Genomic DNA, 52,402 nt, shown 5'->3' on the forward strand with positions numbered 1-52,402 from the left:
CGGGGACCGGCGCCTCCTCGTAACGCAGCACCTCGGGGCCGCCGAACTCGTGCAGCCGGATCGCCCTCATCGTGTGTGTCGGCATCATTTTCTCCTGCCCGCGCTGCGGGATACGCTTATTCGGATCAGTGATCCGGGTATCCGGACCACTGATCCGAATATATGGACCAGTGGTCCGAATAGTCAAGGGGGACAGATGCGGGCCGACGCCAGGAAGAACCGGGATCACCTACTCGCCGTCGCGGGCGCCGCCATCACCGAGCACGGCGTCGATGTGGCCCTGCGTGACATCGCACGCAGGGCCGGCGTAGGGCTCGCGACGCTGCTCCGTCACTTCCCGACGCGCGAGGCACTGCTCGAGGCCTTGCTCCACACGAGCTTCGAGGAGCTGACGGCGAAGGCGGACGCGCTCGAAACGTCGAGCTCACCCGAAGATGCTCTCGTTTCGTGGCTGCGCGACTGCGTCGGGTGGACAACCGAGTACCGGGGCGTGACCGTGCTGATGGCGGCCGCCATCGAGGACACCGAGTCCGCACTCCACGCTTCGTGCGTCACCCTGCGCGCGGCCGGCACGCGGCTTCTCACTCGCGCTCAGGCCGCGGGTTCGGCGCGGACGGACATCGACGGCACCGATCTGTTCGCCTTGATCGCGGCGCTCGCGTGGCTCGGCGATCAACCCTCGCTCGCGCCGCGCGCCGATCACCTCTTCGATGTTGTCGCGAGCGCGATCCTGACGAGCGCAGGGAGCCATGTCGAGGGGGAACGCCGCCCTCAGACCCGTAGCTGAAATGGTCACATGCTGACCAGTGGACTCGGCCGCGCGCTCGGCGGGGTGGGGTTCTACGCCGGGTTGCGGCATCGTTCTGGGCGCTGGCTCGGGGCCGCCGGAGGTCACCGTCGACTCCCGGACGGCCAAGGTTTGGAAGCGCTCGGTGATGATGCGCCGCGACCTCGCCCCCTACCGCGCCCGCGGGCTGCGCTGCGCCGCCGTGGTGAGGTGGTCGAGGGCGCCTGCCTTGGCGGCGCGTATGAAGGCGCCGAAGGTGGCGGGGGCGGTGGCGAGGATGGTGTCGGGTGCGTCGCTCTCGCGGAGGCGGAGCGTGCCGTCGCGGTCGGTGCGTACGTAGACGCAGTTGGCCGCGTTCGGGCTGTAGGAGGACTTGCACCAGTCGTGGGTGTTGGACATGCCGACTCCTTGCTCAAAGGTTCTGTGCGATCCGCCGGATCGCGTCGCGGGACTCTGCCGGGGCGAGGGCGCATGCTTCCATCCGGTCCACGATCGCCCGATAGTGGGCCAGTTGAGGCCGAGTGTCCAGGAATTCGGACCCATGGTCCGCATCGAGTTGGACGGTGTCCAGACCTGAGACATCTCCACCGAAATAGATGATGCCCTGCCCCGAGATGGGGAAGATCCCGGTGCCGAAGGGAATCACCTTCAGGGTGATGTTGTCCCGCTCGCTCATCTTGATCAGGTAATCGAGCTGGGCCTGAGCCACTGCCGGGCCGCCGAAACCCATGCGCAGCGCGGCCTCGTGGACGACTGCCGTGAGCGGCGTCGGCTGGTCCCCGTAGAGCACGGCTTGGCGTTTGATCCGGAAGGAGACGCGGTGCTCCACCTCGTGCAGGGCCAGCGCGGGCAGGGCGTCGCTGATCAACGCGCGGGCGTGTTCCGTGGTCTGGAGCACTCCGGGCATGTGGAAGACGGAGACGTTGCGCATGTATGTCGCGTGGTGCTCCAGCTCGGCAAGATCGAGCATTCCTGCGGGCAGGATCTCGCGGTACTCCTCCCACCAGCCACGGGTACGGCCGCCGGTCATACCGGTGAGCGCTTCGATCAGCTCGTCATCGGTGCACCCGTAGAGGTGGGTGAGGGCCCGTACACGGTCGGCGCTCACCGCATAGCCGCCTGCCTCGATGTTGCTGATGCGCGACTGGGTGGCGCCGAACAGCTCACCGGCCTGTGTGGCTGACAGCTCCGCGCTCTCGCGGAGGCGGCGCAACTCCGCGCCGAGGCGGCGTTGCCGCACGGTGGGCGGGAGTTTGGTCCGGGCCATCGTGCCGTCTCTCCTTGTACGTGTGCCTCACCCGATTGGGTGGTGTTGGAATGAGAAGAAGTCGAGTGATGGACTGTAGTCCAACACAATGGCTACCGTGTAAATCACCTGCTGGAACGGGGTGTTGCCCCGATGCCTCATGAGTTCCCGGCCCAACCCCACTTCCTGACGGGAGACTTCCATGGGCACCGTATCGCCGGACCACACTGCCCCTGAGCCGTTCGATTTCGACCAAGAGGTGCGCTCGCTCGTGCTCGACACCGCACCCCGCCTCTTCGCCGTCGTCCAAGAATTCGCACTGGACGACGGCTGGCGGGACGCCGAGGTCGCGGCGTGGGGCGTGGCGTACCAGGACGGGCACGCGGACGTCACCAGCGTCGACGCGCGGCGAAGGTTCAGCCTGCCCTCGCCCGACCGCGCCATCCGGCACTTCGCGCTGCTGGACGGCGTCATCGCGCGGCTGGTGTGGCTCGCGCCGCCGCGTGCGGTCGCCTTCGACCCGGCCGAGGTGACCTGATCGCCGGAGAAAGGTGTGGCCGGGGTGATCGTCATGGCCTGCGATTGATGTAGACGCCTATGAGCTCGTAACACATGTCGAGCCGCCCTGGCCGAGCGTGGTCTGGCGATTCGGCCGTTCGTGATGGTGTGGGTACTCGACCGTGGATCGTGGATGACGGCTTGTGGGCGGTGATTGAAACGCTGCTGCCGTCATGACCCGAACGGTTGCCGGGGCCACGGCCGGTGGAAGACAGGAGCTGCCTCCAGGGCATCCTTTACGTTCTCTGCAACGACACAGCCTGGCAGCTCCTGCCGCTGAGCTCGGGTTCGGCTCCGGACGGACATGCTGGCGCTGCCTGGAGCGGTGGTAGCGCCGACTGGAACTGCGCGGCGTCAGAAACCACAAAAGCGCCACCGTCCACTGGGTGCTTTAGCGCGAGGACCTGGCCGCGCGTCGCTTCGACCGCGTGTTCACCTACGCCTCCTGAACCTCTGACCCCGCTTTCCTCCTACGTCAACACCCTCGCTTCGTCGTGGAGAACGGTTAGAGGTGCCGCTGGTCCTCTGCCTCGTGCGCACGCGAACGACGGCTGCGGAAGCGTTCCAGGACGGCTGCGCCGAGGAGCACGAGCCCGATGGCGACGACTTTGCTGGCCTGGTAGCCGGCCACCGGGTCGTCCGTGGCGCCGGAGCCCAGGAACTCCCACAGCGCCCAGGCGATCCCGGTGACGATGAGGAGGACGGCCCCGATCGGGCCGACGCCCCACCACCACGGCGCCTGGGGGTGCTCGTCGGAGTGGTCGCGTTCGTCGTGCGCCAAGGTTGTCCTCCATGTCAGGGGGCGGGCAGCGGTGTCCGGCGAGGTCACGGGCCGGCAAAGGAAGAGATGCGTGGTCCGGGCCACTTGGTTGCCTGTGGCGCGGTTCTGCCCCCACTCACTGCCGCAGCGTTCCAGGGCCTTCGAGTAGAACTGCGCACACAACGCCCCCTGGCACACCGCACGGCAGGAGCAGCCCGTATGAGAACCCGCGACGACCACCTCGAGGAGCTGTACGGCCTCCCGGCCTTCACGTTTCCCGCGCCCGGCGAGACAACAGTGCTGCCCGAACCCGACGCCGTGGCCTGGCGGATCGGCTATAAGAGGTGGGAATGCGAGGAGCTGTGGGTGGAGACCTTCGGCCGCTTCTGTGCCGAAGTCGACATCAGGCGGGTCCGCGCTCTGATCGTCGGCAACTGGGACGACATGGAAGACACCGATCCCTCCGAGGTCATCGAGGCGCTGTTGGCCGTGCGCGACCGGCTGCCCGCCCTGCGGTCGGTGTTCCTCGGGGACATCACGGACGAGGAGTGCAAGCTCTCCCGGATCAGCCAGACCGACGTCACACCGCTGCTGGCCGGCTTCCCCGCACTGGAGGATTTCGGCGTGCGCGCGGGGTGGGGTACCAGCCTGGGGGAGACCTTGAAGCTGGAGTTCCCCGCCCTGCGCCATGACGCGCTGCGCAGGCTGACCGTGCAGAGCAGTGGTCTGCCGGGTGACGTCGTGCGCGGTGTGGGGGCGAGCGAACTGCCCGCGCTGGTCCACCTCGACCTGTGGCTGGGCCGCTCGGACGACGGTGGGGACTGTGAGGTGGCCGACCTGGAGCCGATCCTGTCCGGTGCCCGGATGCCCCGGCTGCGGCAGCTGGCCCTGCGCAACAGCGAGATCCAGGACGAGGTCGCCGCCGCCGTGGCCGCCGCCCCGGTGGTCGCCCGGCTCGAGGTGCTCGACCTGTCCATGGGCACCCTGAGCGACGATGGTGCCGCCGCGCTCCTCGGCGGCCAGCCGCTGACCCACCTCAAAAAGCTGGACCTGCACTACAACTTCCTCAGCGAGCCCTTCCAACAGCGCATACGCCAAGCACTCGAACCCGCGGGTGTCGAGGTGGACCTCGACCAGAGTGACGTCGATTACGAACCTGATGGCACCGCCTGGCGCTCCATCTGTGTGGGGCCCGTGAGCTACTGAGGGGATCTAGTCACGGGGGAGCAGGGTGCCGAGGGGGCCCAGGTCGAGGTTGAGGTCTTCCAGGGTGAGGCCGTGCTGGTCGCACAGCTCGGTCATCCGGCGGTCCAGGTGCATCAGGGTGGTGCCGATGCTGTCGATCTGGTCGTCGGTGAGGCCGCCCGCGTCGATGCGGCGCAGGGCCTGGCGTTCCATCAGCTGGCGGAGGAGTTCGACCACGGTCAGGACGAGGGCGACCAGGTCGCGGCCCATCGCGTCGGGGTCGAGGTCGACGCGGGTGTCGGTCACAGCGGGCCGCCGTCGGTCCAGGGGGCGGGGACGCGTTCGTTGACGGAGGACAGCAGGGCGTGCAGGGAGAGCCGGATGAGGGGGACCTCGGCGATGGCGATGACGAGGTCGCCGCTGACGACGACCCCGGTGGCGAGCACCCGGTCCAGGAGATCGACGAGCGGCACGCCGATCGGGCCGTGGGCCTCGGCGGGGACGGTGCCCCAGGCGGCGGTGGTCATGGGGCGGCCCCGGTGCCGGCGAAGGCGTCGGTGAAGGAGTACGGGGGCCAGGGGCCCGACAGGTCGATCTGGATCGCGGGCTCGTCCCGGCGCAGCGAGGTCAGGGCGGCGCGGAGTTCGCGGGTGCGGGCGGTGTCGAGGAGGTAGGCCGCGTTGAGGATGTGGGTGCGGTCCTTGCCGGTGACCTCGACGCCGTGCGGGCGCAGCCGCCGGGTGGCCACGGCGAAGCCGCGTACGACGGCGTCCACGCGCTCGGCGGCCCGGAGGGCGGCGTTCTGGCGCTGTTCGCGGCCCTGGTGGCGGTTGCGGACGCGGTCGAGGTAGGCGCGGCCGGTGTCCGCCGCGACGGTTTCCCGGGCGGGCGGGGGAGTGGCCGGGGCGTAGACCTTGACGCCCCATTCTTCGCGCCCCGCGAGTCGGTCCAGGGCGGTCAGGAAGGCCGTCTCCCTCTCGCGCAGGGCCTCGCGGACCCGCTCGTCGCTCCGGTAGAGGGTGGCCAGCGGGAGGGGGACGGTCGCGGTGACCGACGAGACGGCGGTGATCACCTCGTGGTGGGCGCGGGCGCAGCGTTCCAGTTCGGCGCGGTCGGAGAGGCGTCGGCGCAGGGCCTCTTCGGTGTGGTCGGCGGCCGGTACGTCCTGGACGACGGCGGTGAGGGGGCCTGCCGTCAGGGTGCGGACGGGGGAGCCGGTGCCGGGCAGGGCCTCGTGCGGGCGGCATACGGCGTAGGCGTAGGTGAGGGTGGTCATCGGCCGTCGCCTCCGGGGGCCGCTCCGGTCAGCTCGCCGGATTCGTACGCGTCCAACTGCTCGCGCAGCCGCGCGTTCTCCTCGGCGAGGGCGTCCCGCCGGGCGCGGGAGGACAGGGCGGGGTCGGTCTCCCACCAGTCGATCCCGGCCTTGCGGGCGGTGTCGACGGACGCGACGAACAGCCGCAGCCGGATGGTGAGGAGTTCGATGTCCAGCAGGTCGATCTTGATGTCCCCGGCGATGACGATGCCCTTGTCCAGGACGCGTTCCAGGATCTCGGCGAGGTCGGACGTGGGCGGGCCGGTGGTCGGGGGCGGGGTGCACAGCAGATCGGGGTCGGTGCGGTGGTCAGCCACGGGGCGTCGTCCCTCGTTCCAGCAGGTCGAGCAGTCGGTCCTCTTCGCGGTCGAATTCGTCGGGGCCGATGGCGCCGGACTCCAGGGCCTCGTTGAGGGCGGCGAGCCTGGCCCGGACGACGGACGGGTGGCACGTCTCGCGTTCCGCGGCGTCCCGCAGGCACTCCGCGACCCACACCACGCCCCGTACGGGAGCCAGCGGCAGGAGCGCGATCTCGCTCAGCACGCCCATGCGGGCTCCACGAAGCTGTAGCAGGGCAGCGGCCCGGTCAGCCGCAGTTCGACATGGCCGCCGTGCTCGGCCGCCAGCCGCTCCACCACGGTGCGGAAGCGCCGCATCTCGGCCCGGGCGAGGAGGAAGGACGCGTTGAGCACGCACCCCGGCACCTCCGGCCCGGCGACCCGCTCGTCCGCCACCTCCGACAGCGCGGCCAGCACCGCGGCCGCGGTGGCCGTGGCCCGGCGCGTCAGCCCCCGGGCCACGGCCTCGCCGAGCCGGAGGCTGGTCTCGTAGCCCGGGGTGCGGCGGGCGGCCGCGCGCAGCCGGGCGACCTCGGGGTCCTCGCGCACCAGCGACCGCAGATCGCCCTGGGCGGGGACCGCCTTGAGGTTCATCTCGACCCGGCCGTCGACCCGGTGGAGGGCGGCGAGGCAGTCGCCGTGCGAGGACTCCAGCTGGCGCCGCACCACCTCCTCGTGGGGCGCGACCATCCCGAAGCGCATGGGCAGCACGGGCCCGTCCGCCGCGAGGGCGAGCGCGAGTTCCTGGTGGGCGAGGAGGTCGCGCCGCTTGGCGCGCAACCCGTCCGGGGCGTCGCTGACGACGGCGGCCAGCTCACCGGCGCGCAGCGTACGCAGCGGGGCGGGGTGGGCGCCGACGCCGGTGCGGCCGGACGGCAGGACGCGGCGGGCGTGGACGACGCCGTAGACGTACACGCTGCGGGGCGCGGCGGTCTCGGCCATGGGTCAGTCCTCCTCGGAGCGGCGGCGGGTGCGGGGCGCGGCGCCGGGGCGGCGCCGGGGCCGGGACTCCTCGTCCGGTTCGTCCTCGTCCTCGCCGCCGCCGACGGCCTGCTTGACCTTCTCCTCCACGGCGCCGACGGCCTTCTTGGCCTTCCGCTTGCCGAGGCCCTGGGCCACGGATCCGGCTCCGGTGCCGCCGCCCCCGCCGAACAGCTCGGGCACGGTGCGGCTGGTGCGGTCGCGTTCGAGGTCCACACGGTTGCAGGCCTCCGCGAAGCGCAGATACGTGTCCACGCTCGCGACCACGACCCGGGCGTCGATCTTCAGGATCTCGATGCCGACCAGGGAGACCCTGACGAACACGTCGATCACCATGCCGCGGTCGAGGATCAGCTCCATGACGTCGTACAGGGTGCCCGCCCGCGGAACGCAGACGACTTCCTCGGTGTAGGTGGTGGGGGACATGCGGGCGGGTCCTCTCAGCAGTCGTCGGCCGCACCGCGCCGGTAGCGGCGGACCCTCCGGTACTCGCGCAGCTCGCCCCGCTGGTCGAGGTCCACCTCATAGGTGGCCAGCAGGCTCGTGGTGTCGGGGATGCGGGAGACCTCCAGCACGTCCACGCTCACCCGCCAGCCGTCCTCGGTCCGCCGCACCGCGGACACCCCCTCGGTGGGGTGGGTGATCAGCGCGGCGAGCCGTTCGCAGGCATGCCCGGCCGCCTGCTCGGGTCCGGGCCCGGGCTCGCGCTCCCGTTCCCGCGTCCTGCGGCTGGTCTCGGCGCCGGTGGCGCGCCGCTCTCGCTCTGCCATGTGCATCAGTCTGTTCACAGCGCGTGCCGCGCCGCGCGCTGAGTTGGGCCAGATGCGGGGCGTCGTTCCCACGCATCCGGGTCATGTGGCACTCCCGCTTGTCGTACGGTGAGCACGGCACCTTGGAGGCAGAGGACACATGACCACGCAGCCGGTACACGAGGGCGGGGCGCTGATCCCCAGACCCGATAAGACCTTCCCGGCACTGCGGGCCGCGCTGGCGCAGGTCGCGCCCTCCCGCCTGGCGGAGATGACCTCCGAGCGGGACACGGTGTTCACCATGGCTACGCAGTCCAACAGCTTCGGGCCGATCGCGATGTTCCAGCTCAAGTGGGCCACCGTGATCGAGGTTGAGCGGTTTCCCGACGTGGCCCGGCGTCTGCATGCCGCCGAGCACACTGCTCAGACGCTCGACAAGGAGGATCCGAAGTGGCAGGCCGCCATGGATGAGATCCGGGAGATCATGCAGGCTGCGCGTGCGCAGATCGGCCATGAGTGACTGGGGCTGGGAGTACAACCCAGACGCCCATCACGTCATCGGCGACTCGCCGAATCTCGCCTTCGTCGCTCAGGTCGAAGCGCGCGCGGACGAACTGGTCCGCGCCGCGGCGGCTCTCTACCTGGACGGCACCACCTACCGAGGGCAGTCGCCCGGTGTGCAGGAGGAGGTTCTGCCCGGCGGGATGTTCCAGTATCTGACCGTCGTAAGGCAGGAACGCTTGTACATCGTCCAGGTAACCGCCTGGCCTCTGTGACCGGATGGGTCGGCACCCGTCCCCGTATGACCGGACAAACCGCGCCCGGCGGAGGATGTCGGCGCGGGGCCGTACTCTGGAAGACCCCCGGCCCGTGTGACGTGTCGGGTGATTCGCGTTGTCCGTCTCCGGGATGGAATACCCCTTTATGAGCCTCACCGGTCTGCTCGACGCCGTCGTACGGGACCCCGCGCTCGCCGAGGCGGTGCGCGGTGCCGCCGACGGGAACCGCCCCCATGTGGATCTGGTCGGGCCGCCCGCCGCCCGGCCCTTCGCCGTCGCCGCGCTGGCACGCTCCGCCGGGCGGCCCGTGCTCGCGGTGACCGCCACCGGCCGGGAGGCCGAGGATCTGGCGGCCGCGCTGCGCTCGCTGCTGCCGCCGGACGGGGTGGTGGAGTATCCGTCGTGGGAGACGCTGCCGCATGAGCGGCTGTCGCCGCGTTCGGACACCGTGGGCCGCAGGCTCGCGGTGCTGCGCCGGCTCGCGCATCCGAGCCCCGACGATCCGGCCGCGGGGCCGGTGTCGGTGGTGGTGGCGCCGGTGCGGTCCGTGCTGCAGCCGCAGGTCAAGGGGCTGGGCGAGCTGGAGCCGGTGAGTCTGCGGGCCGGGCGGAGCGCCGATCTGGAGGAGGTCGTGGACGGGCTCGCGGCCGCCGCGTACTCCCGGGTGGAGCTGGTGGAGAAGCGCGGCGAGTTCGCCGTGCGCGGCGGCATCCTGGATGTCTTCCCGCCGACGGAGGAGCATCCGCTGCGGATCGAGTTCTGGGGCGACGACATCGAGGAGATCCGCTACTTCAAGGTCGCGGACCAGCGGTCCCTGGAGGTCGCCGAGCACGGGCTGTGGGCGCCGCCCTGCCGTGAGCTGCTGCTGACCGACGACGTGCGGGAGCGGGCGGCGGCCCTCGCCGAGGCCCACCCGGAGCTGGGCGAGCTGCTGGGCAAGATCGCCGAGGGGATCGCGGTCGAGGGCATGGAGTCCCTGGCGCCGGTGCTGGTCGACGACATGGAGCTGCTGCTGGACGTGATGCCCGCGGGCAGCATGACGGTGGTCTGTGACCCGGAGCGGGTGCGGACCCGGTCGGCGGACCTGGTGGCCACGTCGCAGGAGTTCCTGCAGGCGTCGTGGGCGGCCACCGCCGGCGGCGGGGAGGCGCCGATCGACGTGGGCGCGGCCTCGCTGTGGGGGCTGGCGGACGTCCGGGACCGGGCCCGCGAGCTGGGCATGATGTGGTGGTCGGTGAGCCCCTTCGCGGCCGACGCCGAGCTGGACGAAGACACCCTCACCCTCGGCATGCACGCCCCCGAGACCTACCGCGGCGACACCGCCCGCGCGCTGGCCGACACCAAGGGCTGGCTCGCCGAGGGCTGGCGCGCGGTGTACGTGACCGAGGGCCACGGCCCGGCCTCCCGCACCGTCGAGGTGCTGAGCGGTGAGGGGATCGCGGCGCGGCTCGACGCGGACCTCGGCGAGATCAAGCCGTCCGTGGTGCACGTGGCGTGCGGCTCCATCGACTACGGCTTCGTCGACCCGGGCCTGAAGCTGGCCGTGCTCACCGAGACGGATCTGTCCGGGCAGAAGGCGGCGGGCAAGGAGGGCGCGCGGATGCCCGCGCGCCGCCGCAAGACGATCGACCCGCTCACCCTGGAGGCGGGCGACTTCATCGTCCACGAGCAGCACGGCGTGGGCCGCTACATCGAGATGGTGCAGCGCACCGTGCAGGGCGCGACCCGCGAGTACCTGGTCGTCGAGTACGCCCCGGCCAAGCGCGGCCAGCCCGGCGACCGGCTCTACATCCCGACCGACCAGCTGGAGCAGATCACCAAGTACGTGGGCGGCGAGGCCCCCACGCTGCACCGGCTCGGCGGCGCCGACTGGACGAAGACCAAGGCGCGCGCCAAGAAGGCCGTCAAGGAGATCGCGGCCGACCTGATCAAGCTGTACTCGGCCCGTATGGCCGCCCCCGGCCATGCCTTCGGCCCCGATACGCCCTGGCAGCGCGAGCTGGAGGACGCCTTCCCGTACGCGGAGACCCCCGACCAGCTCACCACGATCGGCGAGGTCAAGGAGGACATGGAGAAGTCGGTCCCGATGGACCGGCTGATCTGCGGCGACGTCGGCTACGGCAAGACGGAGATCGCGGTGCGCGCCGCCTTCAAGGCGGTCCAGGACGGCAAGCAGGTCGCGGTCCTCGTGCCGACGACGCTGCTCGTCCAGCAGCACATGGGCACCTTCACCGAGCGGTACGGGCAGTTCCCGGTCGTGGTCAAGGCGCTGTCCCGGTTCCAGACCGACACCGAGGCGAAGGGCGTCCTGGAGGGGCTGCGGGAGGGCTCGGTCGACGTCGTGATCGGCACCCACCGGCTGTTCTCCTCCGAGACCAAGTTCAAGAACCTGGGCCTGGTCATCGTCGACGAGGAGCAGCGCTTCGGCGTGGAGCACAAGGAGCAGCTGAAGAAGCTCCGGGCCAATGTGGACGTGCTGACCATGTCCGCCACCCCCATCCCGCGCACCCTGGAGATGGCGGTCACCGGCATCCGCGAGATGTCCACGATCACCACCCCGCCGGAGGAGCGCCACCCGGTGCTGACCTTCGTCGGGCCGTACGAGCAGAAGCAGATCGGCGCGGCCATCCGCCGTGAACTGCTGCGCGAGGGCCAGGTCTTCTACATCCACAACCGGGTCGAGTCCATCGACCGGGCCGCGGCCCGGCTCCGCGAGATCGTGCCCGAGGCGCGCATCGCCACCGCCCACGGCCAGATGTCGGAAGGCGCCCTGGAACAGGTCGTGGTCGACTTCTGGGAGAAGAAGTTCGACGTCCTGGTCTCCACGACGATCGTCGAATCCGGCATCGACATCTCCAACGCCAACACGCTCATCGTCGAGCGCGGCGACAACTTCGGCCTCTCCCAGCTGCACCAGCTGCGCGGCCGCGTCGGGCGGGGCCGCGAGCGCGGATACGCGTACTTCCTCTACCCGCCGGAGAAGCCGCTCACCGAGACCGCCCACGAGCGGCTCGCCACCATCGCCCAGCACACCGAGATGGGCGCCGGTATGTATGTGGCGATGAAGGACCTGGAGATCCGCGGCGCGGGCAATCTGCTCGGCGGCGAGCAGTCGGGGCACATCGCGGGCGTCGGCTTCGACCTGTACGTACGGATGGTCGGCGAGGCCGTCGCCGACTACCGGGCCACGCTGGAGGCGGACGGCGGCGAGGTGGAGGAGGCGCCGCTGGAGGTCAAGATCGAGCTTCCGGTGGACGCGCACGTCCCGCACGACTACGCCCCGGGCGAGCGGCTGCGCCTCCAGGCGTACCGCGCCATCGCCTCGGCCAACGGTGAGGACGACATCCGCGCCGTCCGCGAGGAGCTGACCGACCGCTACGGGCCGCTGCCCGAGCCGGTGGAGAACCTGCTGCTGGTCGCGGGTCTGCGGCTGCTGGCCCGTTCCTGCGGCGTCTCCGACATCACCCTCCAGGGCTCCAACGTCCGCTTCGGGCCGGTGGAGCTGCGCGAGTCCCAGGAGCTGCGCCTCAAGCGGCTCTACCAGCGCGCGATCGTCAAGCCCGCCACCCAGCAGGTCCTGGTGCCCCGCCCGGCGACGGCCCGTATCGGCGGAAAGCCGCTGGTCGGGCGGGAACTGCTGGCGTGGACGGGCGAGTTCCTGACCACGATCCTGGGATCGTGACGGGCCGGGGAAGGTGACAGGGCCGGACGCCACGCGACACCCCCGTGGTCGCGCGGCGTCCGTCCCCGGATCGGTGGAGGCCCTGGAGACCGCGGCGCGGGCGGCCCGGCGGGCCGGGCCGGATCGCGGACCTGCGGTCACCCAGGACAGTAGGCGCAGGCGGCGGGGGCGGCGAGGAACGAACTGCACAGTGACGGCGCCGCGCGGTTGCCGTTCGAACGGTGAGGCGATGGGCGGTGATTCAGAGATCGCCCAACGCCCGCATCGCCAGCCACAGTTCGTACTTCGCGCTCGGCGCGCTCAGCAGCGAACGCCCCAGCGCGTCCTCGGCCCGCGTCAGCCGCTTACGGGCCCCGGGCAGCGAGATCCCGAGGGCGGAGGCGGTCGCGGGCAGCCGGGCGTCGGCGCGCAGCCACGCCCGTACGCTCTCGGGGCCCGCCGTCAGGTTCGCCTGATCCAGCGGCCGCAGCTGGGCCCGCGCCCAGATCGCGGCGGTGGGCGTGGAGAGCACACCGTCGAGGGTGGCGGGGTGCCCGGCCGGGGCCGTGCCGCGGGGCGCCTGGTGCAGCCGCAGCGCCAGCCAGGCGGCCGACTGGGCGGCCAGGTCGCGGCTGACGTCCATGCCGAGCAGACCGTCGATGTGGCGCAGCCGCGCGGCCAGCGTATTGCGGTGGATCTTGAGGTGGCGGGTGGCCGCGCTGCCGAAGCTGAGCCAGGAGCCGAGGGTGCCGATCAGTTCCGCCGGGCCGGGGTCGGCGCGGCGGGTCGGCGCGTACTCCAGGCACGGCGCCAGCAGTGCGCTCGCCCAGGCGTGCCCCTCCGGGCTCGCCAGCACCGTCACATCGCTGTGCCCGCCGAAACCGGCGTACCGCTCGGGTGCGTTACGAGCCACCGCCAGGGCGTGGAACGCCTGCTCGTAGCCGACCGGGGCGTCCCGCAGCGCGACCTCCGCGCTCACCCCGACCCGGACTTCCGTCTCCTGCCGCGTGATCAGCCGGTCCAGCGGCTCGCCGTCCGGCGCGACCGGCTCGCCCTGGGTCGGTACCAGCGAGATGAGGTGCTTGGGGCGCACCGGACACGGCACCAGCCACGCCCGGCCGCGCACCGAATCGTGGATCCGCCCCGCGATCTCGCGCCGCCGCTGGACCGGGCACTCGATCACGTACACCTGGAGCACGGTGGGCAACGCCGGGCGCAGCGCGGCGGCGATCCGCTGCGCCGCGGGCACGCTGCCGGACATCAGCAGGTGCAGCACCGCCTCCCGGCTGTACGCCTCGGCCGTCTCGACGCGGCGGCGCGCCCGTTCGGCCTCCTCGACCCGCCAGCTCAGGCCGAGGGTGCGGGACGCGTCGGCGAGCAGCAGCCCGCAGCGCGGCGCGGAGGGCGCGACGACCGCCAGATACGGCGCCGGGGCCCGGGTCTCGGTGGGCCCGAGCGAGACCAGGTGCACCGGGCGCGCCTCGCCCCCGCCGAGCACCCCGGACGGCACGCCGCGGCGGTGCAGCTCGACGGCCGCCGCGGCGGCGAGCCGCCGCAGCGACGCGGGCGGCGGCGGGTCGTCCGCCGTGGCCAGCACGGAACCGTCGGCTCCGATGAGCATGGCAGGGCCGCCGGTGCGCCGGGTGAGCCAGTCGAGCATGACGCGTACCGCCCCGCGCCGGGCGGCGAGCCGGGTGAGGGCGAGTACGTCGTCCGCGCGTTCGGCTCGCGCGTCGGAGGGCGAGGCTGCCATGAACCGCACCTTAGTGCCCGTAGTCCGGCGCTGGTGAGGCCCCTTTCGGCGGCCCATTAGGGTCTACGCCGTGTCCGCTGTCATCGCCGCCATGATCACCGCCGTCGTGGGTGTCCTCGGCACGCTCTTCTCGCCGCTGCTGCACCAGCGGTTGACCGCGCGTCAGCGCGCGGAGGAGGCCGTCGCCGAGGAGCGGCGCCGCGGTTTCGAGGAGCGCCGGGCCGCCTACACCGCCATGAACCGCGCCTCCCGGCAGTTCCACACCCTCCTCAAGGACGCGCTGCACCGCATCCGGGACGGCGTCTACACGGACGACGACCGCGACCGGCTGGAGGAGGCCCGGCGCGACTACCGGGACCAGTACGCCGAGGCGCAGATGATCGTCCCCGAGCGGGTGCTCGCCGCGTCCCGCGACCTGAACACGGTCCTCGCCGGGATCGACGCGATGGCCAAGCGCATCGACCGGGGCGTGGCGCGGGAGGGGGAGACCGCGGCGGTCGCCCTGCTCGAACTGAAGGACGCCGAGCCCCGGCTGGCGGCGATGCGGCGGCTCATGCGGGAGGACCTGGGGCTCACGGACTGACACGCCCTCGCCCCCGGGTGATGGACTGGCCTCGCGGCCCGCGCGAGGGTGATTCCCGTACATCCGTCGCGAACCGGTCGGTCGCGGACCGGCCGTCGTGGAACCACGGGAGGAACCCTTGCCCGCTGCCTACGCCATCGCCCATCTGCGGGAGAGCAGACCGCACCCCGACGTCATCGAGTACCTGGAGCGCATCCAGGCCACGCTCGACCCCTTCCAAGGCCGCTTCATCGTCCACTGCGGCCGGTTGGAGGTGATCGAGGGGACGTGGCCGGGTGACGCGGTCCTGATCGGGTTCCCGGACGCGGAGCGCGCCCGTGGCTGGTACACGTCGCCCGCGTACCAGGAGATCCTGCCGCTGCGGACGAACCACATCGAGGCGGACGTGATCCTCGTGGAGGGCGTGGGCCCGGATTACGACCCGGTCCAACGCGCCGACGCACTCCGCGCGGCCGACCCCGGGTACACCCCCTGAGGTCCGCACCCCGCGCCGGGGCCCCGCGACACGTGGGGCGCCAACGGCCCACGGCTCAGCGGCCCACCGCGTATCCCTGGGCGCCCCGGGGGTTGGCCCCGGCCAGCAGCACTCCCGTCTCCGGGTCGCGCGCCACCGCGCACAGCCGCCCCTCCGACCAGGCCCCGCCCACCACCACGTCGTGGCCGCGCCGCCGCAGCGCGCGGACCGTGTCCTCACCGGCCCGCGACTCGATCACGACCCGCCCCGCCGTCATCGCGCGGGGGTGGAAGGAGCCGGGGAAGCTCTCCTGGTGCCAGTTGGGCGCGTCGATGGCGCCCTGGAGGTCGAGCCCGGAGCGCACGGCGGCGCCGCGCAGCGCGACATGGAGGAAGAAGTGCAGGCTCCACTGGTCCTGCTGGTCGCCGCCCGGGGTGCCGAAGGCGAGGACGGGGGTGTCGCCGCGCAGCGCGAGAGAAGGGGAGAGGGTGGTGCGCGGGCGGCGCCCGGGGGTCAGGGAGTTGGGCAGGCCGGGGTCCAGCCAGGCCATCTGGAGCCGGGTGCCGAGCGGGAAGCCGAGCGCGGGGATGACGGGGTTGGACTGCAGCCAGCCGCCGCTGGGGGTGGCGGCGACCATGTTGCCCCAGCGGTCGACGATGTCGAGGTGGCAGGTGTCGCCCCGGGTGACGCCGTCCGGGCTGATGGCGGGTTCCCCGCCGACGGCCGGTTCCCCGCCGGTGGTCGGCGCGCCGCCGACGGTCGGCTCCCCGCCGCCGGGCCCGGCGGCCGGGCCGGTTCCGCCGGACGCCGACCGGGCGACGGCGGCCAGCGCCTGCCGGCTCAGCCGGGGTTCGCGGCCGCCGGGGTGTCCCGGGCGCAGCTCGTACGAGGCGTGCTCGCCCACCAGCGCCCGCCGTTCCTCGGTGTACGGGCGGGAGAGGAGGTCCGCGAGCGGTACGTCGGCGGCGTCCCCGTACCAGGCCTCCCGGTCGGCCATGGCCAGCTTGCCGCCCTCGATCAGGGTGTGCAGCAGACCGGGCGTGCCCAGGTCGGCGGCGTCCAACCCGTCCGGCAGCAGGGCGAGTTGCTGGAGGAGGACCGGCCCCTGGCTCCAGGGCCCGGCCTTGCACACGGTCCAGCCGTTCCAGTCGTACCGGGCGGGTTCCTCGTACGTGGCCTCGAATCCGGCGAGGTCGTCGCCGGTGAGGGTGCCCGCGTGGCGTTCCCCGGAGGAGTCCATGGCGGGCCGGGCCGCGGCGGCGGCCAGCTCCTCGGCGACGAAGCCCTCGCGCCACACCCGGCGGGCCGCGTCGATCCGCGCCTCCCGGCCCGGACCGGCCGCCTCCGCCTCGGTGAGGATCCGTCGCCAGGTGGCGGCCAGCGCGGGGTTGGTGAGCAGCCGCCCGGGGGCGGGCGGCCGTCCGGCCGGCAGATACAGCTCGGCGGAGGTCGTCCACTCCGTCTCGAACAGCTCCCGTACGGTCTCGACCGTCTCGCCGATCCGCTCGACCGCGGGGTGGCCGTGCTCGGCGTACCCGATCGCGTAGCGCAGCACCTCGGCGAGGTGCCGCGTGCCGTGGTCGCGCAGCAGCAGCATCCAGGCGTCGAACGCGCCGGGGACGGCAGCGGCCAGCGGGCCGGTGCCGGGCACCAGGTCGAGGCCGAGCCCGGTGTAGTGGTCGATGGTGGCCCCGGCGGGCGCCGGGCCCTGCCCGCACAGCACGGTCGGCGGGGAGCCCGCGGGGGCGAGGATCATCGGCACCTCACCGGCGGGCCCGTTCAGGTGCGGCTCGACGACTTGCAGGACGAATCCGGCGGCGACGGCCGCGTCGAAGGCGTTGCCGCCGTCCTCCAGGACGGCCATGGCGGACTGCGAGGCCAGCCAGTGCGTGGACGACACCATGCCGTAGGTGCCCTGGAGGGTGGGCCGGGTGGTGAACATGCAGCTCCCTGGGGTGCGGGGAAGAGGGCGGCCGAAGTGCGGCCCAGCATCGCGCACCACCCGCGGAGCGGTCCACGGTGCGTCGATCACACGCCGAGGGTGTGCCCCAGGATCGCGTCGGTGAGCGGGCCCAGCACCTGGCGGGGCAGGGCGTGGCCCATGCCGGGGATCTCCACGAGCCGGGCGCCGGCGATGACCTGGGCCACATGCCGCGCGTGCGGCGGCGGGACAACCGGTTCGGCGGTGGCCGCGACGACGAGCGTGGGCACCTCGGTCGCGGCGAGGGCTTCGGTGCGCACCAGCCCGGACTGGTCGGCGCGGGCGTGGGCGCCGGAGGTGTCGTAGCGCCCGGTGTGCTCGATGATCCGGCGCTCCAGCTCCCGGAACCACTCGGCGTCGAAGGGGATCTGCTCCCCGTTCAGCAGCTTCCAGTGCCTCACCCGCCGGTCGAGTTCGGCGTCCAGCCCGTGGTCCTCCACCGGACGCGCCCACTCCTCCAGGATCCGTGGATCCACCCCCGGCAGCTCCTCGACGGGGACGCGGGTCCCGTCGGGCGCGACGTACGGGGTGGTGCCGCACGCGCTGGTGCCCAGGAGCGTGGCGCTCAGCACCCGGTCCGGGTGGTCGGCGAGGACGAGTTGGGTGAGCAGGCCGCCCATCGACATCCCGACGAGATGCGCCCGCTCGACGCCCAGCCCGTCCAGCACCGCGACCACGTCCTCGGCCAGGTCGGCGAGGCGGTAGGGGTCCTGCTCGTAGGACCAGGTGGAGCGGCCGGTGTCGCGGTGGTCGTAGCGGATGACGCGGTGGTGCTCGGCCAGGGCGTCCACCAGCGGCTCGGGCCACCCCAGACCGGATGCCTGCGCCCCCATGACCAGTAGCAGCGCCGGGGCGCCCGCGTCCCCGCGCGCTTGGGTCCACAACCGCACCCCGGGGGCGGCTTCGACGTACGCGGTGTGCATGGGCGTGGTCCTCTCGACGGACGGGCCGGCGCTGGACGAGACGTATCGTCTCGCCATTTCCCTCGCGTCGTCAAGGGCTGTTTCGCCGCAGGCAGAGCGGAGTCGGCTGACGGGCGGGCGGGGCGCTTCTACGCTGAGGGGATGAGCAGCCACGAGCCGACACGAGCCCGCGTCATCCCTCTGCGCCCCGTCCCCACGGCCAAGGAGCCACTGTGGCGGGACGTCGTCGGGGACGTGCTGCGGCGGGAGCGGCTGGCGCAGCGGCGCACGCTCAAGGACGTCTCCGACGCGGCGCGGATCTCGATGCCGTACCTCTCCGAGCTGGAGCGGGGCCGCAAGGAGGCTTCGTCGGAAGTCCTCGCGGCCGCCGCTCGCGCCCTCGGCCTGGGGCTGGCCGATCTGCTCGCGCTGGCCCACGGCGAGATCGTCCGGCTGACGGCGGCGGGAGCGCGGACGGCCACGGCCGGGGCCGCCGCCCCGCGGGCGCGGCTGACGTCGCATCAGGGCGAGGCCCGGCTGCGGCTCGCCGCCTGAGACGCCCGAGCGGCCTGAACCGCCCGAGCAGCCCCAGCCGCCTCGGTCACGCGGTCACGCGGCGCGGACCAGCCGCCGGGACAGCACCTCGTCGGCCAGCCCGTACGCCACCGCCTCCCGCGCCGTGAACACCTTGTCGCGGTCCATGTCCGCGCGCAGCGTCGCCACGTCGTGCGGGGTGTGACGGGACAGCACCTCCTCGACCTGGGCCCGGATGCGCAGCATCTCCTTGGCCTGGAGGCTGAGGTCGGACACCGTGCCGCGCGCCCCGCCGGTCGCGGGCTGGCCCAGCAGGACCCGGGAGTGTTCGAGGACGAAGCGCCGCCCGGGGTCGCCCCCGGCCAGCAGCACCGCCGCGGTCGAGGCCGCCTGGCCGACGCAGAACGTCGAGATCGGGGCGGTCACGAAGGTCATCGTGTCGTAGATCGCCATGAGCGAGGTGTACGAGCCGCCCGGCGAGTTGATGTAGATCGCGATCTCCTGCTCCGGACCGGCCGACTCCAGGTGGAGGAGTTGCGCGATGACGACGTTGGCGACGCCGTCGTCGATCTCCGTGCCCAGGAAGATGATCCGCTCCGACAGCAGCCGGCTGTAGATGTCGTACGCGCGCTCGCCCTGCGTGGTGCGCTCGACGACGGTCGGAATCGTGTACTGGCTCATGTCCTCAGATCCCCATCCGTCGACGCGGGGCGCCCGGGCGCACATCGCTCAGCGATTCCACGATGTGGTCGACCATCCCGTACTCCTTCGCCTGCTCGGGTGTGAAGAACCGGTCCCGGTCGCCGTCGCGGGAGATCGTCTCCCGGGTCTGGCCGGTGTGCTCGGCGATGATGCGCTCGATGGCCGTCTTGGTGAACTCCAGGTTCTCGGCCTGGATCGCGATGTCGGCGGTCGTCCCGCCGATCCCGGCCGACGGCTGGTGCATCATGATCCGCGCGTTGGGCAGGGCGTACCGCTTGCCCGCCGTCCCGACCGTGAGCAGGAACTGCCCCATGCTCGCCGCGAAGCCCATGGCGAGGGTCGCGACGTCGTTGGGGATCAGCCGCATCGTGTCGTAGATCGCCAGCCCGGCCGTCACCGAGCCGCCGGGGCTGTTGATGTAGAGGCTGATGTCGGTGCGCGGATCCTCCGCCGACAGCAGGAGCAGCTGTGCGCAGACCCGGTTCGCGGAGACCTCGTCGACCTGGGTGCCGAGGAAGACGATCCGCTGGGTGAGGAGTTGCGCGGCCAGGTGGTCGTCGAAGCGTGAGGGCGGCGTATCGCCCTCCTCGGCGCGGGGGCTCAGGGCTGGGTCCCAGCCGGTGAGGGATGTGGGCATCGGGCCTCCCAGGGGTGACCGTGGTGACCCGCGGCGGCCTTCGCCGCGGTCACTTCACTGTCGGCCCGAACGGGCGGCCGGGGGAGGTTTCTCTGCCCGCGGCAAATCCGCCGTCAGCAGAGGTGCGGCGGCGGATCAGCACACGTCGCGGACGTAACCCTCGTCGTCCGGGGTGGAGACGTCCCGGTCGCGGCGTACGACGGACAGCCGGTCGCCGAAGCCGTCGCACGCCTTCGCCATCCCCTTGTCCTCGTACTCGACGACGACCACCCGGTTCCGGTACGGCTTCGCGAACGCCCCGCACTCGTCGTATCTGCCGCACTCCTCGACGACCGCGAAGTCCAGCCCGGTCTGCGCGCGGCGCGCGGCGAGCGGCCCGGTGTTCTTCTGCGCGATCGCGAGCCCCAGGTCGTGGGCGCGCCGCGCCAGCAGGGACACGTACGCCGTGGCCTGGTCGGCGGTCAGCAGGCCGGGCCAGCGGGTGAACGTGTCGAGGTTGTCGGGCTCGACGGCGTCGAATCCCTTGTCGGCGCAGCTCTTGAACCACGCCCCGACCTTCCCGGCCGCCTCCTCGCGCTTCGCGGCGGTGGTGATGTCGAGCACCGACTCCCCGTCCCACTCGGGGTCGTCCACGACCTCGCCGCTCTTGTCGTGCAGCAGCAGCCGGGACGGCCACTTCTCGCCCGGCTGGGTCTGGAAGGCGTTGACGTAACAGACGTTGTACAGCCCGGGCGCCGGATCGTCGGCGCGGTCCCGGCTCACGATCCGGACGCCCTCGGGCGGCGGGTAGGCGCCGCCGATCTGGTAGTCCCAGGCGGCGCCCTTCGGGGGCAGCTTCACCTCGGCCGCTCCGGTGTCCTTCGCGGCAGAGCCGCACCCGGGCAGCACGGACATGACCAGGGCGGCGAGGGCCGACGCGACCGCGGTCCGGGTGCGCGCGGCGGGGGAGTGGTTCATGCTCCTGCCCCCTGCGCCACTCGGGCCTTGCCGCGGAAGACCTGTTCCGTATGCCAGGCGACGTTCTCCGGCGCGACCGTCGCGCTGCCGCGCTGCGGCCCGATGAGCGTACGGTCCACCAGGTCGAGCACCTGCGTCCGGGCCGCCTCGCCGCGGCCGGTGAACTCCCGGGAGACGATGATGCGCCGCCCGCCGTCCAGGCCCAGCACCCCCCGGTCGAACAGCTTGTGGTGCAGGGAGCACAGGCACAGCGCGTTGGAGAGGTCGTCCGCGCCCCGGAAGGCCCACCACCGCACATGCGCGGCCTCCAGCCCCACCGGCACCCGGCCGATCGCCCCGTCGAACCCGCAGAACGCGCACCGGTATTCGTAGGCGACGAGCACCTGCCGCCGCAGCTCGGCCGCGCGCCGCCGGTCGCGTGCCGTCACGGTCGCGACGACCGCGCCGTCCGCCGACTCCAGGTCGAGCCCGACCGCGGCGGCGATGTCGGTGTGGAGCGAGGGCGGGAAGTGCGTGTCCAGCAGAACGTGCGCCAGCCGCCCCAGCAGTTCCGGCTCGGTGGACAGCGCGGACCGCAACTCCGGCACCAGCCGCCCCTCCGCGCCGCTCTCCCGCAACCGCCCCACGCCCGATCCGGGGCTGGCGCCGCCGTCGGCGGTGCGCACCTCCCACACCCCGTCGTTGGTGAGGTGGTGGAAGGGGTACGAGGGCGAGGTGTCGTGCGGCGGCCCGTAGTCCCGCAGCAGGTCCTTCAGGTCCCGCTCGACGTCCGAGTAGCGGAGCCCCTGATCGGGCCCCTGCTGGAAGCGCCCCAGGGCGTACAGCATGAGCAGCGGCTTGTGCGGCGCGCGTAACCCCTTGTGGGTCCACTGCCGCAGGTTGCCGACGCGTTCGATCCAGTCCATGTGACGGACTGTATGGCGGCCGGGTGCCGCGTGGACGCGGCGGGTCACCTGCCCCAGATCTTGCGGTACGCCTGCCGGTAGCCCTCGGAGTCCCAGGACAGGGCGCCGCCGCTGTTGGCGGCGGTGGTGATGTGGACGGGGGCGACGTACCCGCTGGCGGGGCTGCCCGCGAAGGCGCGGTTGAACTCGTCGACGATCTGCCAGCCCTGTTCGGACAGCGGCTCGGGCACGGTGGCGGCCTGGTACCGCTTGCTGTTGATGCGCTCGAAGGCCGACGGGTCGCCATCACCGGCGCCGATGGTGTACGGGGCGCCCGCGCCGTCCTTGCCCGCGGCGCGCAGCGCGGGGGCGGTGTGCTGGAAGTACAGGTCGTTGATGGCGGCGGAGTAGGTCCACTTGTCGCCGTAGCGGGAGAGCAGCGAGCGGACCGACCCGATGGCGCGGCGGTTGACGTCGGGTATCGGGATGTTCTGATAGCTCAGCAGTTTGACGTCGGAGCAGGTGGCGAGTTCCTTCTTGATCAGATCCGACTTGCGCTTGGCGAACGGCACCGTGGCGTCGGTGAACAGGACGACTCCCGCGTGTCCTTCCGACCGGGCGATGATCCAGTCAGCGCTGATCTTCGCGACGTCCTCGACCTTGGAGGTGATGTTGGTGAAGAGTTCCGGCTTCTTACTGGGGCCGGGGGCGGGGGCGGCGTGCCAGCCGATCAGCTGAATGCCCGCGGCCCTGGCCTTCTCGGCCTCATCCGCGACGGTCGCGGGGTCGAAGCCGCCGATGACGATGCCGTCCGGCTTGAGGTCGATGGCCTCCTTGAACGCGGACCGGATGCCGCTCGGCGTGCCCTGGCCGTTGATGGTGCGGGCCTTCCAGCCGAGCAGCTTGGCGGACTCCTGGACGCCCTGGGCGACTCCGGCGGGCCCGGGGTTGGTGATGGTGTGGGGGATGAAGACGATGCTCTTACCGTCACGGGCCTTCGGTCCGGTCGTGGGGCCCTTCCACGGGGTGTCCACGTCCTCGGCCTTCGCGACCGCCTGCTTGGCCTTGGCGAGGGTGGCGGGGCAGCCGGGCTTGGCGGGGTGCGGTTTCGTGGCGGCGGTGCCGGATCCGGGTTCGCAGCCGGTGGTGGCCACGGCCAGGAGCGCGGCGGCTGTCAGGACCGACTTGCGGGTGGCGTGCACGGGTCTCCTCAGCGGGGGCACAGACGGGTTCGGGCCGGGGGTGGGAGGAGACAGGTTACGGGTGGCGGTGCCCCGCGGGGCAGCCCCCGGGGGCGAGCGAGAGGCGACGGGGCGGTGGCCTAAACCTGACAACCGTGGATCTTCGGTAACCGTTGCCGATGGATGTCTTGCATGCGTACGCACACACGGTAGTGTTCACGGCCGGTTGGACGTGTGGCGCAAACTAGTCGCTCGCATGGGGCGCGGACGTCGCCGGCGTCACGCTCCACGGTCGTCGGCGGTCGGCAACAACGACACCTCGGTCACCGCTCAGGAGCACATCGAAGGAGGCCCGGGTGTCTGTGGACACGGAGGACCCGCCACGCGAACCGGACCCCTCCGGGCGCGCGCCGCGGGAGCCCAGGTTCCGCTGGAAAGCAGACGCCCGCAGAGCGGATGCCCGAAGGGCGGACGCCCTGCCGCGAGCCGACGCCCTCCTCGACCGCTGGCCGTTCCGGCGGAAGCTCAACGTCCTGGTGGTCGTGCCCGTCGTGGTCGTCGGCGTGCTGCTGGGTGTGGGCGCGTACGGCCAGGTGCAGCAGGCCCGGGACGCCGACCGCACCGCGCGGCTGGTGCGCGACAGCGAGCAGGTCACACGGCTGGTCAACGACATCCAGGCCGAGCACCGGCAGGCGCTGCTGCTGGCGGTCGAGCAGGAGGCGGCCCGGCCCGGGGCGAACCTGCCGTCGACCGTCGACTACCGCCGGATGCAGCGCGCCACCGACCAGCAGGCCACCGCCGTGCGTTCCGCGTTCGGCGCGGGGCTGACGAAGGACGAGCGGCGGGCCCTGGACTACGTCCACGGCCTCGGCGTGCTGCGGGACAAGGTCGAGCGGGGCTCGGTGCCCGCCGCCGGCATCGACCCCGCGTACGCCAACGCGGTCGGCTACCTGATCGATGGCATCGGGCTCGACCGCTTCTCCGGCTCCTCGTCGTCCTCGGTGATCGAGCTGCTGGACACGGTGCTGCGCGCCGACGCCGCCCACGCCGCCTTCGAGAGCGGGGTGTTCTCGGCCCAGACCCAGGACGCCAACGCCCTCACCGAATACACCCGCGCGGCCGGTGCCCACCGGGTCTACCAGGAGCAGACGGAACGATTCGGCCGCATCGCCGACCCGGACCAGGTCCTGCGCCTGGAGGGCATCGAGCGCAGCGCCGAGGAGAACGGCTTCGACGCGAAGTTCGCGGAGCTGCAGATCGACCCCGCGTCCCTCCAGGGCCAGTCGCCGCAAGCGTTGCGCAAGGCCATCGTCGCGGGCACCCGGCAGGCCGCGGACCGCCTCGACATCACCCGCGCGCTGACCGGGCAGATCGCCGCCCGCGCCGAAAGCCTCTCCCAGGACGCCGCGTACAAGGCCGTGGCCCTGCTCGGCCTCGCCGTCCTCGGCTTCGGCGCCTGGCTCGGCTTCTCCTTCCTGGTCCGGCGCTCCGTCGTACGCCCCCTGGCGGCCCTGACCGGCGCCGCCCATGAGGTCGTCGAGGTGGCGGGCGAGGAACTGGCCCGCGTCGAGGACGACGAGTCGTCCGACAGCACCCCGCTGCGGCCACGGCCCATCCCCGTCCCGGTGCGCGACGAGATCGGCGACCTGGCCGAGGCGTTCAACCAGGTCCAGACCACCGCGGCGGCGCTGCTGGAGCGACAGGTCATCAGCCGCCGCAACGTCGGCGAGATGTTCGGCAACGTCGGCCGCCGGGTCAGCAACCTCACCACCCGACAGCTCACGCTGATCGACGCCGTCGAACGCGAGGAAACCGCCCCCGACGTCCTGGAGCGGCTCTACCGCATCGACCACATCGCCGTACGCCTCCAGCGCAACGCCGACAGCCTGATGCTGCTCGCCGGGATCCGCGAAGCCGAACTGGACGCCCAGCCGACCGCGCTCGCCAACGTCATACGGGCGAGCCTCGGCCGCATCGAGGGGTTCCAGCGGGTCGCCCTGCGCTCCGAATCCGAGGTCACGGTCGCGCCCGACATCATCGGCGACCTGACGCTGATGGTCGCCGAACTGCTGGAGAACGCGGTCGCGTTCTCCCCGTCCGACACCCCCGTCGAGGTCGTCGTACGGCCCGGCACCGACATCACCGCGGACGGCGGCGCGCTGATCGAGGTCATCGACCACGGCCTCGGCATGAGCGCCGAACGCCTCGACGAGGAGAACGCCCGCCTCATCCGCCGCGAACGGCTCGACCTCGTCCCCACCAAGGTGCTCGGCCTGTTCGTCGTCGGAAGCCTCGCCCGGCGCTGGGGCATCCGGGTCGCCCTGAGCCGTACGCCCGGCGGCGGCGTCACCGCCACCGTGTGGATCCCCGACGCGCTGCTGATGGCGGTGAACGCCGGGGACGCCGTCGCGCCGCCCCCGGTGGTCATGGAGCTGGCCCGCACGCCCGGAGGACCGTCGGGGCGTGAGCGCGCCGAGTCCGCCGCCTCCGCGCCCCCGCCCGCCACGCCGCTGCCCGTACGGACGCCCACCACCCCGCCCCCATCGCGCCAGGCGGAACCCGAGCAACCCGGCGGTCTCCCGCGGCGCATCCCGAACCGCGAGGGCGCGGAGGAAACCTCCCCGGAGAGCCCTGCCGAGCGGAAGCGATCCGCCCCGCAGGAACCGTCCGCCCCGCAGGAACCGTCCGCCCCGCAGGAACCGTCCGCCCCGCAGGAACCGTCCGCCCCGCGAAAACCGTCCCCCACCGGGGAGAAGCCGTCGGCCGCGCCCACCTCCCGTCCGCTGCGACGACGGGTACGGGGCGCGACGCTCGACAAGACCACCCCCGCGGTCGACCGGGGCATCGCGGCCGTCCGTCCGCCCGCCGACGCCGACGCGGTCCGGTCGGAACTCGACGAGTTCGAGGCCGCCGTACGCAGGGCACAGCAGGACAGTGCCACCACCCCGACCGACACCACGCCATTGCCCCATCAGCAAACCCGGAAGGAGTCGGGCAGTGACCACGCCGACAGGTAAGAGCAGCGGTCCCACCGGGCAGGAACCCACCGATCTGCGAGCGGCCGCGGCCGACTTCACCTGGCTGCTCGAACGGTTCGCCACCCAGACCGCCGGTGTCGTCGACGCCATCGCCGTGTCCTCCGACGGTCTGCTGATCGCCGTGTCCGAGCTGCGCGAACAGGCCGACTCCGAGCGGCTTGCCGCGATCGTCTCCGGCGTCACGAGCCTCGCCGCCGGAGCCTCCGGCAACTACGGCCTCGGCGGCCTCAACAAGGTCATCATCGACCTGGAGGGCGGCCACGTCCTGGTGTCGGCCATCGGCTGCGGTGCCGTCCTCGGCGTGGTGACGTCGAAGGAGGCGAAGCTGGGCAACATCGCCTACGAGATGACCCTCTTCGCCAACCGGGCCGGGGCCGCGCTCACCCCGCAGCTCGTGCTGGAGCTGAAGAAGAACGCCGGCTCCCCCATCGGCTGACGCGGTGCTCACATCCAGAAGGGGGGCGTGATGGCCACCGGTGAACCCGAACCGCACGAGACGGCGGACGACGCGGACACCGCGGCATCGTCGGAGCCAACCGTCCGCGCCTCCGCGATCCGCCCGTTCCTGCTGACCGCCGGGCGGGTGGCGGGCGGCGGCGGCAACGCGCCCCCGCTCCCGGTCGAGGCCCAGGTCGTGGCGACGTCGGACGGGCTCTCCGCCCTGCGCGCGCTCACCTTCGAACGCCACGACCTCGTCGCCGCCTGCCGACGCCCGCAGTCGGTGGCGGAACTGGCCGCGCGGCTGCGACTGCACCTCAATGTGGTGCGGGTCCTGGCGGAGGACCTGTGCACCGCCGGACACCTGGCGGTGCACGTGCCGGACGCCAGGACAGTCCAGGACATCTCCGTACTGCGAAGGGTTATCGATGGTCTCCGTGCCGTCCCCGACTCACGGGGCACACTCCGCGACAGCAGCTGAAGCCGCACCCCCGCCGCTGCCGGTCAAGCTGGTCATCGCGGGCGGCTTCGGAGTGGGCAAGACCACGGCCGTGGGCGCCATCTCCGAGATCCGCCCGCTGACCACCGAGGCCGCCATCACGGAGGTCGCGGCGGGCGTGGACGACCTCACCCACACCCCCGACAAGACCACCACCACGGTCGCCATGGACTTCGGCGTCATCACCATCGACCCGACCCTCAAGCTCTACCTGTTCGGCACGCCCGGCCAGGACCGCTTCGGCTTCATGTGGGACGACGTGGTCGAAGGCGCCCTCGGCGGCCTCGTCATCGTGGACACCCGCCGCCTGGACGACTGCTACGCGGCCGTCGACTACTTCGAGCACAAGGACATCCCCTTCGCCGTCGCCGTCAACGCCTTCGACGGCGAGGTCGAGCACGACCTGGACGAGGTGCGCTGGGCGCTGGACGTCTCCGAGCACATCCCGCTCACCGTCTTCGACGCCCGCGAGACCGGCTCGGTCCGCGACGCGCTGCTGGTCGTCCTGGACGTGGCCCTGGCCCGGGCGAAGGCCGCCGAACCGGCCTGACCCCTCGCCGTCACGCCCGCCCGCGGCCGCTGACGACGACCACGATGCCACCGGCGACGGCGAGGGCCATCAGGACCAGGCCGAAGAGGGTCGCCCCGCCGGTCAGCCCCACGGCGTCGCTGAGGTAGCCCGCCGACACCGGCAGCAGACCGGCCGGAACGTAACCGCCCACATTGAGCGCCGCGTTGGCCTCCGCCAACCGCCTCGGCGGAACGGTGGAGTTGAGCAGGGAGAGGCCGCCGAGCTGCCCCATGCCCTGCCCGGCCCCGGCCAGCAGGGCGGACGCGATGAGCGCGGGGATCCATGACGTACGTACGGCGACGATGAGCGCGATCATGCTCAGGGTGGTGCTGACCGCTCCGGCGGTCAGGATCGTGCGCCGGGGCAGCTTCTGCACCGCGAACTGCACCCCGGTCGCGGCGAGGAACATCGCGAACGCCATGGCTCCGGCGACGATCCGGCTGGTCGTGTTCAACAGGTCGGACAGTAGCGAGGGGCCGAGCGAGAGCACGAAGGACGTCGCGGTGATGCCGGGCGCGAACACCGCGATGCCCCGGGTGAGCTGTGTGCCGTTGCCGTGCGGTACGCCGGGCACCCGCACCCACGCCCCCTTCGCCGGGGCCGCCGGTGCCGCGGGACGCCGTACGGGCATGCGCAGCACGGCGAGGATCGCGGTGATCAGCAGCGCGGCCTCGACGACGAAGACGGTGACGGTCGGCGCGGGAAGGGTCTCGGAGAGGATTCCGGCGAGGAGCGGCCCCAGTCCGGCCCCGAAGACCATGGCGCACGAGGCCGGCAGCGCCGCGAGCCGCCTGCGGTCCTGCCCGGCCACGTCCGTCACGGCGGCCATGCCCGCCGAGACGATGGCGCCGACCGCGATGCCGGTGAACAGCCGGGCGACGATCAGCGCGGCCACGGTGTGCGCCGTGGCGAAGATCAGGCAGGCCGCCAGCGCGAGCGCGAGCGCGGGCAGCAGCACGGGCTTGCGCCCGATCCGGTCGGACAGCACGCCGGAGACGAGCAGGGAGCCGAGCAGCCCGACGATGTAGAAGGCGAAGACCACCGTCAGGGTGCCCTGGGAGAACCCGATGTCCCGCTGCCACAGCACATACAGCGGAGTCGCGGCGTTGGACAGCACGAAGACGGCGGTCACCGGCCACGCGGCGAGCCACACCCACCAGGTGGGAGCCGCCGGGGCGCCCGTGTCCGAGCGCTCTCGGTCTCTTGCCTCCACGGGCACTGTTCGACCTTCGGGCATGATCGGCCGCTCCCTCCACCACAGTACGAGATAAGTCGAACATAGCATGCAGTACGATTGGACTCGTACAGTCGATGTGGGGTGTGAGGAGCTGCGTATGTCGTCGACGGTGGGTCCGCCGCCTGCCATCAAGGTGCTGCCGGAACCCGCGGCGCTGCCCGAGCCGCTGCCGGAACCGGCGGTCGAAGACCTGCGCCTGGAAACGGTGCTGGGCGCACTGAGCGACCCGCTGCGCCTGCTCATCGTGCGCAAACTCCTGCTGGAGTCCGAGCAGTTCGACCACCCCTGCGGCTGGTTCGGGATCGACCGCCCCAAGTCCTCCCTCACCCATCACTTCAAGGCGCTCCGGGAGGCGGGCATCACCAGGCAGCGGCAGTACGGCCTGGAGCGCCGCAGCCACGTACGCATCGCCGACCTCAACGCCCGTTTCCCCGGCCTCCTGGACCTGGTGACGGCCTGGACCCCGGACGCGCCGTAACTCCGCCGGGGCCCCCGAAACCGGTCGTAAAACCCCTGCTCATCGCCGAGGTGCGGCGCGCGGGGTTCTCAACCCCCTGTTACGCGCCCGGGGGCTGAGCGACGACCCGCCGCCGCCCCTGCTCGTCCACGCCCCGCACGGAGCGGTCGACGCCGTCCTCGCGCTCGACAAACCGAGCATGCTCGCGGGGGCGTACCGCCTCCACGAGTGCACGCCCGGCGACCGGTTCGACATCGGTCCCTACGCCGTCGACACCTGGCTCCTGCCGCACTTCGTCCCCAACGCGGGCATCCGGCTCATCAGGCCGGGGACCGACCCCACGGCCGCCCAAGAAGTGGCGGCGGAGACCTTCGGGTACCCCATGGCCGTCGCCGCCCCCGGCATCGTCACCCGCCTGTGAATCCCCGCCCCGGGGCGGTGTGCGGCGTGGCGGTAGGGTGCGAGCCAGGGTGTCGATGGGATAAGTGGGTCCGATGCGGTTCAGGTCATGGAGCAAAAAGGCCCGCCTCATCTCCGGGGTGTGCGTCGCGGCGGGGATCGCGGCCGCGGTCGCCTCGTATTTCCTGTTCTTTTCCAAGACCTCCGTCGAGCCCGGACCCTTCGCGGACAATCCGAAATGCGCGAATGTCATTTCCCGGGCCCCCGAGACCGTGCTGTCCAAGCATCGCGACGACATCACCGGGAAGGGCGTCGCCGCCTGGGGAGACGGCTCGGTCGTCCTGCGCTGCGGCGTCACACCGCTGCGGCCGACGACCAATCTGTGCGTGACCGTCAACGGCGTCGATTGGGTGCTCGACGAGAAGCGCGCGCAGAAGGACGGGGTGCAGGTCCTGACGACATACGGCCGTGATCCCGCCGTCGAGGTGACCGTCGAGGGCGATGGCGCCAAAGCCGGAGACGCTTTGATCGACGTTGACCGTGCCGTTCGCGAAATTCCCCAGAAGTCGAAATGCCTCGCATTGGGTGACACGCTCTGAGCTGAGCCGAGCAGGCCGTCCACGCTCAGGCCTCATGCGACCAGCAGCGGTCTGCTCACTTGTCGGCGCGCGGCAGGAGCCACAGCTGCGGGAAGGCCAGCATGTCGTCGAACAGGTTGAACGCCGCAGGCTCCAAGGTCACGGTCGCGGCTGCGCCGGTGAAAAGCTTGGTCATTTCCCTGGCCACTTTCTCCATCGGAGGCACGTCTGACGGCAGTGGCTTGACCAAGCGGTAACCGATGGACGAGTGGAACTGGTAGGTGTCGAAGTTCGCCGCACGGATGTCGAGCAGTTCTCGCAGTTCCCGACGAGTCGTCCACAGGGTGTTGAACGTGGCGTCGTCAGCCGGGGTGAGGTCCATGGTGAAGTTTGCGTCGAATGGGCGGAAGCCCTTGACCTTCATGCTGATCGGGCCGAGCGGCGTCAGACGGGACTCCTGCAAGCGCGCCAGAATGCGCTGAGAAATCTCTGTCATGTCCTGGCAGTCCGCCAACCACGGCGGCAGCTGCTTGTTGGCGATGGTGTCCTGGGCGATCATATCGAACACGGTCATGTGCATGCTGCTGTGTGGCAGGCAGGCGTACTGGTCGGCCAACGACGACCGCTTCATGATCTCTTGGGCCTGCTTCTCCGCGTTGAAGAAGGCTGAGTCCCGAGGTACGGGACAGACGACCGTGTTGCCACGGAAGCGCTGGGCGTTGCCGTCGAGGTCCCACTTCTTGCCCGGGCCGGCGTTGAGCGGCTCACGTTTGCCGTTGTTCACCGTGGCCTCAGCGGGGCCGGTGAGGGCCAGACCCGCAGCAGCGGCACCAGCGGCGCTGAGCAACACGTTTCGACGATTGATCGCGGTCATGACGCTCCCGTGGGTAAGGGGGTGGCCGGGGTGCCAAAGACTCACCCACGGAAGTGAACGGTTGGAGGATTTTTGATGAGCGTCTCCGCCGGGAAAGCCGGCCCAACGCGCTGACCCGGACGGGTCACACGGCAGAGTCCAGGCGTTCGCGCTGCTGCGCGGTCAGCTCCAGCGACACCCCTGCCAGCGCCTCGTCCAGCTGCTCGACCGTGCTGACGCCGACGATCGGCGTGGCGGCCGGGGTGCCTCCGGTCAGCCACGCCAGCACCACCCGGTTGCGGTTCGTGCCGGTCTCGGCGGCGACCTCGTCGAGCGCGGCGAGCCGACGGACGGTGCCGGGGTGGTCGTACTCCTCCGGAAGCGGCCGGTCCGGGCGGGTGTAGCGGCCGCTCAGCAGCGGGGTGTACGCCCACAGCGCGATGTCCGGGTGGTGCTCCAGGTAGTGCAGCACCTCGTCGCCGACCACGCCGAACCGGTGCGAGACGAGGGGCAGGGCCCCGGGGCGGGGGCGCAGGTACGTGTGGTGCTGCTGCACCGCCGTGAAGCCCGCGCCGCCGTGGTCCCGCGCGATCCGCCGGGCCCGTTCCAGCTGCCAGACCGGGTAGTTGGAGCAGCCGAGCCGGCCGACCGTGCCCGCGGCGACCAGCTCGCCGAAGGCGGCGACCGTCTCGTCCAGCGGGGTGGCTTCATCGGGCTTGTGCGCCCAGTACAGCTCGACGTGGTCCGTACCGAGGCGCCGGAGGCTGCCCTCGATCCCGCGCTTGATCACCCCGGCCGACAGGCCCTCGGCCGTCTCCGGGAAGCGCCCGGCCTCGGTCGGCTCGCAGCCCACCTTGGTGCTGATCTTGACGCGGTCACGGACCCCCGGGCGGCTCGCCAGCCAGCGCCCCAGCACCGTCTCGCTCTGCCCGCCGAAACCGGTCGGGTCCGACCAGAACGCGTAAGCGTTGGCGGTGTCGATCCAGACGCCCCCGGTGTCCACGAAACGGTCCAGGATCGCGAACGAGCGACGCTCGTCCTGAACCGTGCCGAACAGCATGGCGCCCAGCGCCGGATTCGTCGTCATGCCGATCACGGTAGGCCGATTCGGATCGGCGGTACGCTCCAATCCCGTGGCGATTTCCCAGACCAATTCCCCAACCAATTTCGCGTGGGCGACGCTGCTGGAGGTCGGCGCCCCGAAGCCTGACAGCCGCCGCCTGCACGATCGCCTCGCCCGCGCGCTGCGCACCGCGATCCGCGACGGCCGGCTGACGGAGGGCGCCGCCGTGCCGCCGAGCCGGGCGCTCGCCGAGGAGCTGGGCTGCTCGCGCTGGGTCGTGACGGAGGCGTACGGGCAGCTCATCGCGGAGGGCTACCTCGCCGCCCGGGTGGGTTCCGCCACCCGCGTCTCGTGGTCACCGGATCCGGACACCCCGCCGCCACGGCCGCACGCGCGCCCCGTACCGGCGCCGCCACCGGTCCGGTACGACCTCGCGCCCGGCCTGCCCGACCTGCGGGCGTTCCCGCGCCGCCGCTGGGCGGAGGCCGTCCGGGCCGTCACCGGCTCGGCCGTCCACCACGACCTCGGCCTGCCCGACCCCGCGGGGCACCCGGGCTTGCGTACGACCGTCGCGCAGTACCTGCGCCGCTCGCGCGGCGCGGACGTGCACGCCGCCGCCGTGTCCGTCTGCGCCGGCGTCACGGACGGGCTGGTCCGCACCTGCCGGGCCCTGCGCGCCCAGGGGATCGCCGACCTGGCCGTGGAACACCCCGGCTGGGGGCGGCTGCGCGACGCCGCGGCGAGCGCGGGCCTGCGCCCGTACCCGGTGCCCGTGGACCACGACGGCCTCCGCGTCGACGACCTGGTCCGTACCCCGGCCCGGGCCGTGGTCGTCGGCGCGGCACACCAGTTCCCCACCGGCACGGTGCTGCCCCCGGCCCGCCGCGCACGCCTGGTGCGCTGGGCCCGCGAGGTGGACGGCTACGTCATCGAGGACGACTACGACGCCGAGTTCCGCTACGACCACCACCCGGTCGCCGTCATGCAGGGCATGGACCCCAGCCGGGTCTTCCTCCTCGGCTCCGTCAGCAAGACGCTGTCCCCGGCCCTCGGCCTGGGCTGGCTGGTCGCGCCCGCCGCGACGACCCCGGCGCTGCGGGCGGCCAACCCCGTCGCCGCCGCGCCCCCGGTCCTCGACCAGCTCGCGCTCGCCACCTTCATCGACCGCGGCTGGTACGACGCCCACCTCCGCGCCGCCCGCCGCCGCTTCCGCACCCGCCGCGACCTGCTGATCCGTACCCTCGCCGCCCAGCTCCCGCAGGCCCGCGTCTCCGGCACGGCCGCCGGGCTGCACATCCTGCTGCACCTGCCGGACGGCACCGACACCCGCGCCACGGTCCGCGCCGCGGCCGCCGCCGGGCTGCGCGTGGCGGACCTCGACGACTACCGCGTGGCGGATTCGGCGGAGCCCGCGCTCGTCCTCGGCTACGGGAACATCGGCGACACCGAGATCCCGGCGGCCATCGCGCTCCTGCGCGCCGAGTTGCGTCACGCGCCCTAGCACTGGGACATCGCGCGGCTTGACCCTGCCCCTGCGTCAGGGTTGGAGCCTTGCCGCATGACGAACTACAGCACTTCCCCGGCTCGGCTCGCTCCACCGATCGGAGAGTTCCAGGACATCGACGGCCGCCGCCTCTTCGCGCATCGGTCGGGCAGCGGCGGACCGGCCGTCGTGTTCCTGCCGGGCGCCGGCGCGGTCGGCCTGGACTACCTCGGTGTCCAGCGGCAGGTCTCGCGGTTCACCACCGCCGTCCTGTACGACCGCGGCGGCACCGGCTACAGCGATCCGCTCCCGCTGCCGCGCACCGCCGCCGCGGTCGCCACGGAACTGCGCGCGCTGCTGCGCGCCCAGCACCTCGACGCCCCGTACGTTCTGGCGGCGCACTCCCTCGGCGGCGCCTACGCGCATCGCTTCGCGCAGCTGTACCCGCAGGACGTGGCCGGGCTGGTCTGGCTGGACGCCCTCCACCGCGACTGGGACGACTTCATGCCTGCCGCGGCCGGTCTGGCCGCGGCCGAGCGGATGGCACCTGATCTGGAACAGCTCACACGGATGCGCCCGGCCCTGCGCGAGATGTTCGCCGACCTGCTCGTCGACTATCCGGAGCCGCTGCGGCAGGCGCTGCTCGATGCCAAGATGAGTGACCAATGGACCCGCGTCGGCATCGCCGAGCGCACCAAATTGGCCCAACTCGCCGCCGAACTGCGCGCCGGGCCGGGCATTCCCGACGTCCCGGTGGTCGCTCTCTCCGTGGTGGGCACCGACCCCGCCCAGCGGGCCGTGACGTCGGAGCAGACGCTGCGGGAGATGCGGGAGGGCAGGACGAGGATGGACGCGGCCCTGGTGAGCGCGGTCTCGTACGGGGAGCACCGCGTCCTCTCCGACACCCTCCACCACCGGCTCTGCTTCGACCGTCCCGACGCCGTGGTCCAGGCCATCCGCGACGTCGTCGACCGAGCCCGCCTCTAGACTCAGGGCACGGCCACGCCCGACGAAGCGGAGGGGAACGGTGCTGACGATCGGCCAGCTCGCGGCGACCGCCGGCGTGACCGTGCGCACCGTTCGCCACTACCACCACATCGGTCTGTTGCCCGAGCCCGAGCGTGATGCCTCCGGCTACCGCCGCTACGGCGCGCAGGCGGCGGTAGATCTCATCCGCATCAGGACCCTCGCCGACGCCGGGGTTCCGCTGGCCCGTATCGACGCGCTGCTGCACGCAGAGCCGGACGAGTTCGCCGCGGCCATCACCGACATCGACGCCGCGTTGCGGCGCAAGATCGACCAACTGATCGCGTACCGCCGCCGGATCACCCACCTGGCAAGCGGCGAAACGCTCGTCCTGCCGCCCGACGTGGTCGCCCTCCTGGACCGGATGCGCGGTCTCGGGATCAGCGAACTGAGGGTACGGCTCGAACGCGACGCGTGGATCCTGATGCGGGCGCTGAACCCGCACGCCGTGCCGCAGCGGATACGGGAGAAGCACGCCGCCTTCGACGACCCCGAGACGACGCGCCTGTATCTCGCCTGCGATCAATCGGTCGACTGGGATCCGCACGATCCACGCCTGGACCGGCTCATCGACGACCTGGACGCGTGGGAGACCACCCACGAACGGGCCGGCGGCCGGCCGGGGCTCGAGAAGTTGGTCTCCTCCCGGATCGCCGAGGCATCACCGGCATGGCGGCGCATCATCGAAGTGCTCGCCCACCGCGCCGAGCAGCGCCGGACCGCCGCGCGCGACAGCGAAGCCGGGGCCCTGGTCACGTCCGACAGCTGACGTACGCCCTCGTCACCCGAGGGGTGCGTACTCGCCGCCGTGCACCCGCTCGCGAAAGGCGAGGATCGCCCGTGTGACGTCGTCGAGATGCGTTTCCAGCAGGAAATGGCCGCCGTCGAGGAGAAGGATCTCGGCATCGGGCGCGTCGCGGCGGAAGGCCTCCGCGCCCGCGGGGCCGAAGATCTCGTCGTTGCGGCCCCAGACCGCGAGAACCGGAACGCGGCGGGAGCGCAGCCACTCGTGCACGGCCGGGTACAGGGCACGGTTGGTGGCGTAGTCGCCGAACAGGGCGAGCTGCGCGCGGTCCACTCCCGGACGGGCCAGCAGGGCCAGGTCGTGCTCCCAGGCATCGGGGTCGACCAGGGTGGGATCGGCCACCCCGTGGGTGTACTGCCACTCGACGGCCTCGCGCCCGAGGGCGGGCCGCAGCTCCGCCTCGTGCTCGGCGCTGCGATCGGCCCCGTAGGCCCAGATCGGCGCCCAGAACTCGGGGACGAAGCCCTCCTCGTAGGCGTTGCCGTTCTGCGAGACGACGGCGACCACGGCATCCGGATCCGCCAGCGCGAGCCGCCAGCCGACAGGCGCCCCGTAGTCCTGGACGTAGATCGCGTAGCGGTCGACATCGATCGTGGCCAGGAAGTGGCGGGTGACCTCGGCGAGCGCGTCGAAGGTGTAGGGGAACTCGTCGACGCCCGGCGCCGACGACCTCCCGAAGCCGATGTGATCGGGCGCGATCACCCGGTAGGGACCGGCCAGGGCCGGGATGAGGTGGCGGAACATGTGCGAGCTGGTCGGGTACCCGTGCAGCAGCAACAGGACCGGAGCATCCGCCGGTCCGGCCTCGCGGTAGAAGACCGTCAGCCCGTCGACCTCGACGGTGCGGTGATGAACAGCGACCATAAGCTAACCCCTTAAAACAATTTAACCGGTTAGGTTATGGTGAGTGTGCGTGCCCCGGATGCGCTTGTCAAGGAGGAGCAGGGGATGGTCGAGGGCGAGGAGCTGCTGCTCGCGGTGCTCAACAGCGCTCCGGTGATCGACGGCAAGCCCACGGACGCACTGGAGCCGGCAGAGGAGGCGTCGCGCTGGCTCCGCACGCTGGGCGGGCGCGGAACGACGGCCGAGCGCGAAGCGGTGCGCGACGTGCGCGACGCCCTGCACCGGCTGATCCGCGGGGCATCCACTGATGTGGATGCCCTCGACGCCGTCCTTCGGCATGCCCGCTTGTGTCCCACGGCCACGAGCGAGGGCGTTCAGTGGCAGCTCGAAGCAGCGAGTGATCAAAAGCTGGCCGTCCGCGTCGTCCTCGCGTGGTCGACGGTCTGCGAAGAACTGCCGGGCAGGCTGCGGCCCTGCGCGAACGAGGCGTGCAACCTGTTCCTCGTCGACCACAGCCGCCCCGGCACGGCACGCTGGTGCTCCATGGCCGCATGCGGCAACCGGATGAAGGCCCGCAGTCACGCGCGAAGGCGACGTACCGGCGAGGCGGCCCCCGGATGATCCGCGACCGCCGCCGGACGTCAGCAGGGGCCGCCCCTCAGCGATGACCGGCGAGGAAGGGCCGAAGCAGGCCGAGCAGGGCGTCGGGGCGGTGCAGCGGGATGATGTGGCCGCAGTCTTCCAGGAGATGTCCGGTGAGGTCGTCGGCGATCGGACGGAGCTGGCGTTCCAGCGCCGTGCCCACGGGGTGCGACCCGATGGCCATCGTGGGCATCGTCAGCCGGGAGGCGGCGACGGCCCGCTCGATCTGCGCGGCGGTCTCGGGCAGGGCCCGGTAGTACGCGAACGCGCAGCGCAGGGCCTCACGTCCGGTGTAGGCGGCGACGAACGCCTCCCGCGCCCGCGCGGGCACACCAAAGCCGAGGGTGCCCGCGTTGAGGAACCAGTCGATGTAGGCGGCCTCGTTGCCCTCCACCACGGTTTCCGCGAGCCCCGGAACGGCGTGGAAGCCGAACCACCACGGTGCGCCATCGGCGAGGAAGTCCTCGGCCCCGGGCAGCCGGCCGACCAGGGCCTCCATGACGACGAGCCGCCGTACCAGCCCGGGGCGGCGCATCGCGAGGAGGAAGGCCGGCGGGGTGCCCGCGTCGATCCCCACCACGGCGGCCGACTCCACTCCCAACGCCTCCAGCAAGGCCGCGGCGTCCTCGGCCAGGGTCATCGCGTCGTACCCCGCCCGGGCCCGGGCGCTCGCGCCGAGCCCGCGCAGGTCCGGCGCGATGACGCGGTAGCGGCCCGACAGATCCGCCATGACGGGGCTCCACAGCTCCCAGGTGTGCGGGAAGCCGTGCAGCAGCAGAACATCCGGCCCCGATCCGGCCAGGGCGACGTTCAGCTCGATGCCGTTGACGGGAATGCGGCACAGCTCAGGCATGGGGAACTCCGGGAGAGTAGCTAACTCATGGTGACGAGCAAACGCTGGGAAACTAGCCTGAACGCTCCAACGGCACGTTCCAAGACGGCACTTTCCCCACAGGTGGTGAGCCCCAGGTGACCACGTCGAAGCGCGGCGATCTGTTCAGCCCGCTGTGCCCGACCCGGCGGCTGCTCGACCGGATCGGCACCAAATGGACCTCGCTGACGGTGAAGGTCCTGGCCGAATCGGCCCCGGACGAGGTGCGCTTCGCGGAACTGCGGCGCCGTATACCGGGCATCTCGCAGAAGATGCTCTCCGCCACCCTCCAGAGCCTCGTCCGCGACGGCCTGGTCGCCCGCCGGGTCGAACCGACGGTGCCACCCCGCGTGCACTACCAGCTCACCGCGCTGGGCCACTCCCTGGACGGCCCGCTGGATGCCCTGCGTACGTGGGCGGAGCAGCACATGGCAGAAATCGACCGCAACAACCACCACGCCGACGGCCTGCCGCCCGAGCCCGAATGACCGGGCGGGTGGGTGCCGTAGCAGGGCGCCGCTCACCGGCCCCGCTCCGGTGAGCAGCACCGACCTCAATACCGCTCCCGTCCGCCGGGATAGCGCACAGGCCGTCGGCACTCAGGCGCGTCCGCTCGCGCGGGTTCCGGACCGAGCGCGAAGCACAGGCCCGCGTGGAGCTGTTCCGACTCGTCCAGCGTCAGAAGCAGCGGGGCGAGGGCTACGTGCTCACCTCGCCGGACGACTCGAAGAGTCAGCGCGAACCGATCCCCCTCACGGTGTACGCGCAGCCCCGCCGGACCAGCCTCGATGCGCCACTCGGATTGGGCGGGACGGTCCGCGCTCATCCGTCTGCCCCCTTCTCCTCGGGCACGGGAAGCCGCCTGCCGCGGCTCTCCGCGACCCGGAGCGCGTCGTACAGCGCCTCGACCAGTCGATTCGACAGAAAACGAAGCTCCCCGGCTTCCGCCTTGGGGTTGCCGAGCAGTACGCGAGCGTGGCCCAGGAGTTCAGCACCCATGCGGAGCTGCACGGCCTCCATCTCGTCGGCGAGCCGCGACAGGTAACCCTTGCCGTCCTCGTCGGGGACCAGGTAACACGGCTTGCCGGCATCCCCGTTCCACGGCAGCAGACGCGGTTGCGTGCTCAACGGATCACCACCATCCCGTGCGGAGCGCACAGCAGCTTCACGCGCGGGCGCCCCCGATCGGGCAGCAATGACCGCAGCCGCCGCCACACGGTGAGGTGGATATGGTTTGGCACGTTGACGCTCCTCTTGCAGCGTTGACCACGCCCCGGGCCGTTCACGCGGTCGCGGGGGTCTTGCGTGTGCCAACTGTGCTACGGAGCAACAGCACTGGATTCCCGCTCCTGGCTATACCCCTCAGGGGGAGGCTGGTTCGGCGACGGCCCGGCGGCAAAGAACCCGGCGTTGTCGACCACACGCCGATCCGGCACCGGCAGATCGTCATGCCTGCGCAGGAGTTGGAATACACTCGGTGCGATTTTGTCAACGCTCCGTAAGGTTACGGCTTGCTGGGGGTGTCCCCTTGACCGAGTCCGTCGCGCCCCACGCCCTGCCGGAACGCCTGCTCGACCGCAAGGACGTGCGTGCCGCGCTGTTGCGTCATGACTTCGGTGCGTTCTTCGTGCTCGCCCGCAAATGGTCCGGCATCAGCTACATGCGGATCGCCGAGGCATGCGACATGAAACCTGAGCGCGTTGGGAAGCTCGCACGTGGCGAAGGACGTGTGACGAGCCTGGAGAAGATGGAGCAGATCGCTGACGGGCTACGTGTCCCGGGTGGATTGATCCGTCTGGCTCCCCGTCCCTGGGAGGGTCGTGAGTCGCGGCGAGTATCCGAGACTGCTCGGGTTACGCGTTCCCAGGCCGTGCCGTGCCCTGAAGTGTCCCCGGACCTGGCCGCAGTGAGGTCCTTTCGGGCGGCGGACCGACAGATGGGCGGCGGGCACCTGTACGCTTCAGTCCTCCACTACCTCCATCACAAGATGGGCCCACGAATCTTCGGCGGCGAGACCGGCCAGGACTCCCCTCGGACGTTCCAAGCGGCTGCCTCGCTCACGGAGATGGCCGGATGGATGGCCCATGACACCGGGCACGATCAACGGGCTGGCGACCACTTCATCAAGGCCCTCTCGCTGGCGAAGGCGGGAGGGGATCACGCACTGAGCGCGAACATCGTCGCCAGCATGAGTCATCTCGCCTTACAGACGGGGCACCCGGACAAGGCAGGTTCTCTGGCGAGAGCGGGACGCGATCACGTGACCCGTGGGGTCCGTCTCCCCACGCTGATCGCGAGACTGCATGCCATGGAGGCGCGAGCGCTCGCCCAGCTCGGGGACGGTGACCGCGCCCGCCGATCACTGGCCGTGGCGCAGAAGGAGATCGACAAGATGCCGGACACCGAGCCATCTCCGTGGATCAGCTCGTTCGATACTCCCGCATTGGCGAGTGAGGTGGCGCTGTCCTTGCAGGATGCGGGCCACTTGCCCGCCGCTGTGGAAGCGGCCGAAGAGGCGATCGCTCTCCGCGCCGGCGACCGCGCGAGGAGCCGCGTATTCAGCCAGATCACCTTGGCACTGATCCGTACCCGGCAGGGCGAGCCGGAGGCCGCATGTGAGGTTGGCCGTGGGCTCCTCGGCGATTGCGGAACGCTCGGATCGCTGCGGATCACTCAGCAACTCGACGTTCTGGCAGATGCCTTGGCCCGCTATTGTGCGGAACCGACCGTAAGTGACTTCCTGGACTGTCTAGCAGCGACGAGGCGGCAACGGGCGCTCGTCCTGGCGGGCCTCGGCGCCTCTCCCACTCACGAAGGCACTGCCATATGACCACGCGCCCCCAGCCAGGCACCGCCGAATGGGACGCCTACTTGGCGGAAGGGAACGCCAAGCAGGCACGCAAGCGTGTATCGGCCGACGTCCTCCTGCACGATGCCGCCGGGCGCCTGCTGGTGGTCGAGCCGACGTACAAGGAAGCGTGGGATCTGCCCGGCGGGATGGCCGAGGCGAACGAGTCACCCGCGGATGCGGCGCGACGCGAACTGTCCGAAGAGCTGGGCCTCGCCGTCGAGCTACGAGGGCTCCTCTGCGTCGACTGGGTCGCGCCACACGGCCCCTGGGACGACCAACTCGCGTTCGTCTTCGACGGAGGCACGCTCTCGACCGGCCAGGCCAGCGGCTTGTACCCGCGCGACCGTGAGCTCTCGGCCTGCGACTTCGTCTCCCCGGACGACGCCCTGACCATGCTCCCACCCCGCACCCGCCGCCGGGCCGCCCAAGCCCTTCGGGCTCTGGCCGAGCAGCGGCCCGCGTATCTGGAGAACGGTGAACGTTTCGTTCCGTGACGACGCGGAGTGTGCGTCGTCCACTTGGTCAGTCGGCGTGCGGCACGAAAGTGACACAGGTCTCCTCCGTATCGATCGACACATCCAGCGCGGCATCCAGCGCCTTGGCCAAGGCGCGCAGAAGGGGGAGGGCGGTGCCGCCGCCTTCGAGGCGGTCGATCTCGTCCACGGTCAGGCCCGTTCGCTCGGCGAGCAGGGCTTGGCTGATGCCCAGGGCCGTACGGCGGTCGTAGACGGCCTGGCCAAGCGCGATGGGGGCGCCCGCCCCGACGTACGCCGGATCGGCTCTGTGCTCCTCGGGGACCGTCCATGAGGTGTGGTAACCCCCGCTCACGGTGACTCCTCCAACGTCCGGTGGTAGGTCGTACGGTCGCTCCACCCTAGGCAGCCGACGGTCATCCGACTGGGTGACCGCAGTGGGTCAGGTGCCCAAGCCGTGATACATGACGTGCAGCCCGACCGGACCCAGCGCCGGATGGCGAAACGCGCCCGGGACGGTGCCGATGATGGTGAACCCGAGGCGCTCGTACAGCTTGAGAGCGGGCGTGTTGGAGGCCGCGACCGCGTTGAACTGCACGCCGGCGAAGCCGCAGGTCGAGGCCCAGTTGAGCAGATACTCGCCCAGCGCTTGGCCGACACCTTGGCCGCGTGCCTCGGACGCCACCATGAAGTTGCCGCTGGCGATGTGGGCACCGGGGCCGGGCCGGTTGGGGTACATGTTCGAGGTGCCGAGCACGCGCTGGCCGTCTACGGCCACCACGACATGTCCTGGTGGCGGGACCACCCACATGTCGTGCGCCTGTGCCTCGGTCTGGAGAGGGTCGTAGCAGAAGGTGTCCCCCTTGCGGACAATCTGCTCGATGATCGGCCAGACCTGCGGCCAGTCATGCTCCTCGAACGCCCGGATTTTCATCCGTCATACGCTAGCGACGGCGTTCAGCCCGTTCGACCGAATTCTTCTGCGGCGCATCACGGGGTCCTGCCCACATGGCTATTGGCCCGGGTCACATCGGTCCGGCGGGCGCTCGAAGCGAATCGGGGGCGGTCAAGGGCATCGGTTCGAGGCGTACTCGTCCCTCAGCGAGACAGCGGTCGAGCTCGGGCGGTCGGTAGGACGCGTCCTCGTCGTGGCGTACGCGAGCGGATTCCGAGAGGTACTCGCACCCGTCGGCCCGCCCCGACGTGTCCGTGGACTGTCCAATGGGCCGGTGCCACGGTCGTTCCATGAGGTAGAGGCCGGTGCGTGAGGTGTGCAGCGTGCCCATGATGTCGGGCCGGACAGGGAAGCCCATGGCGCGCGGCGTGGTCGCGCCGAGGACCTCGGGGTCGAACTGCAGCCCGTGACGGCGAGCCTGGCGGACCATCCACAGCAGCGTGATGTCGGACAGGGCCGTCTCGCTGTAGCCGCCGCCGACGTCGCTGTGCACTCCGGCGAACCACACCTGCTTCAGTTCCTGGCCGTTGTCGTCGGCGCCGGGCTGCTGGTGCCACAGCGTCGGGATGAACGGTGTGCGCTGCTCGTCGATGGCCAGTGCGTGGAAGGCCGCCTTCACCCAGCTGCTCAGTTCGGTGTCGTGGAACGCCCACCGGCGGTTGACCGAGCCCACGAGCGGCTTGAGCCACCGGGGGCCCGGAGCCGGGATGCCGAGGGTGCCGACCGTGTCCCACACGCCGATGAAGCGGATCTCCGTCTCGTACGCATACGCCTGGCGGAACAGGGTGGCGGCCGTGCCGGACGGCTTCTCGATCCGGTCGCGGTACAGGGCCCACGCCTCCTTGATCCGGTGGGCGTTCTCCCGGCGCAGGATGCCGGAGTTGCGCACCAGACCGGCCAGGCTGCGGGCGGTGAAGGCCCCCCGGCTGAATCCGAACAGATACAGCCGGTCGCCGGGCTCGTAGGCGTCGACGAGGAAGCGGTAGGCGTCCAGGATGTTGCTGGACAGCCCCATGCCGAACGCGCCGCCGCCCAGGTGCTCCCACCGGCGTGTGCCGACACCGCGCCCGTAGTACACGCGCTGCTCCACGCCGTCCGCCCGCGGCCGGACGGCCAGGGCGACCTTGGTGACGTTCGTCTTGTTGGGCTGGTCGGCGCGGTCCCACGTGCCGTCGCAGCAGAGGACCAGATTCTTGGCCATGGCAGCTCCCTCCGGGGAGGAACAGCGACCGCACAGATGTGCTTCGATCGTCGCACCACTCCGCCGGCCTCGCCATTCGCCGAAGCCGGCCCGAAGCCGCCCCGAAGCCGGCCCGAAGCCGCCCCGAAGCCGGCCCGAAGGCCGGCCCTCAGCCGGTGGCCGTCGAAGGTCAGCCGTCCGCCCGGGCCACGCCGATCGGGCAGGAGACGCCCGTGCCTACGAGGGTGTAGCTATGTGACCCATGGCGATACGAGCAGCGATCTACGTCAGGATCAGTCAGGACCGGGGCGGCGCGGGATTGGGCGTCGCGCGTCAGGAAGAGGACTGCCGTGCCCTGTGTGCTCGCAGGGGGTGGGACGTCGTCGACGTCTACCCGGACAACGACGTCAGCGCGTATTCCGGGGCGCCCCGCCCGAAGTGGCAGGAGCTTCTGGAAGACATCAACGAAGGCATGGTCAATGCTGTCGTGTGCTGGCATGTGGACCGTCTTACCCGCTCCCCGCGAGAGCTCGAAGACGTGATCGATCTTGCCGACCGGCATGGTCTGGAGCTGGCCACCGTCAGCGGCGAGATCGATCTCGCGACGCCCACCGGTCGCATGATCGCCCGGATGCTGGGAGCTGCCGCACGGCACGAGGCCGAGCACAAGGCCGAGCGCCAGCAGCGGCAGCGCCGCCAGGCCGCCGAGGCGGGCAAGATCGCCGGAGGCGGCAGACGACCTTTCGGGTACGAGGACGACCGGGTCACTGTGCGCGAGAGCGAAGCAGAGGTCATCCGAGAGGGTGCCCGCCGCACCCTGGCAGGGGAGAGCTTGGCAAGCATCTGCCGAGACTGGAAGAGCCGGGAGATCGTGACGGCGGCTGGCATCCCGTGGAAGCCGAGCGGACTCCGCCGCATGCTCGCGTCAGCGAGGATCAGCGGACGGAGGGAGCACATCCCGCGCCGTTCGTGGGACGCCACTCGTCCCCTCCTGGGGGAGATCGTCAGCGACGCGGTATGGCCCAGCATCATCAGCCACGAGGACTCCGACCGACTGCGCGCACTGCTGAGCAACCCCGACCGGCGCCCGACCAGCGACAGAGGCAACCGGAGCTATCTCCTGTCCGGCATCCTTCGCTGCGGCAAGCCGACCGGGGAGGCCGGTAAGGCGTGCGGGTGGGGGATGGTCGGCCGTCCCCGCTCTGGCGTACCGCGCTACGTCTGCCCCAACACGCCGGGCACGGGAGCGTGCGGTGGTACGGCGACGAACGCCGAGCGGACCGATGACCAGATCAGGGACATGGTCTTGGCTGCGTTCGAATCGCCCGCCTTCATGAAGCGTCTACGCGAGCCGGACGAGGACGGTAGCGAGCTGTATGAGAAGGTCCGGGCCGACGAGGAGGAGCTGGAGGAGCTGGCCGAGGACTACGGCAACCAGACGATCAGCCGTAAGGAGTGGATGGTGGCCCGCGCGCCGATTCAGGAACGGCTGGAGCGCAACCGGGCCAGGCTCACGAAGGTGTCCCGGAAAGCGGTCTTGCTGGGATTCGTCGGTGGCTTTGAGGACATGCTCGGCCGCTGGGAGAAGATGAACGACTCCCAGCGGCGCGCGGTGGTCACCGCTGCTGTCCGAGCCATCGAGGTACGTCCCGCCAACCCGCGCAAGAGGTGGGACCCGGACCGGTTCGTCATCGATTGGATCGCCTGACCCGGGGACGTGCGGTGCGGGATTCGGACTCCACGAGAGCGAAGACCCGCACCGCACGTTCGATCACCGCCAGGTCTTCAATGACTGGCGGAAGCCCCTGCCGGGCGCGCGAGGCGGCTACGCGCTGACGAAGGTCATCCGGAGCCAACAGGCCCCCTGAAGACGGGCGCCATTTCTTCGCGTGCGATCTCGCGATTCCGGGCGTGGTCTTCCGCGATCCCGGCAGCCAGGAGCGCGGCCCCGGCAGAGTGCCCGGAGCCGACGTAGCGCCAGTGGGCATCCGTGATCAGGTCGGTGTCGGCGAGTTGGGTCCCGCCGGATTGGTGGTCGGCTCTTTCGGCGCGCAGTGCGGTGTAGGTGGTGGAGTAGGCGCGTGACTTGGTGAGGATGTGGCCCCGGTAGCCGAGTGTGTGAGCCCAAGCCCGTAGGCGGAGCGGTTCCAGCTCGGCGAGGCCGCCGAGGCGCCAGCAGGTGCGCATGAGGGCGCGGACGTGTGCCGACACGGGGGCCGCGGTGATGTCGTTGGGGGGGGTTATCCGGTGGTCGAGTCCAGCCCCGGTTTCGGTGGCTCCCTTGGTGACGTACTTGCCGACATACGCGGCCACGGCGTCATCGGCCAGGCCCTCACCGCCGCCGAAGGCACGGAGCGGCCGGGCGTCGAGTTCGGAGCCCCAGCGCAGTTGGTGTTCTCCCAGAGCCGCGCTGTAGGGGGTGGTGAGCCGTACGGCCGCAGCGGCAGTGCGCACCACAGCCACCAGGAGATCAGCCGTTGCCCAGGCCGGTGGCGGATCGTCCGGCCCGTGTACGCCGTCGAGACGCACCACAGCATGGACATGGACGGCCGCTCGCTTCTGGTACTCGGCGACCTTGGCGTAGGAGATGCGCAGGCTGCGGCGTAGTCCGGTGCGGGTGCGGCCGGCGCGGGCAGCGAGGTGGTTGTAGAGGTTGTCCGTGAACGCCTTCCACAGTCGCCCGGCATACGCGTGCCAGAGGACGTGTGCCGGGTAGTCGTAGCAGTCGGCGCACAGGGGTTGGCCGTTACGCGGGTCCGCCACGTCGTGGATGGCCGGGCAGCCGAGGGAACGGCCGTGTTCGCACTGCTGGGCGTCGCGGCGCGGTCGGCAGCGTTGGCCGTCGGTGGTGGCGCGGTGGACGGGGCCGAAGCTGGGCGCGGTGAGCGTGAGGAAGAGTCGGGGCCGTTCCCGTACGTCGGTGGGTACGGCCTTGCCGCCGACGAGTCCGGCGCGCACCAGGTGGAAGGTATCGCCCGCGTGGAGGCGGGAGCAGGGGGCGCAGACGGTTGCGCGGCGGTTGCGGCAGCGGATCAGAAGCCGTTCGCCGGGCTCGTTGCGGGTGTCGTAGTGGTGGAGGACTTCGCCGGTTGCCGCGTCTCGGGTGGTGGTGGAGCCGGTGAGGTGGATCGGATGGGCGCAGCCGCCGGTAGCGGTCAGCTGCTCCAGCCAGCGGCCGAAGCCGGGGTCTTGGACGAGGCGGATCAGGTCTTGGTCAACTTCGGAGAGCTGACGCAGGCGCGCCGCGCGGTCGAGCACGGCGCGCCTGTCAGCCGAGGTGATCTCGGCGGTGATGGTGGGGACCTCCCAGGGTGGGCCGCCGCAGCGGCGCGGATGGATGCGGTTGGGTGGGTGTCGTCCATGGCGATCACTCCCTTGGCTCGCGGGGTGGGTGGGTCAGCGGATGGTTCCGGTGCCCCGGCAGCAGCGGCAGCGCCGCCGGTGGCCGGTACGGGTCTTGGGGAAGCGCTCCCCCTTGCAGATGGGGCAGCGGATACGGCGCATGGTCACCTGGTGGGCCTCCCGAGGGGTCTAGCTGTTGTGGGTGAAGCCGGAGAGGAGCCAGTTCACGAGGCCGTCTGCGGTGAAGATGACGGGTGTCTGGCCCAGGTACATGCCGAACAGGCCGATCAACACCGCTTCCCACCAGCGCACCGCGCGGGAGCGGACCAGGAGCACGGTGGCGAGCCCGAAGAGCAGCGCCAGCGGGAGAGCCGCTTGCTCGCTCATACCTCGTCACCCCCGTTCAGGTCTTCCAGAGCGCGGACGATCCCGCGCAGGCGGGGTGCGAGCCCCGCGTATTCGGCCGCCGTCAACTGGGCTTCCGTGGCGGTGGTCAGGTGGGACCGTCCGCGCATCCAGCCACCCAGTTCCCCGGTGGTGACCGCGACGCCTTGTTCGGCCTCTCCGATGGACTGCGCGACCGCTACCGCGTCCTTGTTCAGATCGCCCAGAACCATCTCTGCGGTGCCGGGGTCGTTGACGCGGTGGCAGACGCGGCCGCTCAACTGGGCCCGCAGCGCCGTCACACCCGGCCCGAGGTCGGAGCCGACCCGCTGCCCGGCCACCACCAGATGCATCCCCAGCGCCGCACCGAGCTGCGCCAGGCGCAGGAGGTAGGTGGAGCACTGTTCGGCTTCTGCTCGCTGTTCCTTGCTCCCGTTGGTCAGGTACAGCTCGGCTATCTCGTCGACGATCACCACCACCGGCATCGGCCGCTGCTTCTCCGACAGTTCCCAGATCGAACGGGCCCCGGCCGCCCGGCAGGTGCGCATGCGGTCCTGCATGTCGACCACCAGGGCCCCGAGCACGGCGATGGCCTCACTGCGGCAGGTGGCCAGGGCTGAGAGCCGCCGTTCGAACAGGCCCAGTTCCATGCCGCCCTTGCAGTCGACGCCGACCAGGGCAACAGGTTGCGGAGCGAGTTCGGTGATGAGCCGGGCGATCAGCGTGGACTTGCCCGACCGTGTGGCGCCGACGATCAGCCAGTGCGGTACGCGCCGGAAGTCCATCACCCATGTGTGGCCTGTCTCCAGCGTGCCGACCGCCGCCGACAGCAGCGACGCCGATACCTCGCCTGTAGGCCGGTCCGGATGCTCCAGCGGATCACTGGCTGACGCGGTGATCAGCACGACGCCGCGTTCGGGGGAGACCATCCGCACCGCGTGCACCCGCCAGGCATGGGCCAGCGCGTCAGCCGCAGCGAGGAACGGTTCCGGGGTCTGACCCGGGTGCAGTCGCACCAGCACCGACAGTCCATTCGGCGTGGGTTGGGGGAAAGACAAGCGCGGCACGCGGGTGCGCAGAGGCTCGCCCTTGACCGCCAGATCCCCCAGCAGGCGCCGATTGGGCTTGTGGGAAACGGTGAGGTCATTGAGGTGAGCGACCTTGCGCCAGGTGACCATCACCCGCAGCGCGGTACGCGGGAAGCCGGTCAGGTACCAGTGCCAATCGGGCCGCTGGTCTCGCAGATGGGGACCGATGACCGCCATCCAGGCCACCACCAGCAGCGCGACGATGAACAGGAGCGAACCCATCACGCACCACCGCCCTTGCCCGCCGACGCCGACGCCGACGCCGACGCCGACGCAGCCGGAGCGGGAGCCGGTACGGGGGTGACGGCCGCTGCGCGGAAGCTGACGCCGTGGCGGTCGCCCATGGTCCAGGCGAACGCCTCCAGGCCCGTCACCCGCACTTCCGAGCCCTCTGCAACGCCCTTGGGCTCACCGGGTACGGCGATCTCGATCACCGAAACGCGGCGCCCGTCCTGCCGCACCGTCACGGCGACGGTGTAGATCGTGTTGCCGTCCCGGTCCTTCTTGACCTCCTTGCTCTCGAAATCCGTGATCTTCGGTTCGGGCCCGACCGCGCACCGCAGTACGCCCAGCCGGGATGTGTCCACAGGGATGGACTGCATGGGTTGTGGGCCTCCTTGGCCAGTCGAGACGTCACACGTCATGTGACGTCACTCGTGCTTACAAGTCGCCAACTATGCATGCCTTGACGGTCGGAGGCAAGTACTTATGCTTACGAGTGACGTCAGCTCACGTCAGAGCCACCGTCGACAGGTGACGAGGAGAGTCCGGCATGGGAGAGATCCAGCGCCCCGGAGCGCTGTACCAGCAGGTTGCCGCCGAAATCCGCAGCGGCATCGCGGCAGGCGAGTACAAGCCCGGGGCCCCGCTCCCCTCAGAGGCCCAGCTCATCGAGCGCTACCAGGTCAGCCGCCCCACCGTCCGCAAGGCCATCGCCGCACTCCGCGCCGAAGGACTCATCGAGGTCATCCACGGCAAGGGGAGCTACGTCCGCGCCCTCCCCGCACCCGCCGTCACCATCGAGCGGACCATCACCCGTAGCGGCAAGACGTTCCACACCGGACACCACGCGTGGGAACGGGTCGAGGAACCGACCATCTACCGCACCACGACCACGGCGAACACGGCCCCGCTGCTCGGACTCGACGAGGGGGAAGCGCTCTTCGGTGTCGACCGGCTGCTAGCCGACCCCGGCACCGGCACGCGCGCTCTCCACCGCGTGTTGATCCCATTCGCCACGGCCGACCAGGCCGAGCAACTGGCCCAAGCGCCGGACACCGAGCCGGAGCAGATCTACGCCATCCTCACCGCCGCCGGGCACAAGCTCACCTGGCACGAGACCGTCAGCGCCCGCATGCCGCTGCCCGACGAACGCAGCACCCTGGGCATCCCCGACGCGACCCCAATCCTCCACACCGCCCGCGTCACCTACGGCACCGACGACCGCCCGCTACTCCTCGAAGAACTCCGCGCCAGCGCCGACCGCACCCAACTCGCCTACCGCATCACCGCAGACACACCGTTGAAAGTGACACCGAATAGCTGAGGTTCACGCCCTTTGCACGCTGGCCCCGCCGCTTCCGAAACCGCTGAATGTGTTCGGCAACACACCCGCTTAGCTACGCTGGGTCCTCCATCGTGTCGTTGTGTATCGAGACGACAGCGTTACGGGAAAGCACAGGGGGATGGTCGATGTCCGTAGATGTGGTCCAGTTCGCTCAGGACCTGACGCCGTACGCCACCACGGCCATCACCGCATACGGGGCTGCGGTCCTGGCCCGGGTCGAGGGCGACGCCGCCGATGCCACCGTCTCGTTCGGGCAGCGCGTCCTGCGACGCCTCACCGGCCGTGACACCCCCGACAGCGAAACGACCGCCGAGCAAGATGCCCTCGCCGACACCATCGCCGAGCTGGCAGGCAGTCCGGACGACGCAGACCTAGCCGCCGTACTCCGCGTGCAGATCCGCCGTCTGATGGCGGCCCATCCGGAGATCGCCGCCGACATCGCCGCATGGGCACGTCCCGCACCGCCTACGACAGTCACGATCGCAACGTCGGGGGACAGGTCACCCGCGGTCCAGAACAACTACGGCACCATTCACACCGGCGACTCGACAGCCTGAGCCCCAGCATGGTTGAAGCCGTGACGCACAGCGCATCACCGAAGATGCCCAACCTCATGACGTCGGGAGGCCGGTCACCCGCCATCGGGACGAACCACGGCGCCATCTTCACCGGGGACGCCACCGTCCAGGCGCCTCTGGTGCTGCCAGTGCCCCGCGATGTGCCCACGCCTCACGGGCTGCATAACCTCCCGCGGCCGGTCGGCCACCGTTTCGTGGGCCGTGAAGCGGAGTTGGCTGCGCTGGAGCAGACGCTTCAGCCCCGGCACGAGCGGGCAGCCAAGCATGTCGTCACCCAGGCCATGTCCGGCCTCGGCGGCATCGGTAAGTCCACCCTCGCACTGCACTTCGCCCACGTTCACCGTCACGAGTACGCGGCGGTCTGGTGGATCGATGCCGAAACCCCCGAGACCATCACCGACTCACTGGCCCAGCTCACCACACGGGCCAACCCCGGAACCGACACCAGCAGCACACCCAGCACAACCCTGGCCGAATGGGCCCTCGCATGGCTTGAGACCCACCCCGGTTGGCTGCTGGTCTTCGACAACGCCACGCACCCCCACCACCTCGCCCCGTACGTCGCCAGACTCACTTGCGGGGGCCACCTCATTACTAGCCGCCTCACCTACGGCTGGCACGACCTAGCCGCCGCACCCCTGCACCTGGACGTCCTCACCCCGTCGACTGCCACCAATCTGCTACGCCAACTCGCCGGACCGGCTGACAGCAACGAGCCCTCGGCGGTCGAAGAACTGGCGGACGAACTTGGGCACCTTCCTCTTGCGCTGGAACAGGCTGGTGCGTACATCCGCCGCACACGCATTCCCTACTCCGGCTACTTGCGCCGCTTCCACGCCCAAGCCGCCCGCATGCTCAACACTCCCGGCAACGGCGACCCCCACAGCATCACCATCGCCCGAACCTGGCGCGTCACGCTCGACACCATCGCCGAACGCGACCCACTTGCCGTGGATTTGCTGCGCGTCATGGCCTGGTTCGCCCCTCACGACATACCCCGCGACCTCCTCAGCGGCGCAGTTGACGAACTGGACGCAGAGGTTGACGCTCTCGCTCTCCTCAACGACTTCAGCATGATCACCCTCGCCGAGAACACTGCAGCCGTCCACCGTCTCGTCCAAGCACTCGCCCGAACCCCCGACCCCCGAGACCCCCACCGCAGCGACTCAGCCATCAGCCAAGCACAGTCCACCGCTGCAACATTGATCTATGACGCGTTGCCCAAAAACCCGGAGACCAACACGACCGGATGGCCACGCTGGCGCGCTCTCCTCCCGCACATTGACGCTTACCTCACGCACACTCACCCGGAAACAGATACCACCGAAACAGCCTGGCTCCTGTACAGCGCTTCGCAATTCCTGCACGGTCAAGGTCAACTCTTTCAAGCCACCCAATACGCACAACGGTCCGTCGACACATTGGCAAGGCTCAACGGTGAAGACCACCCTTCCACCCTGTCCTCCCGCAACAACCTCGCGGGCGCCTACGGGGCGGCTGGTGACTTGGGCCGCGCCATCCCGCTGTACGAACAAACCCTCGCCGACCGCATCCGAGTCCTGGGCGAAGACCACCCATCCACCCTGACCTCCCGCAACAACCTCGCCAGCGCCTACGAGTCGGCCGGGGACTTGGGCCGCGCCATCCCGCTGTACGAACAAACCCTCGCCGACCGCATCCGAGTCCTGGGTGAAGATCACCCCGACACCCTGTCCTCCCGCAACAACCTCGCCTACACCTACGAGTCGGCCGGGGACCTGGGCCGCGCCATCCCGCTGTACGAACAAACCCTCGCCGACCGCATCCGAGTCCTGGGCGAAGACCACCCATCCACCCTGACCTCCCGCAACAACCTCGCCAGCGCCTACGAGTCGGCCGGGGACCTGGGCCGCGCCATCCCGCTGTACGAACAAACCCTCGCCGACCGCATCCGAGTCCTGGGTGAAGATCACCCCGACACCCTGTCCTCCCGCAACAACCTCGCCTACACCTACGAGTCGGCTGGCGACCTGGGCCGCGCCATCCCGCTGTACGAACAAACCCTCGCCGACCGCATCCGAGTCCTGGGTGAAGATCACCCCGACACCCTGTCCTCCCGCAACAACCTTGCGGGCGCCTACGAGTCGGCCGGGGACCTGGACCGCGCCATCCCGCTGCACGAACAAACCCTCGCCGACCGCATCCGAGTCCTGGGTGAAGATCACCCCGACACCCTGTCCTCCCGCAACAACCTTGCGGGCGCCTACGAGTCGGC

58 protein-coding genes and 3 pseudogenes are annotated in these 52,402 nt (G+C 71.0%); 27 read left to right on the forward strand and 34 right to left on the reverse strand.

Annotated elements, in window-relative coordinates:
- Positions 1-133, reverse strand: a pseudogene (locus tag ABZ562_RS31515) (NADP-dependent oxidoreductase); the annotation flags it as partial.
- A 63-nt stretch (positions 134-196) separates the two neighbouring features.
- On the opposite strand from ABZ562_RS31515, the gene ABZ562_RS31520 reads away from it, so the two are divergent.
- The gene (locus ABZ562_RS31520) at positions 197-787 is read left to right on the forward strand and encodes a TetR/AcrR family transcriptional regulator (protein WP_361486104.1); all 591 of its coding nucleotides are present in this window, start codon (positions 197-199) and stop codon (positions 785-787) included.
- 171 nt (positions 788-958) lie between these two features.
- Here the strand turns inward: ABZ562_RS31520 and ABZ562_RS31525 are convergent, their stop codons facing one another.
- Both ABZ562_RS31525 and ABZ562_RS31530 read right to left on the reverse strand, forming a co-directional pair.
- Positions 959-1,186 (reverse strand): DUF397 domain-containing protein, encoded by a 228-nt coding sequence (locus ABZ562_RS31525; RefSeq protein WP_361486106.1) that lies wholly within the window; start codon positions 1,184-1,186, stop codon positions 959-961.
- 13 nt (positions 1,187-1,199) lie between these two features.
- Positions 1,200-2,054, reverse strand: coding sequence for a helix-turn-helix transcriptional regulator (locus ABZ562_RS31530; protein ID WP_361486108.1), 855 nt, complete (start codon positions 2,052-2,054; stop codon positions 1,200-1,202).
- Positions 2,055-2,235: 181 nt separating this feature from the next.
- Between ABZ562_RS31530 and ABZ562_RS31535 the strand changes: the two genes are divergently transcribed.
- Positions 2,236-2,571: a hypothetical protein gene (locus ABZ562_RS31535; RefSeq protein WP_361486111.1), complete on the forward strand. Its 336-nt coding sequence runs from the start codon at positions 2,236-2,238 to the stop codon at positions 2,569-2,571.
- Positions 2,572-3,096: 525 nt separating this feature from the next.
- On the opposite strand, the gene ABZ562_RS31540 is transcribed toward ABZ562_RS31535, so the two are convergent.
- Complete coding sequence (locus ABZ562_RS31540; RefSeq protein ID WP_361486113.1) at positions 3,097-3,372, reverse strand: hypothetical protein; 276 nt, start codon at positions 3,370-3,372, stop codon at positions 3,097-3,099.
- A 198-nt stretch (positions 3,373-3,570) separates the two neighbouring features.
- Between ABZ562_RS31540 and ABZ562_RS31545 the strand changes: the two genes are divergently transcribed.
- The gene (locus tag ABZ562_RS31545; RefSeq protein ID WP_361486116.1) at positions 3,571-4,557 is read left to right on the forward strand and encodes an STM4015 family protein; all 987 of its coding nucleotides are present in this window, start codon (positions 3,571-3,573) and stop codon (positions 4,555-4,557) included.
- Between the two features lie 6 nt (positions 4,558-4,563).
- Here ABZ562_RS31545 and ABZ562_RS31550 read toward each other — a convergent pair whose 3' ends face one another.
- The 8 genes and pseudogenes from ABZ562_RS31550 to ABZ562_RS31585 all read right to left on the reverse strand — a co-directional run bounded on the left by ABZ562_RS31550 (position 4,564) and on the right by ABZ562_RS31585 (position 7,940).
- Positions 4,564-4,842, reverse strand: coding sequence for a gas vesicle protein K (locus ABZ562_RS31550; protein ID WP_361486117.1), 279 nt, complete (start codon positions 4,840-4,842; stop codon positions 4,564-4,566).
- Positions 4,839-5,063: a gas vesicle protein gene (locus ABZ562_RS31555; protein WP_055548419.1), complete on the reverse strand. Its 225-nt coding sequence runs from the start codon at positions 5,061-5,063 to the stop codon at positions 4,839-4,841. The genes ABZ562_RS31550 and ABZ562_RS31555 overlap by 4 nt, the downstream gene beginning before the upstream one ends.
- Entirely contained in the window at positions 5,060-5,812 is a 753-nt protein-coding gene (locus ABZ562_RS31560) for a GvpL/GvpF family gas vesicle protein (protein WP_361486119.1), read from the reverse strand. The genes ABZ562_RS31555 and ABZ562_RS31560 overlap by 4 nt, the downstream gene beginning before the upstream one ends.
- Positions 5,809-6,141 carry a gas vesicle protein gene (locus ABZ562_RS31565; protein ID WP_361486292.1) on the reverse strand — a complete coding sequence of 111 codons (333 nt, stop codon included), beginning with the start codon at positions 6,139-6,141 and terminating at the stop codon, positions 5,809-5,811. Before ABZ562_RS31565 ends, ABZ562_RS31560 begins: the two co-directional genes overlap by 4 nt.
- 19 nt (positions 6,142-6,160) lie before the next feature.
- Positions 6,161-6,391 carry a gas vesicle protein GvpG gene (locus tag ABZ562_RS31570; protein ID WP_361486295.1) on the reverse strand — a complete coding sequence of 77 codons (231 nt, stop codon included), beginning with the start codon at positions 6,389-6,391 and terminating at the stop codon, positions 6,161-6,163.
- A pseudogene (locus tag ABZ562_RS31575) lies at positions 6,391-7,131 on the reverse strand (GvpL/GvpF family gas vesicle protein); the annotation flags it as partial. The gene ABZ562_RS31570 and the pseudogene ABZ562_RS31575, both read right to left, overlap by 1 nt.
- Before the next feature lie 3 nt (positions 7,132-7,134).
- Positions 7,135-7,596, reverse strand: a complete 462-nt coding sequence (gene gvpJ / locus ABZ562_RS31580) for a gas vesicle protein GvpJ (RefSeq protein ID WP_361486121.1) — start codon at positions 7,594-7,596, stop codon at positions 7,135-7,137.
- Between the two features lie 14 nt (positions 7,597-7,610).
- A complete protein-coding gene (locus ABZ562_RS31585; protein ID WP_361486123.1) occupies positions 7,611-7,940 on the reverse strand; it encodes a gas vesicle protein in 330 nt (109 codons plus the stop codon).
- Positions 7,941-8,079: 139 nt separating this feature from the next.
- Between ABZ562_RS31585 and ABZ562_RS31590 the strand changes: the two genes are divergently transcribed.
- From ABZ562_RS31590 to mfd, 3 genes are all read left to right on the forward strand, one after another.
- Complete coding sequence (locus ABZ562_RS31590; protein ID WP_361486125.1) at positions 8,080-8,439, forward strand: hypothetical protein; 360 nt, start codon at positions 8,080-8,082, stop codon at positions 8,437-8,439.
- Positions 8,432-8,695 carry a hypothetical protein gene (locus ABZ562_RS31595; RefSeq protein ID WP_361486127.1) on the forward strand — a complete coding sequence of 88 codons (264 nt, stop codon included), beginning with the start codon at positions 8,432-8,434 and terminating at the stop codon, positions 8,693-8,695. The genes ABZ562_RS31590 and ABZ562_RS31595 overlap by 8 nt, the downstream gene beginning before the upstream one ends.
- A 148-nt stretch (positions 8,696-8,843) precedes the next feature.
- Positions 8,844-12,380, forward strand: coding sequence for a transcription-repair coupling factor (mfd, locus tag ABZ562_RS31600; RefSeq protein WP_361486130.1), 3,537 nt, complete (start codon positions 8,844-8,846; stop codon positions 12,378-12,380).
- A 241-nt stretch (positions 12,381-12,621) separates the two neighbouring features.
- Here mfd and ABZ562_RS31605 read toward each other — a convergent pair whose 3' ends face one another.
- Positions 12,622-14,112 carry a helix-turn-helix domain-containing protein gene (locus ABZ562_RS31605; RefSeq protein WP_361486133.1) on the reverse strand — a complete coding sequence of 497 codons (1,491 nt, stop codon included), beginning with the start codon at positions 14,110-14,112 and terminating at the stop codon, positions 12,622-12,624.
- A gap of 70 nt (positions 14,113-14,182) precedes the next feature.
- Here ABZ562_RS31605 and ABZ562_RS31610 point away from each other — a divergent pair, with 70 nt between their 5' ends.
- Positions 14,183-14,695 carry a hypothetical protein gene (locus ABZ562_RS31610; RefSeq protein ID WP_361486135.1) on the forward strand — a complete coding sequence of 171 codons (513 nt, stop codon included), beginning with the start codon at positions 14,183-14,185 and terminating at the stop codon, positions 14,693-14,695.
- A 118-nt stretch (positions 14,696-14,813) separates the two neighbouring features.
- Positions 14,814-15,170 (forward strand): DUF1330 domain-containing protein, encoded by a 357-nt coding sequence (locus ABZ562_RS31615; RefSeq protein WP_361486137.1) that lies wholly within the window; start codon positions 14,814-14,816, stop codon positions 15,168-15,170.
- Positions 15,171-15,225: 55 nt separating this feature from the next.
- Here the strand turns inward: ABZ562_RS31615 and ABZ562_RS31620 are convergent, their stop codons facing one another.
- On the reverse strand, positions 15,226-17,091 hold the full coding sequence (locus ABZ562_RS31620) for a gamma-glutamyltransferase (RefSeq protein WP_361486138.1): 1,866 nt from the start codon (positions 17,089-17,091) through the stop codon (positions 15,226-15,228).
- Positions 17,092-17,177: 86 nt separating this feature from the next.
- Positions 17,178-18,053 (reverse strand): alpha/beta hydrolase, encoded by an 876-nt coding sequence (locus ABZ562_RS31625; RefSeq protein WP_361486141.1) that lies wholly within the window; start codon positions 18,051-18,053, stop codon positions 17,178-17,180.
- Positions 18,054-18,194: 141 nt separating this feature from the next.
- Here ABZ562_RS31625 and ABZ562_RS31630 point away from each other — a divergent pair, with 141 nt between their 5' ends.
- Positions 18,195-18,587 carry a helix-turn-helix transcriptional regulator gene (locus ABZ562_RS31630; RefSeq protein ID WP_361486143.1) on the forward strand — a complete coding sequence of 131 codons (393 nt, stop codon included), beginning with the start codon at positions 18,195-18,197 and terminating at the stop codon, positions 18,585-18,587.
- Between the two features lie 54 nt (positions 18,588-18,641).
- On the opposite strand, the gene ABZ562_RS31635 is transcribed toward ABZ562_RS31630, so the two are convergent.
- The 5 genes from ABZ562_RS31635 to ABZ562_RS31655 all read right to left on the reverse strand — a co-directional run bounded on the left by ABZ562_RS31635 (position 18,642) and on the right by ABZ562_RS31655 (position 22,948).
- On the reverse strand, positions 18,642-19,247 hold the full coding sequence (locus ABZ562_RS31635) for an ATP-dependent Clp protease proteolytic subunit (RefSeq protein ID WP_361486145.1): 606 nt from the start codon (positions 19,245-19,247) through the stop codon (positions 18,642-18,644).
- A gap of 4 nt (positions 19,248-19,251) precedes the next feature.
- Complete coding sequence (locus ABZ562_RS31640; RefSeq protein WP_361486148.1) at positions 19,252-19,905, reverse strand: ATP-dependent Clp protease proteolytic subunit; 654 nt, start codon at positions 19,903-19,905, stop codon at positions 19,252-19,254.
- Between the two features lie 135 nt (positions 19,906-20,040).
- Positions 20,041-20,862 (reverse strand): endo alpha-1,4 polygalactosaminidase, encoded by an 822-nt coding sequence (locus tag ABZ562_RS31645; protein ID WP_361486150.1) that lies wholly within the window; start codon positions 20,860-20,862, stop codon positions 20,041-20,043.
- Positions 20,859-21,767 carry a phosphorothioated DNA-binding restriction endonuclease gene (locus ABZ562_RS31650; protein WP_361486151.1) on the reverse strand — a complete coding sequence of 303 codons (909 nt, stop codon included), beginning with the start codon at positions 21,765-21,767 and terminating at the stop codon, positions 20,859-20,861. Before ABZ562_RS31650 ends, ABZ562_RS31645 begins: the two co-directional genes overlap by 4 nt.
- A gap of 44 nt (positions 21,768-21,811) precedes the next feature.
- Positions 21,812-22,948, reverse strand: a complete 1,137-nt coding sequence (locus tag ABZ562_RS31655; RefSeq protein WP_361486154.1) for a substrate-binding domain-containing protein — start codon at positions 22,946-22,948, stop codon at positions 21,812-21,814.
- Positions 22,949-23,463: 515 nt separating this feature from the next.
- Between ABZ562_RS31655 and ABZ562_RS31660 the strand changes: the two genes are divergently transcribed.
- From ABZ562_RS31660 to ABZ562_RS31675, 4 genes are read left to right on the forward strand one after another with little or no spacing between them, the layout of a single operon-like run.
- Positions 23,464-25,944: an ATP-binding protein gene (locus ABZ562_RS31660; RefSeq protein ID WP_361486298.1), complete on the forward strand. Its 2,481-nt coding sequence runs from the start codon at positions 23,464-23,466 to the stop codon at positions 25,942-25,944.
- Entirely contained in the window at positions 25,925-26,401 is a 477-nt protein-coding gene (locus ABZ562_RS31665) for a roadblock/LC7 domain-containing protein (RefSeq protein WP_361486156.1), read from the forward strand. Before ABZ562_RS31660 ends, ABZ562_RS31665 begins: the two co-directional genes overlap by 20 nt.
- Positions 26,402-26,431: 30 nt before the next feature.
- On the forward strand, positions 26,432-26,884 hold the full coding sequence (locus tag ABZ562_RS31670; protein ID WP_361486158.1) for a DUF742 domain-containing protein: 453 nt from the start codon (positions 26,432-26,434) through the stop codon (positions 26,882-26,884).
- Positions 26,832-27,452 (forward strand): ATP/GTP-binding protein, encoded by a 621-nt coding sequence (locus ABZ562_RS31675; protein WP_361486160.1) that lies wholly within the window; start codon positions 26,832-26,834, stop codon positions 27,450-27,452. The genes ABZ562_RS31670 and ABZ562_RS31675 overlap by 53 nt, the downstream gene beginning before the upstream one ends.
- A 10-nt stretch (positions 27,453-27,462) precedes the next feature.
- Here ABZ562_RS31675 and ABZ562_RS31680 read toward each other — a convergent pair whose 3' ends face one another.
- Positions 27,463-28,839: an MFS transporter gene (locus ABZ562_RS31680; protein WP_361486162.1), complete on the reverse strand. Its 1,377-nt coding sequence runs from the start codon at positions 28,837-28,839 to the stop codon at positions 27,463-27,465.
- Between ABZ562_RS31680 and ABZ562_RS31685 the strand changes: the two genes are divergently transcribed.
- From ABZ562_RS31685 to ABZ562_RS31695, 3 genes are all read left to right on the forward strand, one after another.
- The gene (locus tag ABZ562_RS31685; protein ID WP_361486164.1) at positions 28,808-29,188 is read left to right on the forward strand and encodes an ArsR family transcriptional regulator; all 381 of its coding nucleotides are present in this window, start codon (positions 28,808-28,810) and stop codon (positions 29,186-29,188) included. The genes ABZ562_RS31680 and ABZ562_RS31685 overlap by 32 nt on opposite strands.
- 178 nt (positions 29,189-29,366) lie before the next feature.
- Positions 29,367-29,588: a hypothetical protein gene (locus tag ABZ562_RS31690; RefSeq protein WP_361486166.1), complete on the forward strand. Its 222-nt coding sequence runs from the start codon at positions 29,367-29,369 to the stop codon at positions 29,586-29,588.
- Between the two features lie 73 nt (positions 29,589-29,661).
- Positions 29,662-30,165, forward strand: coding sequence for a DUF3515 domain-containing protein (locus tag ABZ562_RS31695; RefSeq protein ID WP_361486169.1), 504 nt, complete (start codon positions 29,662-29,664; stop codon positions 30,163-30,165).
- Between the two features lie 55 nt (positions 30,166-30,220).
- On the opposite strand, the gene ABZ562_RS31700 is transcribed toward ABZ562_RS31695, so the two are convergent.
- The gene (locus ABZ562_RS31700) at positions 30,221-31,018 is read right to left on the reverse strand and encodes a DUF1868 domain-containing protein (RefSeq protein WP_361486171.1); all 798 of its coding nucleotides are present in this window, start codon (positions 31,016-31,018) and stop codon (positions 30,221-30,223) included.
- A 124-nt stretch (positions 31,019-31,142) separates the two neighbouring features.
- Positions 31,143-32,084, reverse strand: a complete 942-nt coding sequence (locus ABZ562_RS31705) for an aldo/keto reductase (RefSeq protein ID WP_361486173.1) — start codon at positions 32,082-32,084, stop codon at positions 31,143-31,145.
- Positions 32,085-32,130: 46 nt separating this feature from the next.
- Here ABZ562_RS31705 and ABZ562_RS31710 point away from each other — a divergent pair, with 46 nt between their 5' ends.
- Genes ABZ562_RS31710 through ABZ562_RS31720 form a run of 3 tightly spaced genes read left to right on the forward strand, consistent with a single transcriptional unit; the run spans position 32,131 to position 35,338 of the window.
- On the forward strand, positions 32,131-33,561 hold the full coding sequence (locus tag ABZ562_RS31710) for a PLP-dependent aminotransferase family protein (protein WP_361486176.1): 1,431 nt from the start codon (positions 32,131-32,133) through the stop codon (positions 33,559-33,561).
- Between the two features lie 57 nt (positions 33,562-33,618).
- Positions 33,619-34,530: an alpha/beta hydrolase gene (locus ABZ562_RS31715; RefSeq protein WP_361486178.1), complete on the forward strand. Its 912-nt coding sequence runs from the start codon at positions 33,619-33,621 to the stop codon at positions 34,528-34,530.
- 40 nt (positions 34,531-34,570) lie between these two features.
- Positions 34,571-35,338 (forward strand): MerR family transcriptional regulator, encoded by a 768-nt coding sequence (locus tag ABZ562_RS31720; RefSeq protein WP_361486180.1) that lies wholly within the window; start codon positions 34,571-34,573, stop codon positions 35,336-35,338.
- Positions 35,339-35,350: 12 nt separating this feature from the next.
- On the opposite strand, the gene ABZ562_RS31725 is transcribed toward ABZ562_RS31720, so the two are convergent.
- Positions 35,351-36,238 (reverse strand): alpha/beta hydrolase, encoded by an 888-nt coding sequence (locus ABZ562_RS31725; protein WP_361486183.1) that lies wholly within the window; start codon positions 36,236-36,238, stop codon positions 35,351-35,353.
- A gap of 84 nt (positions 36,239-36,322) precedes the next feature.
- Here ABZ562_RS31725 and ABZ562_RS31730 point away from each other — a divergent pair, with 84 nt between their 5' ends.
- On the forward strand, positions 36,323-36,838 hold the full coding sequence (locus tag ABZ562_RS31730; protein ID WP_361486186.1) for a CGNR zinc finger domain-containing protein: 516 nt from the start codon (positions 36,323-36,325) through the stop codon (positions 36,836-36,838).
- A 37-nt stretch (positions 36,839-36,875) separates the two neighbouring features.
- Here ABZ562_RS31730 and ABZ562_RS31735 read toward each other — a convergent pair whose 3' ends face one another.
- A complete protein-coding gene (locus ABZ562_RS31735) occupies positions 36,876-37,712 on the reverse strand; it encodes an alpha/beta hydrolase (protein WP_361486188.1) in 837 nt (278 codons plus the stop codon).
- 116 nt (positions 37,713-37,828) lie between these two features.
- Between ABZ562_RS31735 and ABZ562_RS31740 the strand changes: the two genes are divergently transcribed.
- Positions 37,829-38,218, forward strand: a complete 390-nt coding sequence (locus tag ABZ562_RS31740; protein ID WP_361486191.1) for a helix-turn-helix domain-containing protein — start codon at positions 37,829-37,831, stop codon at positions 38,216-38,218.
- 334 nt (positions 38,219-38,552) lie between these two features.
- Here ABZ562_RS31740 and ABZ562_RS31745 read toward each other — a convergent pair whose 3' ends face one another.
- Together ABZ562_RS31745 and ABZ562_RS31750 are read right to left on the reverse strand one after the other, a co-directional pair.
- Complete coding sequence (locus tag ABZ562_RS31745; RefSeq protein ID WP_361486193.1) at positions 38,553-38,858, reverse strand: hypothetical protein; 306 nt, start codon at positions 38,856-38,858, stop codon at positions 38,553-38,555.
- Positions 38,859-39,109: 251 nt separating this feature from the next.
- Positions 39,110-39,190, reverse strand: a pseudogene (locus ABZ562_RS31750) (toxic cation resistance protein); the annotation flags it as partial.
- 68 nt (positions 39,191-39,258) lie between these two features.
- On the opposite strand from ABZ562_RS31750, the gene ABZ562_RS31755 reads away from it, so the two are divergent.
- Together ABZ562_RS31755 and ABZ562_RS31760 are read left to right on the forward strand one after the other, a co-directional pair.
- Entirely contained in the window at positions 39,259-40,560 is a 1,302-nt protein-coding gene (locus tag ABZ562_RS31755; protein WP_361486196.1) for an XRE family transcriptional regulator, read from the forward strand.
- Positions 40,557-41,075: an NUDIX hydrolase gene (locus tag ABZ562_RS31760; RefSeq protein WP_361486199.1), complete on the forward strand. Its 519-nt coding sequence runs from the start codon at positions 40,557-40,559 to the stop codon at positions 41,073-41,075. Before ABZ562_RS31755 ends, ABZ562_RS31760 begins: the two co-directional genes overlap by 4 nt.
- 28 nt (positions 41,076-41,103) lie before the next feature.
- Here the strand turns inward: ABZ562_RS31760 and ABZ562_RS31765 are convergent, their stop codons facing one another.
- The 3 genes from ABZ562_RS31765 to ABZ562_RS31775 all read right to left on the reverse strand — a co-directional run bounded on the left by ABZ562_RS31765 (position 41,104) and on the right by ABZ562_RS31775 (position 43,210).
- The gene (locus ABZ562_RS31765) at positions 41,104-41,409 is read right to left on the reverse strand and encodes a helix-turn-helix domain-containing protein (protein ID WP_361486202.1); all 306 of its coding nucleotides are present in this window, start codon (positions 41,407-41,409) and stop codon (positions 41,104-41,106) included.
- 87 nt (positions 41,410-41,496) lie between these two features.
- Positions 41,497-41,988, reverse strand: coding sequence for a GNAT family N-acetyltransferase (locus tag ABZ562_RS31770; RefSeq protein ID WP_361486204.1), 492 nt, complete (start codon positions 41,986-41,988; stop codon positions 41,497-41,499).
- A 91-nt stretch (positions 41,989-42,079) separates the two neighbouring features.
- Complete coding sequence (locus ABZ562_RS31775; RefSeq protein WP_361486207.1) at positions 42,080-43,210, reverse strand: DUF2235 domain-containing protein; 1,131 nt, start codon at positions 43,208-43,210, stop codon at positions 42,080-42,082.
- Positions 43,211-43,451: 241 nt separating this feature from the next.
- Here ABZ562_RS31775 and ABZ562_RS31780 point away from each other — a divergent pair, with 241 nt between their 5' ends.
- The gene (locus ABZ562_RS31780; protein WP_361486210.1) at positions 43,452-44,897 is read left to right on the forward strand and encodes a recombinase family protein; all 1,446 of its coding nucleotides are present in this window, start codon (positions 43,452-43,454) and stop codon (positions 44,895-44,897) included.
- 134 nt (positions 44,898-45,031) lie between these two features.
- On the opposite strand, the gene ABZ562_RS31785 is transcribed toward ABZ562_RS31780, so the two are convergent.
- The 4 genes from ABZ562_RS31785 to ABZ562_RS31800 form a co-directional block, all read right to left on the reverse strand.
- Positions 45,032-46,447 (reverse strand): replication initiator, encoded by a 1,416-nt coding sequence (locus tag ABZ562_RS31785; protein WP_361486212.1) that lies wholly within the window; start codon positions 46,445-46,447, stop codon positions 45,032-45,034.
- 273 nt (positions 46,448-46,720) lie between these two features.
- Positions 46,721-46,918, reverse strand: a complete 198-nt coding sequence (locus ABZ562_RS31790; protein WP_361486214.1) for a hypothetical protein — start codon at positions 46,916-46,918, stop codon at positions 46,721-46,723.
- Positions 46,915-48,225, reverse strand: a complete 1,311-nt coding sequence (locus ABZ562_RS31795; protein ID WP_361486217.1) for an FtsK/SpoIIIE domain-containing protein — start codon at positions 48,223-48,225, stop codon at positions 46,915-46,917. The genes ABZ562_RS31790 and ABZ562_RS31795 overlap by 4 nt, the downstream gene beginning before the upstream one ends.
- A complete protein-coding gene (locus tag ABZ562_RS31800; RefSeq protein WP_361486219.1) occupies positions 48,225-48,605 on the reverse strand; it encodes a hypothetical protein in 381 nt (126 codons plus the stop codon). Before ABZ562_RS31800 ends, ABZ562_RS31795 begins: the two co-directional genes overlap by 1 nt.
- Before the next feature lie 170 nt (positions 48,606-48,775).
- Here ABZ562_RS31800 and ABZ562_RS31805 point away from each other — a divergent pair, with 170 nt between their 5' ends.
- From ABZ562_RS31805 to fxsT, 3 genes are all read left to right on the forward strand, one after another.
- Complete coding sequence (locus ABZ562_RS31805) at positions 48,776-49,549, forward strand: GntR family transcriptional regulator (RefSeq protein ID WP_361486222.1); 774 nt, start codon at positions 48,776-48,778, stop codon at positions 49,547-49,549.
- 146 nt (positions 49,550-49,695) lie between these two features.
- The gene (locus ABZ562_RS31810) at positions 49,696-50,127 is read left to right on the forward strand and encodes a hypothetical protein (RefSeq protein WP_361486224.1); all 432 of its coding nucleotides are present in this window, start codon (positions 49,696-49,698) and stop codon (positions 50,125-50,127) included.
- Between the two features lie 8 nt (positions 50,128-50,135).
- Positions 50,136-52,402 (forward strand): FxSxx-COOH system tetratricopeptide repeat protein (fxsT, locus tag ABZ562_RS31815; protein ID WP_361486226.1); only part of this gene is annotated, 2,267 nt, incomplete at its 3' end.

The organism is Streptomyces sp. NPDC019937 (assembly GCF_040631655.1).
GTDB lineage: Bacteria > Actinomycetota > Actinomycetes > Streptomycetales > Streptomycetaceae > Streptomyces.

What these genes read in the sequence shown, in the direction of transcription:
- ABZ562_RS31520 (WP_361486104.1), top strand. Translation starts at nt 197, where the DNA reads ATGCGGGCCGACGCCAGGAAGAACCGGGATCACCTACTCGCCGTCGCG.
- ABZ562_RS31525 (WP_361486106.1), bottom strand. Translation starts at nt 1,186, where the DNA reads ATGTCCAACACCCACGACTGGTGCAAGTCCTCCTACAGCCCGAACGCG.
- ABZ562_RS31530 (WP_361486108.1), bottom strand. Translation starts at nt 2,054, where the DNA reads ATGGCCCGGACCAAACTCCCGCCCACCGTGCGGCAACGCCGCCTCGGC.
- ABZ562_RS31535 (WP_361486111.1), top strand. Translation starts at nt 2,236, where the DNA reads ATGGGCACCGTATCGCCGGACCACACTGCCCCTGAGCCGTTCGATTTC.
- ABZ562_RS31545 (WP_361486116.1), top strand. Translation starts at nt 3,571, where the DNA reads ATGAGAACCCGCGACGACCACCTCGAGGAGCTGTACGGCCTCCCGGCC.
- ABZ562_RS31555 (WP_055548419.1), bottom strand. Translation starts at nt 5,063, where the DNA reads ATGACCACCGCCGCCTGGGGCACCGTCCCCGCCGAGGCCCACGGCCCG.
- ABZ562_RS31560 (WP_361486119.1), bottom strand. Translation starts at nt 5,812, where the DNA reads ATGACCACCCTCACCTACGCCTACGCCGTATGCCGCCCGCACGAGGCC.
- gvpJ (WP_361486121.1), bottom strand. Translation starts at nt 7,596, where the DNA reads ATGTCCCCCACCACCTACACCGAGGAAGTCGTCTGCGTTCCGCGGGCG.
- ABZ562_RS31585 (WP_361486123.1), bottom strand. Translation starts at nt 7,940, where the DNA reads ATGGCAGAGCGAGAGCGGCGCGCCACCGGCGCCGAGACCAGCCGCAGG.
- ABZ562_RS31590 (WP_361486125.1), top strand. Translation starts at nt 8,080, where the DNA reads ATGACCACGCAGCCGGTACACGAGGGCGGGGCGCTGATCCCCAGACCC.
- ABZ562_RS31595 (WP_361486127.1), top strand. Translation starts at nt 8,432, where the DNA reads ATGAGTGACTGGGGCTGGGAGTACAACCCAGACGCCCATCACGTCATC.
- mfd (WP_361486130.1), top strand. Translation starts at nt 8,844, where the DNA reads ATGAGCCTCACCGGTCTGCTCGACGCCGTCGTACGGGACCCCGCGCTC.
- ABZ562_RS31605 (WP_361486133.1), bottom strand. Translation starts at nt 14,112, where the DNA reads ATGGCAGCCTCGCCCTCCGACGCGCGAGCCGAACGCGCGGACGACGTA.
- ABZ562_RS31620 (WP_361486138.1), bottom strand. Translation starts at nt 17,091, where the DNA reads ATGTTCACCACCCGGCCCACCCTCCAGGGCACCTACGGCATGGTGTCG.
- ABZ562_RS31625 (WP_361486141.1), bottom strand. Translation starts at nt 18,053, where the DNA reads ATGCACACCGCGTACGTCGAAGCCGCCCCCGGGGTGCGGTTGTGGACC.
- ABZ562_RS31630 (WP_361486143.1), top strand. Translation starts at nt 18,195, where the DNA reads ATGAGCAGCCACGAGCCGACACGAGCCCGCGTCATCCCTCTGCGCCCC.
- ABZ562_RS31635 (WP_361486145.1), bottom strand. Translation starts at nt 19,247, where the DNA reads ATGAGCCAGTACACGATTCCGACCGTCGTCGAGCGCACCACGCAGGGC.
- ABZ562_RS31640 (WP_361486148.1), bottom strand. Translation starts at nt 19,905, where the DNA reads ATGCCCACATCCCTCACCGGCTGGGACCCAGCCCTGAGCCCCCGCGCC.
- ABZ562_RS31645 (WP_361486150.1), bottom strand. Translation starts at nt 20,862, where the DNA reads ATGAACCACTCCCCCGCCGCGCGCACCCGGACCGCGGTCGCGTCGGCC.
- ABZ562_RS31650 (WP_361486151.1), bottom strand. Translation starts at nt 21,767, where the DNA reads ATGGACTGGATCGAACGCGTCGGCAACCTGCGGCAGTGGACCCACAAG.
- ABZ562_RS31670 (WP_361486158.1), top strand. Translation starts at nt 26,432, where the DNA reads ATGGCCACCGGTGAACCCGAACCGCACGAGACGGCGGACGACGCGGAC.
- ABZ562_RS31675 (WP_361486160.1), top strand. Translation starts at nt 26,832, where the DNA reads ATGGTCTCCGTGCCGTCCCCGACTCACGGGGCACACTCCGCGACAGCA.
- ABZ562_RS31685 (WP_361486164.1), top strand. Translation starts at nt 28,808, where the DNA reads ATGTCGTCGACGGTGGGTCCGCCGCCTGCCATCAAGGTGCTGCCGGAA.
- ABZ562_RS31680 (WP_361486162.1), bottom strand. Translation starts at nt 28,839, where the DNA reads ATGGCAGGCGGCGGACCCACCGTCGACGACATACGCAGCTCCTCACAC.
- ABZ562_RS31690 (WP_361486166.1), top strand. Translation starts at nt 29,367, where the DNA reads ATGCTCGCGGGGGCGTACCGCCTCCACGAGTGCACGCCCGGCGACCGG.
- ABZ562_RS31695 (WP_361486169.1), top strand. Translation starts at nt 29,662, where the DNA reads ATGCGGTTCAGGTCATGGAGCAAAAAGGCCCGCCTCATCTCCGGGGTG.
- ABZ562_RS31700 (WP_361486171.1), bottom strand. Translation starts at nt 31,018, where the DNA reads ATGACCGCGATCAATCGTCGAAACGTGTTGCTCAGCGCCGCTGGTGCC.
- ABZ562_RS31705 (WP_361486173.1), bottom strand. Translation starts at nt 32,084, where the DNA reads ATGACGACGAATCCGGCGCTGGGCGCCATGCTGTTCGGCACGGTTCAG.
- ABZ562_RS31715 (WP_361486178.1), top strand. Translation starts at nt 33,619, where the DNA reads ATGACGAACTACAGCACTTCCCCGGCTCGGCTCGCTCCACCGATCGGA.
- ABZ562_RS31725 (WP_361486183.1), bottom strand. Translation starts at nt 36,238, where the DNA reads ATGGTCGCTGTTCATCACCGCACCGTCGAGGTCGACGGGCTGACGGTC.
- ABZ562_RS31730 (WP_361486186.1), top strand. Translation starts at nt 36,323, where the DNA reads ATGGTCGAGGGCGAGGAGCTGCTGCTCGCGGTGCTCAACAGCGCTCCG.
- ABZ562_RS31735 (WP_361486188.1), bottom strand. Translation starts at nt 37,712, where the DNA reads ATGCCTGAGCTGTGCCGCATTCCCGTCAACGGCATCGAGCTGAACGTC.
- ABZ562_RS31760 (WP_361486199.1), top strand. Translation starts at nt 40,557, where the DNA reads ATGACCACGCGCCCCCAGCCAGGCACCGCCGAATGGGACGCCTACTTG.
- ABZ562_RS31770 (WP_361486204.1), bottom strand. Translation starts at nt 41,988, where the DNA reads ATGAAAATCCGGGCGTTCGAGGAGCATGACTGGCCGCAGGTCTGGCCG.
- ABZ562_RS31775 (WP_361486207.1), bottom strand. Translation starts at nt 43,210, where the DNA reads ATGGCCAAGAATCTGGTCCTCTGCTGCGACGGCACGTGGGACCGCGCC.
- ABZ562_RS31780 (WP_361486210.1), top strand. Translation starts at nt 43,452, where the DNA reads ATGGCGATACGAGCAGCGATCTACGTCAGGATCAGTCAGGACCGGGGC.
- ABZ562_RS31790 (WP_361486214.1), bottom strand. Translation starts at nt 46,918, where the DNA reads ATGAGCGAGCAAGCGGCTCTCCCGCTGGCGCTGCTCTTCGGGCTCGCC.
- ABZ562_RS31795 (WP_361486217.1), bottom strand. Translation starts at nt 48,225, where the DNA reads ATGGGTTCGCTCCTGTTCATCGTCGCGCTGCTGGTGGTGGCCTGGATG.
- ABZ562_RS31800 (WP_361486219.1), bottom strand. Translation starts at nt 48,605, where the DNA reads ATGCAGTCCATCCCTGTGGACACATCCCGGCTGGGCGTACTGCGGTGC.
- ABZ562_RS31805 (WP_361486222.1), top strand. Translation starts at nt 48,776, where the DNA reads ATGGGAGAGATCCAGCGCCCCGGAGCGCTGTACCAGCAGGTTGCCGCC.
- ABZ562_RS31810 (WP_361486224.1), top strand. Translation starts at nt 49,696, where the DNA reads ATGTCCGTAGATGTGGTCCAGTTCGCTCAGGACCTGACGCCGTACGCC.